Here is a 57,671-nt window from a genome sequence, read left to right on the forward strand (position 1 = left end):
ACTAATTCAGGAGAATACAGCGAATATAAGGGCGTGCCTTTTTCTACCGGGTCACCCGCTGCCTTAACGAAAAGTTTCTCGACCCAGCCAGAAACGCGAGGATGAATATGAATCAGTTTGTTTTCGTCATATTGGACATAGCCGACCGTAACAATTTCGGTATGAAGTGGCTTGCGAACAGCCAGCCCTGTTCTAACGCCAAGATTATTAATAACGTCGGGAGAAATATAGATTGTCCCCGGACCAGCATCGTTTGCATTGGAGCCTTCATCGTAGACGGGTATTAAATCCATCCCCATCGGCGAAAGGCCAGGTTTATCTCTACGATAGTTCGGGTCCATTGGCGCCACCCAATACAATGGTTTTTTGTCAACACTGGCGCGCTCACCACCTCGCTGACCTCCGTTAGATAATAATAACGTTAGCGCTGCTCCGACAATCAATCCGCCAACGGCTGCGAAAAGTGTTACCGGCTTAATAGAATGTGACTTATTCATTTTCATCTCCAACAGAAACGCTCGCAACCTTAGGCAACGCTGCTGCTTCAAATGTAGTTTTCTCGTATTTGGCAACCAAAAAGTAATTGAGTTGAGCTATGGCTTTTTGAATATCAACCTCTATATTTAGCGCATCAATTTTCGCATTGAGCTCACTTATACGCGCACGCACGACTTCGGAAAAATCACCATTATCATTGGTGTAGGCAGTTAGGGACGCTTCAGCCTGTTCGGACATCTCTTTAAGTAATCGAGTATCAAAGAGTGTTTTGCGATCATTCAGGCGAATATAATTAACTTCTGCCGCAGCGAAGCCTGACCTTAATTGGCGTAAAGCCAATGCACGCTCTGTTTTAACAGCCTCCTTTTCTGCCGTCGCCGCCTGCACCTGCTTGTCTTGACGTTTGCCAGTGAAGAGGGGGACGTCAAAACTGACGCCTACAGACAGAAAATTAGATCGATCATTACCCATTGGATCGGTATCGCGCATACCGTAGCTCGCATTCACCCCCCACTGAGGCTTATAGCTTTGCTTCGCCAGCGTCACCCCGGATTCACCCGCACTTACTTTTTGGTCAATGCTCTTGATTTTGGGGTGTTCGCTTAACACTTCGGCCAGACGCTCGCGTTTTGACGAGCTGTCTGGCGCCCCCACAAGATCAGACATGGGTGTGCCCAGCTCCACTTTTTCTGGCATTTTAATAGCCAAATCGTAACGGTCATTCATAGACCCATCACTAACGAGCCATTCGCCTAGCATCGCCAACTGCATTTCTCTCTGCTGTTGCAGCGTCGTCAGCCGATCCTCCAAACGGGTAAGTTCCAATTGCGCCCGCACAAAATCCTGCTGACGAGTGCGACCCGATGCCGTGGTATAACTCGATTGCGCCACATCTACAAGATGCTCAAAAAGTCCCCTCTCCTGTTTAATTAGCGCGATGGTCTTTTGCCGACGAAACACCTCTAGCCAGTGGCCTGCTACAACCACAGCGGTACTGGCCTTTCTATTTTCGCGCACAAAAGGTTGTGCCCGGCTGAGCATTTCGAGTTTTTCCTGTCGCAACGATAGGGTTTTTCCGCGAGGAAACATTTGGCTCACACCCACTTTGAACTGAGTCATACCTTCCTGGGTAAAATCAAAACTGTCGATAGGAACATTGGCCATTCCCACACTCACGGTTGGATCCGGTAGCGTGCCAGCACTGGCACTTAGCGCCTCGAGATTTGCCTGGCGAAAGCGGCTGCCGCTGAGCCACGGGTCGTTCGCCTGGGCATTCTGAATAGCCTCTGTCAAAGAATACTCTTTAGCAACAGCGTCGGTCCCAACGATGCAGGCAAGTAAAATGATCACTGCGCCCAGGGGCCGGAGCATTATAGTGTTTAGACTTTTGGTTAAATCGTTCACAAGAACGCCCTCGAAAAATTTTCTCGGCTAAAGACGCCAGAGAGAGTGGAAACTTAGAGGGATTTTTATGCCCTCAGCTAACAAAACGCCGTCTTACAGACGGACCAATCCTGTATTAGCCGAGTATAGGTGGGCGATATTGAGACTCAACAATCGCAGAAGGAGGGGCGTTGGTGTAGCGGAACGATTCATTTCTAGCACGCGCGAAAGCGAGGTCTGAGATCTGCTCGGGGATTGCCCCACCGGCATGACAAGCCGCCATATCGCAATCCTCGTCGCAGCAATCCATAAAATCGGTTTTAAACAATTTGCCTATTACATGGGGGCTTACATTCTGGCCAGGCAGCTCTTCCATATGAACACCAGAGCCGCGACTCATATCGTCGGAGTGGCAGCCAGAGCGGGAAACTGCCTGCGACTCATCATGCATCATTGCCACACCAGCAACCGATGCGAACGACTGGATCGAGTAGACCAGTAGCACGACAAACACCCAAACTTGGCGTTTACAGCTGAAAAATGATGGCGGCATGGACAGGTTCCATTAAGGTTGTGCGATCTAAGATAGCATTAGTAGGCCATAGTTCAAGCAAGTAAGAACAATTTTTGATTTAACCCCACTATTCTGCTCCTGCCCCACCACGCCCCCTCGAGGGAAAAGCATCGCCCTAGTATTTCTCAGTCATGTACAAAAAATAACATTTGCCAAAGCCGAGGCCACTGGGAGTCACCATACAGAAACCCGTAAAACGGGTAGAGCTTTCCGATCACCCGTTATTCAGGCCCTTTGATAAGCCTCTGGTTTGGAGTGTATGATTCCAGCCCTGGCACAGTTTAAGGAATTGAAGGTGCGACGCATCTTAAAATGGGCTTTACCCCTAATACTGCTCTTTCTGGTGATGGCGTGGCTACTTTTGCCACAGATTCTACCATGGCTCGCAAACCGGCTGGTCGCCGGCAGTGGCATTACGTTTCAAGAGCTGCAGATTCAAACGGTGGGATGGAAACATATCGCGCTCCACCGCGCGGTATTACAGGTGGATAATATTGGGCGCCTGTCTATCGAGGATATAACCCTGAGCCAACACACGGACGTTAAGGCCTTTGATGTTCAAATAGCCTCTTCCACCTTAAGCCTCGCCAACACTAGCGCCAGTGCCAACACCGTAAACGAAGGCCCGCCGCAACAATTATCCGCTTACCTTCCGTCTTCGCGTCTAAGCCAATTACCCTCTATTCAACTTAAGCTCGTGCACTTTGTTCTTGAGGGCCGCGAACCAGACAGCCGACACTTTCTGGATGCCCGAGACTTGTTGTTATCCGCCGATCCGGACAAGGTAACGCTGAATGGCAGCCTCAATTTAAACATCGATAATCAACTAGAGAGTTTTGAGCTAGCTGCAAACCTATTCAATACCAATAGCGCCCAACTTAGCCTCACAAAAACCGGAGAGACGGCCCCACTGCTGAATTTTGCGCTGGAGCTTGCGCACGCAGAGGGTGTAATTGGCGGCAGCGTTGATATTCTGCTGGCACAGGACAAGCCCGTGCCGCTTCATCTGGAATTGAGCCAGCCGTTTACCAAAATCGCAGGCAGCACCGACACACACATTGAATTCGAACTGAAGGACCAAGCGCTCGAAACCTTTATTCACGCCCCAGAATTGACACTTCGGGGAGAGATTGCGGCAGAGGGCCGTGCAGGGGATAAAACACAAGGCATGAGTAGCGCTCACTTTGCTACAAATTTCGCGTTAACCCTGCAAAATCGTGCATGGCAAATTGATCTTGACGCTGTCGAAGCCTCCCCGGGTCCGCTATTACAGTTCGCCACACCCGTGCAGGGTAAATTGCACCAACTGTTTATTACAACACCACGCAAATTCACACTCAACGGACAGCTCGATCAGCTCAAATCAGCACCGCAAGCCATCCATCTCAAATCAAGCAATACATTGTTTGCCGAATACCGTATTGGCAAAAATCCGATCGCCACAAACGCATTCAGGCAGATTGAATGGAACGGTGTATGGCCCTCGCACCCCGAGTTTAAGGTCGCATTTGATGCTTTATTGGAAGCTGATATTGACCAGCTGCTTAAACACAGTAACCTTCAGCTTACAGATAAACCGAAAAATAAGAAGGAAGCGGCGGCTACAGCACCTTTTCAAGCTGAGCATTCAACACTCAAACTACCCGCTCGATTAGTGCTGAACAGAAACACCGCACAATTGGAGGTTGAAGACGGTGCAAGGCTAATAGCCGCAAAATTAACCGGCAGTTTTGGCGAGTTATTCAAACCGACGATTGAGCTGCCCGCTCAGGAATTTGCGCTGAATTACTCGTCGGCGATGGTTGATGAACTTCGATTTAATCTCAAGGCCGAAAAGTTCCTAACAGGCGCTCAAGTGATAACGCCCGTAAACATTCGAGGGCAAATCCTGCCCAATGGCAATCGTCTGGACGTTCGCATTGAAAGCCAAAAGGCGGCCCTGCGTCAACGAGATAAGAGCAAACCCTTCGCGCTGCCTCCGTATATTCTTCACGCACAAGTGTTAACGCCGCCGCAAACACCTTATTCTATCAACGCGTTTACAAAAGCTGCCGCCACCGAGTTTGAATTTGAGCTACGCAATGAATGCCAAACACCGTTGCTTTCCGGTTCGGTTGAGCATTACAGCGACCTAAAGTTTGAGGCCACTCATACGTTTTCAGAAACAAACAGCTTAAGCCGCTGGTTAGATATCCCCCAACTTAATACCGATATTACGGCAGGAAATCTACATCTAAACATAGCGTGGGACCTTGACCAAAATACATTGCCGCATATTGAATTTCAGCTCAGCAATGCACAGATATCCGGAGCACTCGGCAATATGGAGGCGGTTCAGCTTCAGTTAAGCACCAGCGGCCCAAAATCTAATTATCACTACGATATGACCGCTAAAGCGGCATCAATAGATATTGGTGCACTCATTACCGGCTTGACCTTTTCCGGAACGCTTATCCCCTCCAAGGAAGAACCGGCGCTAGCAATTAAGAGGATGGACGCGTCAGTTTTTGGTGGCAACATTTCAATAGCGGAAGAATTTTGGCAGGCTGGGAAGGATGAAGTAGTTATACTCAACCTCAACGATATTAAGCTTAAGGAGATCGTGGAAACACAAGTGGGAACAGGGCTGGAAACGACCGGCCGCTTAACAGGTCAGCAGCCGCTGAGAATATCGGCAGCCGGCGAGCTGACACTGATAAAAGGTACATTGAAGAACACTGAAAGCGGCGTTATCAGGTACCACAGTGCGCTAAGTGATAGCGCTGATTTAAACCCGCAAATGAAATTAACAATGAACGTGTTAAAAAACTTTCAGTACGAAATGCTGGAAACCGAAACCGAGTACCAGGATGGGAATTTGGTATTTCACAGCCAGATCTCCGGTAGAAACCCTGATGTCGCAGGCGGACAAAAAGTTAACTTAAATCTAAATACCGAAGTCGCTTTAGGCTCCGCCATTCAAGCCATGCGCTTAAAAGCTGGCCTGGAAGCACGGGTCGAGAGTTTGTTTAAACCTCACACGAACGTTAATGCAACGGCGTATTGCCGTGCATCACAATAGGAGAAAAGCATGCGTTTATTCGCGCTATTAGTAACTGCTACCAGCTTGCTAACCCTGGCCGGTTGTGCGCCAACGGTGAAAGTGGAGGCTTCCGATAAGCCCATCACAATTAATCTTAATGTAAAAATTGAACATGAGATTCGCGTGCGGGTAGATAAGGAACTAGACTCCATTCTTTCTGACGATTCTGGACTATTTTAGGAGGCTACAAATGAAAACCACAAAAGCATTAATACTGGCTCTGTTAACTACATTTTGTTTTGCCCTTCCCGCTTATGCTTTGGATTTGCAACAAGCTAAAACTGACGGTTTGGTTGGTGAAATGAATAACGGTTATCTCGGGTCACCTCAGGAAACACCGTCTACAGAGGTACAGGCACTTATTAAAGACATTAACAGCAAGCGCAAGGATATGTATAACGCCTTGGCGAATAGCCAGAACCTCAGCCTGGAGGCGATAGAAAAACTCGCTGGCGAGAAAGCCTTCGCGAAAACGGCTAGCGGCCACTACATAAAAACGCCGGGTAGCGGCTGGCAGAAAAAGTAGCCTATAAAACGCCCGGGGAAGCTCTGATTAAGTCCATATATGTTCTGGTCTCCCCCGCGCCAACACACCTGAACCCATCCTCCAACATTACCTGCCGTAGCGCTTCTTATCGAAGCGCTCAATCGCCCACACCATTACGTTGACGTTTCAAACGCCTGCAACCTATCGATTGCCGTAAAAACGTGCCCAGCAGACAGCTGAACAACTACCTGCATTACCCGGGCAGCGTTAAAAATCGACTCAAAATGCTCATTTTTTCCTTGCGCTGACAACCTCTCTTACGTTTTTTATCAAGCGGCTAGCCCTCCTCAGGGATTGCCATGAATGATAATAACATTATAATGCTATTATCATTCAGCTACTAAAAGGTGCAAAAAAACATGATTGCGATTAAGGAAGCTTTTTCCGCGGGCATGCTTGGCAGGCACCATTGGTTCAACAACATTATTGCAGGCGTTATTGTGGGCGTCGTGGCGCTGCCACTGGCGATGGCCTTTGCCATTGCATCGGGAGCGAAACCCGAACAAGGTATCTACAGCGCCATTATCGCTGGATTTTTTGTCGCCACCTTTGGGGGAAGCCGGCTGCAAATTGCCGGTCCAACGGGAGCCTTTATCGTCGTCTTGTCCGGTATCACCGCGCAATACGGTATTGAAGGCTTACAGATTGCGACGCTCATGGCGGGAATGATGCTCTTGGCTCTGGGGCTCGCCAAAATGGGCTCCATTATCAAATTTATACCCGACCCGGTGATTGTCGGATTTACTGCGGGCATTGGCGTTATTATCTGGATTGGTCAATGGCAGGATTTCTTTGGTTTACCCGATATCACGGGCCAGCACTTTCATACCAAGCTGCTGCATTTATGTCAAAGCCTGCCACAACTCCACACGGGAACCACCTTACTCGCGATACTGTCCCTGCTCCTCGTTATTTACAGCCCGAAGCTACCGGGCTTTAAACGCGTTCCCGGCCCGCTAACGGCTTTGGTTGTTGCGACACTGCTCCACTATTACTTTCAATTCGACGGGATAAAAACCATCGGAACCGCATTCGGTGGCATCCCTCAGGCGCTACCGGAATTTTCATTACCGGCTGTTAGCTGGGAAAAAATTATTGCGCTTATCGGCCCCGCCTTCACTATCGCGATGCTGGGCGCAATTGAATCTCTGCTATCGGCGGTAGTTGCCGACGGTATGACAGGTACCCGTCACGACTCCAATCAGGAGCTCATTGGCCAGGGGCTGGCCAATATCGTCGTTCCCTTATTTGGCGGCATTGCAACAACCGGCGCAATTGCCCGAACCGCAACCAATATTCGAAATGGGGGTAGCAGCCCCCTATCCGGTATTATTCACTCGCTCACTTTACTAGCCATTTTATTGTTGCTAGCACCTCTGGCCATACATATTCCTTTGCCTGCGCTAGCGGCAATTCTATTTATAGTTGCGTGGAATATGAGCGAAGCTAAACACTTTCTAAAAATGACTCGCAGGGCACCGAAGGCCGATGTAGTGATTTTACTCATAACTTTTGGATTAACCGTATTTGCAGACCTAGTTGTAGCCGTCAATATTGGCGTAATACTGGCGACCCTACATTTTCTAAGCCGTATGGCGACAAGTGTCGAAGTCAAGCAAGCAACAGAACAAGAGCTAACACAGGAATTCGCCCACACGGGGCTTATTAGTCTCCCGTCGGACGTACTGGTGTTTGCCGTCGAAGGGCCGTTCTTTTTTGGTGCTGTCGAAAATTTTGAGCGTGCGCTGGCCGGTACACATACCGACCCCAAGTACTTAATCGTGCGCTTAAAATGGGTACCGTTTATCGATATAACCGGGCTTCAAACACTTGAGGAAGTTATTTGCGATTTACATAAACGCAATGTAATTGTATTTTTATCAGGTGCAAACGAGCGAGTCACCGCTAAGTTACAAAAAGCGGGCATACTGGATTTGGTTGGGAAAAGCGGCCATTTTAAAAATTTCGAAGAAGCACTATTAGCAACACAAGAGTTCTATACGGCAGCCAGCCCTCTCTCAACCACACAACAACAGTTTCAAAATAAATCGGTTAACGCCATGCTAGAAATTAGCCGAAAATATTTCCTCAGCTCCGCGTATCAACGCACAAAGAGGGACTCGTAATTCAGCGTTTTACCTGGGGGTTGTTGACGGCATTCTCATCGCTAAAACTAACATTATGCGCATCGAGATACTCGCGAATTAATTGCCTTACGACTTGTGAAGGTGTGAGATCTTGGGATGCGCACAGCGTCTCAAAGGCCTGTTTTTTTCGTGGGTCCATCAGGACAGTGAAGCGAGCTGTTTTAGTTTCCATGAATGACTTCTTTATAAGTAATGTTATTGCGGGATTATATTACCTAAACACATAGGAATAAATGCTTCGTCCAAATTAAGAAAAACGCCATCACAAGCAGCAATAGAGAACAATCAAAAAATGAATAAAGCGGCTAAAGCCGCTTTATTCTGAACAACGAGAAAATATGGATAAGAGCAAAAAAATGCTCGGCCAGATTTTATAGCCTACAGATCAAAAACGCAGGCAGAAACACGATAGGGCCTCAATCATTACTTATATTCGCGAATTCGACGTAGCGTTTAGCAATACCCGTAATATTGTCTCCCGCTAAACCCTGTTCGATTGCCTGAAGATAAACCTGCCGGGTTGACGCACTAACAGGAACGTCAACATGAACAGTGTGGGCTGCCGATTCCACATAGCCAAAGTCTTTTGCGACAAGCTCAATCGGAAAAGCTGCGGCAAAGTTACCCGCAACCATTGCCTCGCCCGCCAGCTTGGTCGCTGGGCTGCACACTGGTGTTGAGCTTATAGCGTCCATAGCGCGCGTTAGGTCTAGCCCGGATTTTTGGATAAAACCCAATAGCTCGGCGGTTGCCGCAAGCTGAACACCTAACAGTGCATTTACGGCAAGTTTTATCGTTGCACCTGAGGCACTCTCACCCACATGGTTCACGGTTCCGCCCATGGTCTGCAGCAATGGCAGTACCTTCTCAAATGTTGAGCGGTCACTTCCCACCAAAAACACAAGTTTGGCCGCCTCTGCCTGCGGGCGCGAGCCGGACACGGGAGCATCGGCTAAGCTGATATCCCGGTCGCCCAATGTACTTGCGAGGGTTTTAACCCACTCGGGCGTGAGAGTCGAACATTCGACAGCGATAGTGCCGGGCTTCATGGCATTAATCGCACCCTGTTGCGGGTCGAGCCAAACAAAACGGGACGCTTCGTCATCACGAACCATACTAAAAACAATATCAGCGCCCTGCGCTGCTGCGGCCGGCGTTGCCGCAACCAGCGCGCCTAGTTCAAGTAAGGGCTCAGTCGCCGCGGGGCTGCGATTCCACACCGTTACCGGGTATCCGGCCTTAATAAGGTGAGTTGCCATGCGCGAGCCCATAGCCCCCAAACCCAAAAATGTCATCGCTGTCATATCTACAATTCCTCATGAACAAGGTTAAAACGCCGAAGCCACACCCGCGGTCACACCAAATATTGCGAGTGAAAACGAATATGGTCTTCAATAAAACTGGCGATAAAGTAGTAGCTATGGTCGTAGCCCGCCTGTATTCGAATATCCATAGGGTAAGCAACTTCTGTGCAGGCCTCGAGTAACAAACCGGTTTTTAGCTGCTCGTTTAAAAAATTATCGGCTCCACCTTGATCCACTAAAACCGGCAAATGCTGTTTCGCATTTCGCACCAGTTCGCAGCTATCATACTCGCGCCATGCGTCTCTATTTTGCCCCAGGTAGTTACCCAAAGCTTTTTCACCCCACGGGCAATTCATTGGTGAAACGATGGGTGAAAAGGCTGAAACGGAGCGGTATTTCTCTGGATTCTTCAGCGCGATGGTTAACGCTCCGTGCCCGCCCATGGAGTGGCCGGTAATACTCACGCGGTTTGGATCAACCGGGCACTGGTCGTTGACCACAGCAGGCAATTCACTAACGATGTAATCGTACATGCGATAGTGTTGCGCCCAGGGAGCTTCTGTCGCGTTCACATAAAAGCCCGCACCGAGACCAAAATCGTAAGCTGCTTGCGAATCATCCGGTACCTCATCTCCTCGCGGGCTGGTGTCCGGTGAGACCAGTGCAATACCGCATTGCGCAGCGAATTGCTGCGCGCCCGCTTTAATCACAAAGTTTTCGTCGGTACAGGTTAGTCCAGAGAGATAGTACAAAACCGGAACAGGGCCCAGTTTTGCTTGCGGCGGCAGGTAAACTGAGAAAAACATTTCGCAACCCAAAACCTGTGAGTTATGTTTAAAACGTAACTGCTGGCCGCCAAAACACCGGTTTGATGCAAGCTGTTCAACTGCCATTAGTACACCACCACGGAACGAATACTTTCGCCAGCATGCATCAGATCAAAGGCAGTGTTTATATCTTCCAAAGGCATGGTGTGCGTAATCATATCGTCGATATTGATTTTGTTTTCCATATACCAGTCAACAATCTTAGGCACATCCGTGCGACCGCGAGCACCGCCAAAGGCCGAACCGTGCCAGGAGCGACCAGTAACCAACTGGAACGGACGGGTAGAAATTTCCTGGCCAGCGCCAGCAACACCGATAACGCAGCTGCGTCCCCAGCCCTTGTGACAACACTCCAGTGCTTGACGCATCACGTTTACGTTGCCAATACACTCGAAGCTATAATCCACTCCACCACCGGTCATCTCGATCAGGTGTTGAACCACATCGTCAACGTCGTTGGGATTAACGAAGTCGGTCATACCAAACTGTTTCGCCAACGCTACCTTACTGGGGTTCAGATCAACACCGATAATGCGGGTTGCTCCCACCATTTTCGCGCCCTGAACTACGTTAAGGCCAATCCCCCCCAAACCGAATACCGCGACCGTAGAGCCGGGCTCGACCTTCATGGTAAACGCAACCGCGCCAATACCGGTGGTAACACCACAGCCGATATAACAGATCTTATCGAAAGGTGCGTCTTCGCGAACTTTTGCCAGTGCGATTTCAGGCAGAACGGTGTAGTTGGCAAAGGTGGAGCACCCCATGTAATGCAACAACGGCTTGCCTTCCAGCGAAAAACGGCTGGTCCCGTCTGGCATTAACCCTTGTCCCTGGGTAGAGCGTATCGCCTGACACAGATTGGTTTTGGGGTTGAGGCAATAATCGCACTCCCGACACTCAGGGGTGTACAGCGGAATAACGTGGTCACCGGGCTTCAAGCCCTTAACACCAGGCCCGACCTCAACAACCACACCGGCACCTTCGTGCCCCAATATCGTAGGAAAAGCCCCCTCGGGATCGTCACCAGAGAGGGTAAAAGCATCGGTATGACAAACGCCGGTGGCTTTCACTTCAACCAAGACTTCACCCGCTTTTGGGCCCTCTAGGTCGACATCACAAATTTGAAGAGGCTTGCCAGCCCCAAATGCTACAGCGGCTCGAGTTTTCATAAAAACTCCCTATTACGATTTTAGGATGAAAGAGCGCAGATCATACAGCGCTATACGAAAATGATTAACCCCTTTCCCGGCAACTTGATGTCGCCTAAAACGGAATAGTCCAACAACAACTTGGCACGATTCCAGGAAGCAGGTTTGACACTAAAAAATTCAGAAGGGAAGACCAGTTACTTTTTGGCGGCGATAGCTGACCATAGCTTTACGCACTTTTTAAAGTACGCATTACATCGTTGGCGTCAGTGTAAACAGGCAAAAGCATCATCGATAAGTTCATTCACACGCACCTTGCCGTCATTCGCGCGAACGTAGGCCCGGAGCCCCATCAGTTGCGCTTGTAAAAAGCGCGCCAATCGCCTTGAATCCCGTTCTTTATCAAGCTCGCCGCTCGCTTGAGCCTGAACCAGCAAAGCCGCAAAAGCGGCTTCAACGGTACTCAGTAATCGCTTCGATTCGGCCAACAGTTCCGCGTTATCTTCTGTAAACTCAGAGACTGATTTTACAAGCATACACATATGGCTTGGTGCTGACCCTGAGTCGTCAATCACCGAGCGCTGAATAAAGGTTTTTAGCGCATCCAGTGGTGATGATACCTCGGCACAGGCCGCCAAGCGTGCCAGGTTGGAAGCCGTATAGTACTGCAGAACCTCTTTAAACAAGCCCTCCTTACTTCCAAAACTCGCGTAAATACTACCCGGACGCAAATCAATAAACTCCTGCAGATTGCGCATAGAAGTCGCGTGATAGCCCTTTTCCCAGAAAAGTTGGGTAGCCATCTCTATTGCTTTCTGGCGGTCATGCCTTTCCGCTTTAACCATGAAGCATCTCGATAGCCTTCTTGAACGTGTGTTCAACCTTAACTTGAACATACGTTCAAGTCCAGCGAGGGTATCGTAATTGAACAAGTGTTCAAGCCAAGATGTGCTGCCGGCTTATGAAGAGCGCCACCCAAAAGCGAGTTTAACGAATATATTGGGAGGCATCAGGAGTACTTTCACGATACATAATTTGGATTCAGCCCCACTTGAAAGCCAGCCGTTACTCGAAGCAACCCTGAAAAGCTTCGGTGCAACTCCCAACTTGCTTGGTGTTTTGGCCGAGGCTCCTGGCTTGTTAGAAGGCTACCAACGGCTACATGAGCTATTTCAACGTTCATCATTTAACAATGAAGAACTCACCGTGGTATGGCAGACCATAAATGTAGAGCATGAGTGTGGCTACTGCGTGCCTGCCCATACCGGTATTGCTCATATGATGAAGGTGGATGAAAATCTGAGCGAGGAGCTACGAAATAGAACCGCTATGCCTACGGAAAAGCTACAGGTGTTGCACGATACAACCCTATCCATGGTTCGCAATCGAGGACACCTGAGTGATGCTGAAACAACGGCGTTTTATGCTGTGGGCTACGAGCAGCGTCAATTGCTGGAGATAGTGTTAGGGGTATCTCAAAAAGTGATAAGCAATTATCTCAATCACTTGGCCAAAACGCCCGTTGACGAAACCTTTAAGCAATACTCCTGGCAGAAATAAAGCTTAGATAGTATGCGTCAACGTGGAGGTATCCCTTTTCGCTCAGTGGCACGGTGACGCTACGCTAAAAGGTTATCGAGAACATACGAAAGCAGCTGGGTTTTATCCCTCAATGCTGCCCCAAAATAGAGGGTATTTTTGTGGTTCAAAGTATTAGAATTGATTAGATTTTAACTGCTACCAAACAAGCAAACAGCGTTAAAAGAAAATATTTTATAGCGTTCATGCGAGGGAGGAGCAACTTGCATATCCCTCGTCTCGCCTTTCATTCTCCCCCTTGCCCTTACTTAACTTTCCGCCCCAGAGAAAGTTCAAGTTTACATTGTTTACACATTACATCGCTTACTTTTATACGCTCTGCGGTACCTTGGCAAAATTGACAATCTTTTTCTTCTTCTGTTTTTCTATCTTCTACTCGCTTTTCTATTCTATCTATTTGAGCTGTCGGCAAACTAAAAACATCGTATACCGCTCTTGCAAGAGGATTGGAGACTACCTCTTCTTTAATATGATGACACAACTCCATAGTTTGGCGAGCAAGTACTGTAAAGGCTGAATCGGCCATATCTATCTACCTCTGATAAATCTTGAATGAACATGTAAAGCCCGATATTTAGGCGAACAAAGCCCTAACCCAAATAACGTTCTATTGCGCACCTCCCTATGCAGAAATCATTTCTCAGCATTTAATTCCCCATTAGTGCGGGAATACCTGGCAACATACCCACCACCGCCATTGAAATTACGCAAATAAGAAAGGCAGAACCCGGAATAACAACTCTGTCTTTAAAACTTAAAGATTCCGCTCGTTTTTTGTCACCGATCAGGCCGTTGTTATCTAGGAACATGGTTAATGACCAACCAAATACTGGGTTGACAATGGCCGAGGCCAAAATACAAATCCCAGCAGTTTCAGCACCTCTTGTATCCTTAATCATTTGTATACCCGCTTCGAGTAACGGCATAAATACACCAACCAATAGCGCAATACACATAACGGGTTTCCATACGGTAATATCCATTGGGTACCCGGAAACTGCTAATGCGATACACAACCCACCGGTTAAAATAGCTCCGGCTGGAATTGGGCGTTTGGCAATGGCCATAGGGATCATATAAGTACCCCAAGAAGAGGAGACATTACCGCCGCCCAGGAATGAAGCGATGCCCTGTCGGAAGGAACAGGCGGTCATAGTATCGTCGACATCCATCAAGACATTTTTCGCATCTTTTGGATAATTCAGCGCCTGGAAAACACGGTGCCCCAGAAAATCGGGAGACCACATAGCGACAGCCAATATCGCAAACGGCGTTACCGCAATAAAATGCTGAAGGTTCGGCAGGCCAAGTTTCCATCCAGTATCCGCGCCCCACCAGTAGGCGGGATTAAGACTGGGCAAGCCGGGCGTTGTTGTTAGCTCCAGCGAGGCGCCCATCAACAGTGAAATAATCAGCGCTATCGCCGAGCACAACGGAATTGCAAGCCAACGCTTTCCAATTTTTGCCAACCAGGCGTAAACAACGGTGGTAACAATTAGGACTACAAAGAATACCGGCCCCACATCATTCGCCAGCGCCCACTCTTTGAACTGACCTAGCTGTGAGACGACGCCCATAGATCCTAAATAAATTAGCAGCCCGCCAGAAACACCGTGGGAGCTGAGAGTCACGAGCTTTGAGCCTCCGCGACTTAAACTTAGGATTAAACCAAACACAGAAATCATAATGCCCAATGCTAACGGGTGCCCGCCAGACGCCGCGATAACGCCAATCAGCGGAATCATTGGGCCGTGGTTTCCGGCAAGGTTTGCGCGTGGATTAAAAAACCCTGAGGTAAGAATGACAAACAGAACTGCCGACACCAATAATTCCAAGCGCACATTTTCGATAACGAAGGACTGGTCGAGTCCGAACGCGTTGGCGTACGCAGACATCACCGCTGAAAACATAACGGTGATACCAATGGTTCCGGCCAGCGCAGGAACAATATCTTCCCATTCAAAATTAAAATCACGTGTCGGAAGGTTTAACCTCCAGCGACGAGGATTCATAACCCGCAATTCGTTATCGAGATAATCTGATCGATTTTTAAATTCGGATGCCGGTCGACGGTCGCGTTGATAATCCGATTCAGTCGGGGCGGAGGCGTGCTCTTGTGGAGCTACGATCTCTGTCATAAAACAATTTCCTAAGTAGTAATTCAGTGAGTCTCTACTTGAATGTAAAACAGTCAGCATCAACATCGTTTCGACGGCGGCATTGTCGTGCTACCGAATAAAATTCTCTTTCAACAACGCTAAGATACTGCTATAAAAGAATAAGACAAGTCGATATTACACATCCCATGTATAAGGATTATTGATATGAAGTTCAGCCTCCGACAGCTGCAAATATTCCAACTTATTGCCGAACACCAAAGAGTTTCGGACGCTGCAAAAGAGCTACATATGAGCCAATCTGCCGCCAGTATGGGCTTGGCTCAACTGGAAGCGTCACTGGGCCATCCGCTGTTTATACGCCAGGGCAGACGCATGGATTTAACCAATTACGGACTCTGGTTGCGGCCCCACGTTCACGAGGTATTGGCCAATTGCCGCACCATTGAAATGGGCATGAGTGAGCTGGATTTAGTCAGCGGTCAAATACAGCTGGGCGTAAGCCAAACGCCCGCCGAACACCTGGTTCCGGCGCTGTTTTGTCAGATGGACCGAAGCTTCCCGCGGCTCAATTTAAAGCTGGAAGTAGAGAATACTGAGCATGTAATCGCAGGCCTTTTAGACTACCGATATGACCTAGGTATCATCGAGGGACGCTGCGATGACGAACGTATTGCCAGGGAGGTGTGGTGCAAGGATGAGCTGGTAATTTTGGCGAGCACACAACATCCCTACAGTCGACAGGAAAGTACCACACTTACCCAGCTAGAGCTGGCACAGTGGATACTGCGCGAACCTGGAGCGGGCACCCGTGAAATTTTTGACTCGAGCATTCACAAATATTTAAAACAACTCAATGTCCACCGTGAATATGAACAGGTAGGAGTTATTTTAGCGCTGCTGGTTAAAGGTAACTATTTGGGATGTTTAAGCCGACGCTCAGTAGAACCCTGGGTTGAGAGCGGTCAGTTAAAAATATTGAATGTGCCCGAGCTGAGCATTACACGTGAGTTTCTGTTTATTTGGCGCAAGCAGGAATCCGATAACCCCAGTCGAAATGCCATATTGAAAACAGCAAAAAGTATTGTTGAATGAGGATATCAAAAATATTGATATCTCTGCATGTAAAGACAAACTCCCACTGCAGGCTGCCTGCATATTGTTTAGGCGTTATTCCTCACAGTAATAGGGACAATTCAATTTCTTATAACTCAAACTCACATCCGAGCGAGGGAAAACAAGGAAAGGGCTTAGATGACTCAATATAACCTCATATAACAAAAGGTTTTTATTAAAAAAAACGAGGCGTCGCATAACAGTGGTTATTAAACACTCACACTACCCCTCCTTATCAATAGAATTCTAATGATTGTTCACAACCGATTTCCGAAGGTAGGCATCAATAAAATCGTACACTTTTTCAGGCATTTTTATTTGCTGCCAGGCACCAATGCCTGCGGTAACGGCCAAAGGCCAGAGAACAAAAAGGCTTACCGTACCAGCAACAGCTTTGTCGATCCATTTCCCTGCACCAATTTCAATCACAAGAGAATCACCTTTCTGGTAGAAAACCACATTTAGCGAGGTGGCCATTCCAATCAACTTTTTCCACGCCCCCACTTTCGTCACCTGTAGTAAAAGCGCGCCTTCTTCGGTATGGATTTTTTGACACTCGTAGCCTTGAGCCTCCAACCATTTTTCCGTTTCCATAATTAATGACTGGGCGCGTTCCGCACTACAGATAAAGGTCCGTCTTTGCGTATCAGGGCTCTCAGCGGGCTCAGGGGTTTGATAGCCAGAAGTTTCTTTTGGCTCAATCTCCGGTTCTCGTATAAGGCCTTCAACGGCGGCAGATAAGCCTGAACCGCAATTCCCGCAAAATTTTGACCCTCCGCCATTCTTGTTACCGCAATTTTTACAAAACAGTACCTCGCGGGAGGACTCCATTCTCTCAACACCATCAGTCAAAAGTTTCTCAGCGGGTTCTGGTACCGCCCCGTGTTCTATATCTTTAACCAACGCCTCTATTTCTGCATTAACCTTGGCCAGCAAATCATCCCTCCCTTTTAAACGTAACAACAACTCCCGAATTTCCTGTTTACTGCGAATTTCTTTTAACTGGTTTTTTAAGTCAATCACAATTGAAAGCTGTTCTTTGTATCCTAGTGTCTCGCTGGAATCGATTCGCTCTTTTACGGTAACAAGATAGGAGATGGGGACTTCTGGACGAACAGGCGGCGTTTCAGGTAAAGCTCCAGCAGGAGGAATATTGTGTATCGCTTTGATCAGCGCGGCCAGGGAGTGCTTATCGTCCCGCAGGTATTTTACAACTTGAAACTCAGACAAGGCCTTTGGCAGCAAGCCTAGATTAACATCGTCTGCCAACAAAACGGGGAGTATGCGTTTATTGAGTTCAAACGCATACTTAAGCTCACTTCGACATGCGGTAGACTCAAGCGAGTCTTTGGTGAGAGCAAAAACGAATATGTCGGCTTTTTCAATATTAGCTAATATACTGTTCCACCAACGCTGGCCTCCCGTTAAAGCGCTATCGTACCAAGCATCGTGAGCGACGGCTTCCAGATCCGCAGCAAGAATCTGAACAGCTTCAACGTTATAGCGGCTATAACTAATAAACAATTTCGACATAACAGAATTCCTTTTGTCTCTTACTGTGGTTACGTCCAAACTCCATTCTTTTTTAGGCAAACGTCAATCGGCGAAAATACATTTCTCGACAATATTTAATGATATGGAGTTAATTATGTCTTTATTACCGGCAGGCTCCAATTGCAAAAGCAGATAACCCCATTAAATACCAAGAACCAAAAATATTCTACGTTTCGTTCTCAGTATAATTACGGTTTTTAGCCGCGCAGATTAAAATGATTGGAATAAATTATCTGCGTATTGCCATCCTAAATGACGGGCCAAAACTGCGCTAACGCCTAATACCACAAACAAATATCCACCCACTTTTTTATAAAAAACCGCAAAAATACTTGCGTATATGCGCTAAATCAACACACACCGATCACATACTTATCGACAATTGGACTGAACCTACTTAGCACCGCACTCGTTTAAGTGAATACCTAATCACGCTATAATCAAGCCCTGGAGTAAGTGCATGCACGGCACTTCGCATTAACCATACAATCTAACCGGCCAAAACGGCCCGACCAAAGGATTATCTGTGAACCACAAACTCACTAGCCTTCTCACCCTTACCGCCCTTCTCACCCTCACAGCCTGTGGCCCACAAAGGCAAGTTGAATCCGCGCCAACTCCCGCTCCACTCAACGCTATTACCTATAATGGGGAGCAACTTTACCTGAGTGGTTTCAACCTTGCTTGGATCGATTTCGCGTGGGATTTTGGCCAGGGCGTACACGAGAAAGAGCTGCGAAAGGCACTTGAAAAGTTAGTGGCGGACGGCGGCAATACTCTGCGTTGGTGGGTACATACCGATGGCAGTATGACGCCCGAGTGGGGCGATGTAGACGGAAAGCGGCTGGTTACAGGCCCGGGTGGCAGCTTTATCGAAGACTTGAGAAAGGGTTTGGATATTGCGGATGAGTACGGTGTTTACCTTGTTCCCTCGCTATGGTCATTCGATATGCTCAAATGCAACGACCACCGCACCCCTCCGAACGCAGCCAATGCCACACTACTGAATAACGATGAGGTTTTACAATCTTATATCGATAAGGTTCTAACGCCGCTGGTTAGCGAACTGAACAAGCACCCTCGTTTAATCGCCTGGGAACTCTTTAATGAGCCAGAAAATATGACCGAGCAATGGCTTCCAGAGCAGTCTACTGGGTTTTGGCATTGGGATGAGAACACAAAAAAATCGAGCTATGTCGAATGCAAAGTGCCGTTTAGAGGCCCCTTTCCCACAATGGAACAACTACAGCGCACCCAGGCGAAAATGGCGGCAGCCATTCACCGTATTGCACTACAAAACAACGAGAATGCACTGGTTACAACCGGCTCGAAATCCATGGGCAAGTACAACAGTGATGTTGCCGGCGGCTATAACTGGTACCAGGATGACCGTATGATCGCCGCCGCTGATGGCGACGCTCTGGCAGTATTGGATTTCTACGAGCCACACTATTACAACAACGAAAGCAAAGACGGCGCATGGTCACCTTTTCACCATCATGCATCCTACTGGCAAGTTGATAAACCTATCGTTATTGGCGAATTTCACCCCCACCCACTGGACGTATTGGACGACCCTCTGGAAGTGAGCCAGCTCTGCAGCCGCTTGCAAGACCTGGGGTATGCAGGAGGCTGGGCCTGGCATTGGGCCGATGGCGAAAAGGCTCAACATGAAATGGAAATCTGCCTGAAAAGCGTTAAAACAAAGTAATCATAAATAGAGCTAAGCAAGTCGTTCTACGAAACAAAAAAATCTCCCAGCACGCAATGTGCTGAGAGATTTTTTTTAGACTTTTCGTTATCGTTCACCCGCAAGCCAGACGAGAGCAGCTAAGCCATAAACGAATCTACTGCAAGGAATGCTGCTTAAGCTCGTCAAGATCTATCCACAGCCTCTTATCTTCGACGGGCGTTTTACTCGGCAAACCAGGATTTACCAACTCAAATACTTTAAGCGAGCGTAAATCCACTTTCTCGATAACCATTTTCACCACCGGGCTGGTATAAAAATAATGATCTAAACTGCCATCCTCCACGGCCCGCATCATGCCGCGCTCAATATCGTCGGCAAGCTCTGGTTTTGTGGGCGTCACAAACAAATAGAAAGGCATGCGGTAAACAAGCATTAGAGATTTATCAACGGTTAAACTTAGCTCGGGGCGAGCGGCTATCTCTCCCCAAGGCTCATGAATGCCTCGAGGGAAGGCATCAAAGCGTTTACCATCGGCCATATGGAAGAGGCCTTCATATTTATTGGATTTCACCACCGTCATACCGTTTGCTTCCATAATTTCGGTATCGCTCCAATCTCGCCCCTGGCCATATTTAAATTCGAGCAAACGGTTCCTATCCTTTACGCGGCTAAACAGATTAGCGTTATCCTTGTGTACGATTAAAACACGAAAGCCCAGCAAGCCCTTATAAAGCGGTATCCGAATGGGAATGACTGCAGACTCTATATCCCTGTTGGTTGCCGTCCACATAACATCGACCGCACCATCAATAAGGCTTTGCTTTTGCCTTTCGCCGGTATACAGGCCTTCCGAAATATTGAATGTATATTTTTTGTCGCTGTTAGCAAGCGCCAGCTTGAGCGCACCAATAGCGTATCCGGCATTGGCGTCCCCGCGGGAAACAATGTTTACTTGAATTTGAGCTAGAGCGCCAGGCACACATACGATACAACAGAACAACAAACGCGCCAGCCGCAGCAAAGAGATAGGCTTAGCCATTGCACAACTCTATTAAAATTGGTGCCTTTAAGCGTAGTACAAAAAAACGTCAACCACCCACTGCTAGAAGTCTAAACAACCATTAGTAGTGGGCTAGAAGCACAGGAAATCCCTAGAAGACTATCTAGTGATAATGCACCTTTTCTACTTTTTCCAGCTTAACCGAAGACGTTAAGCCCTTGTAAAAAGTACGCGTCATTTTCTCTGTGCTGATAAAAGACCAATTCCATTTTTCGTGATATTTTTCCAGCGGGTTTTTCGCGACAATCTCGTCTTCGCTAAGCCCCTTATCAATTAAGACTTGAACGCGTTTTCTCGCGTCTTCAAGCATCTCAATTGACGCTTTCAGATCGGACTTGTTCGCCAACGGGCCATGACCGGCAATAATTTTGGTCTTATCATCGGCCATATCATAAACCATTTTTTGCGCGGCTATATAGCCCTCTGTTGACCCACCATTGCCGAGATCGATATACGGAAACATCCCATTAAACAACACATCACCCGCGTGGATAATATTGGCACCAGTAAAATGAACAACAGTATCCCCGTTTGTATGCGCCCTACCCAAGTACACCAAATGTGCATCAACATCATTAAAGTGCAAGGCTAAATGCTGGGAAAAAGTGATTACAGGAAGAGCCCCCTTGGGAGCCTTTTCCAGGCCGTTCTTGCCAGGCACACCCTTTTCCAATAAATTCGCTCGCAGGTTTTCATGCGCAATAATATGCGCCCCCTGTTCGGCAAAAGCGACATTATTTCCAGTATGGTCAGCATGCACATGCGTATTGATTAAAAAATCAATTGGTTTACCGGCAACTTCTTCAATTTTTTTATTCAGGGTGTCTAACAGCGGTGGCATGCTGTCATCAATCATAAAGACACCATCTTTTCCAATCGAGAGTAGAATATTACCACCGGCAAAACCACCTACACCTTCTAATAGAACCATTCCAGGCGAAAGTGGTGTTGATTTAAATTGAATATTTTCTTCTGCATAAGTGCACGAAATCGAAACCACCGACAACGCACACAAAAGACGATATAGATATTTCATAGCTGCTTCCCTTATCACTTTTTAACACGACAATTTTTAAATAATCATTCAACGATAACACACCTAGTGAACGCTACTCACTAGAGGTTACAAAACACCACTCTAAATGTTTTCACACAAGATAGAAGTCACAAAGCTCCCACTCCCCAACACACCCCTCTCGGCAATCGCCTAATTAGAGGCTACGGCAGCGCTTTAACGCGTGAACGTACAAATAGTTGAGCGGTAGTAGCAAGAAGGCATAATACTGGGTAAGCAAACAAAAAGGGAGCCTTGCCACCTAGTGTAAACATTGGCAAGGCTCCCTCTTTTGTTCTTAATAACACGGTTTAGTGAGAATTAACCGCTAAGTGTCATTCAAACGTCAACCTTACCAGTTCTTAACAATGCCCTTCACCAGAAGGCCCGACTCGGTTAAATCGCTATCGGACCAACCGCCAGAAACACTGCTACCTGGCTTGAGTACCGAGGCACTTTCGTTCTTATCATTTAACGCCCAGTTGGCGTGACTGATATTGTTATCCTTTAAAAAGGTCATCCAAGCTTCTGTTTCCGCTGTCGCAACGGCGCCATCACCATTGGCGCTTACACTGCCCCACTCGGTTACAAATAATGCAATACCGTTGTTCATCGCCGTTGTCGCTTTATCGCGCAGCCAACCGGTATGTGTTCCCGCATAAAAATGCAGGGTATACGCAATATTGATTTGGCTCGTAATAGGGTCGTTAGATGCTGTATCCACCTGCTGGGACCAGACGGGCGTGCCCACAATAATCAGATTATCGGGGTCGACTGCGCGGATCGCAGCGATCACGTCTTCAGCGTACACTTTAATGTCACTCCACGACGTATTACCCGAATCGCTACCGTTAGCGAATTTGTTGTCTGGCTCATTATAAATTTCGTAAATAACATTGTTATGGTTTCCGTAGATCTGAGCCATCTCAGTAAAGAAATCAATCGCTTCTGTCTGGTACTCTTCCGCGTGATGGCTGTGCCAATCGATAATCACATACATATCGTTGGCGATTGCCGCATCAACAACGGTCTTTACTTTGTTCTTGTTCTTCGTTGGGTCGGAGATGTAACCCCCACTTTCATTCACACCCATGGCCGCACGGATCAGTTTTGCATTCCAGTCCTGTTTAACCCAGGTAACAACGTCTGCGGTGTAGTAGTCTTCGCCACCCCAACCATTATTCGCCCAAAATAAGCTTGGCCCCGCAATGCTGGTTTCAACCCCACCAAATAACACCTGACTACCACTTACGGTAATAGCAGGAACACCACTGGCAGCCATAGACGAGCTAGAAGACGTTGAGCTGGATGAACTGCTGACAACAGAGCTTTGTGATGAAGAAGAGCTGCTCGAAGACGAGCTTGAGGACGATATTGCGCTGCTACTGGAACTACTTTCAGATAACGAAGAGGAAGAAGATGAAGAAGAGCTACCAGAAGAACTTCCGCCACCACAGGCAGTAAGAAGAGTAATTGCGGCCGCGACTAGGGCCACCCTCATATTTGAAGAAAAATCGGGACGTTGCATAATGAGCTAAACCTATGATTCTAGAGTAATTTCGTGTCAATTATGGCATTTAAAACAATGCGATTATATGCTGATATCACCATGCACCCCTTATAGATTGGACCAAAGCACCAACAGCCGGTTGGCGCATATTACCCCTTTTGGTGATTCAAAATTCCGGTTTTTGATTAAACCAAAAAAATCTCAACCTATCTTAGTGCAGCTCATATCGCTATGTGATTCTATTCAATCACGGGTGACCATTAAGATAAGACTCTTTTATCGAGTACCGCTTAACCTCACTCAAATTCTAAAACCCAGGCCCAAGGGCACATACTCCGTCAAAAGGGTCCACATTCGTTGCACACGGACACTCTGCGCCCCCATCAGGGCAAGCAGCACACGCTCTGCGCTTGAAGGCCCACAGAGAAAGCCCTTGCGTGTTCTACAACCTGAATTTACGTAATATACAATTGATACGGGATAGATGCGTGGCGGTGGGAGTTGAGGCTATCGCGGCGCGTGGTAAGCTATTAAACAAGTGGGGTGCTAGCGGTATACTTAGTCCGTGACCTCGTTTTTTATACGGCGAATTTCAGGAAGTAAACCCAAAAAAACCTTATAAATATCTGGATCTATATGGTGGCCAGCCATTTCACTCATAATGGTAAGTGTTGTCGACTCATCATACGCAGCTTTGTATACACGCTCGTGACTTAGCGCATCATATACATCGGCAATAGTTGTAATACGTGCGCCCTCGGGAATGTCGCTTGCTTTCAGACCCTCCGGGTAGCCTGCTCCATCCCATCGTTCATGATGGCAGCGTGCAATCTCCGCGGCCATATTCATCATCGGAATATTGGTACCGGAAAGCATTTGTGCACCGATAGCCGCATGGGTTTTCATCACCTCAAATTCTTCCGCTGTCAGACGACCAGGTTTCTGTAATACTGCATCGGGAATACCAATTTTTCCAATATCATGCATGGGTGCGGCCATACGAATCTGATCGACCATCTCACGACTCCAGCCCAACGCCTCGGCAATGACCGCAGAGTACAATCCTATGCGACGAATATGCGCACCGGTCTCTTCATCGCGATAACCTGCTGCCGCTAATAACCGAAAAGCAATCTGTTCTTCACGATGCTTTAATTGAGCGGTACGTTTTTGAACCTCCAACTCCAAACATTCTTCGACCAACAAATGCTCGCGAGCTTCCTGCAGCATACGTACATCATTTTGATATTTCTCGCCTAAATCTTCTATTAATAGAAGGCGCTCGCCATCAAGAAAAATGGCCGAGGCTTCCAACGCCAGCTGCCGACCCGCACCGCCGTCTTCAATCCAGGGGCCCGAGCGCAAGGGCTCTGCGACACGCTTAGCCCAATGCTTACCGGCATCGATAGAGAAGTTTTCCAAAAAATGCATTTCTCGAAGATAACTCAGGGGCTCGCCTATATTGCCGGAGAACAACGCGCGCATACTGGGGGGAATTTCGGTAAGTAACTCTGTTTCACCCGGTAGGCCTTGCTTTAGAACCACAAGGTTAAGAGCATTAAGAAGGGGCCCGAATAAACAATTCATATCAGCTAACTAATCATTTGCTCTGCAAGAGATAAAAATAACGCTTCGACTTCTTCACCAGTTTTAGCACTGGTATGTAAAACCGGGCTATGCAACGCACCCAGGTTTTGAAAATCTTCGTCGCTTAGCAACCAATCCTGTTTTAGATCCGCTTTATTTAAGGCTATCACGTACGGCACATTATCGAGAACTTCGGCAGAACACTTCTGTAGACGGAGGGCTCGCTCCAATGTTTTAGGCCGGGTGGGGTCAACCACCAAAATATAACCTGACGCACCGCGCAGGTAGGACGTTTTCAGCTTACAAAACTCATCTTCCCCTGCCAGATCCCAAATCATCAATGTAACATCCTCGCCCTTACAGACAAGTTGTTTTTTATCGACCTTCACTCCTACCGTTGTGAGATAACGCTCATCAAAAATACTTTCAACAAACTGTTTAACTAGGCTGGTTTTACCAACGGCGAAAGCTCCAATTAAACAAATTTTTTTTTGAATCATTTTACGTAGCAATCTAGTTTATTCAGCATTAAGGGAAGCCCCTACGGTTCTTTTAGAGAAGCGTTTATACCAATACGACGGAGAGACTGATCTTGCTCTCGCGACCCTTCGCCAGCCTCCGTATTTACATTACCTTCGGCTGCGATAATGTTAGGTGAAACGCCTCGCTGAAGAAGTAAATCTCTAATAATTTGTGCCCGATTTCTGGCAATTTCCTGATTCAATCCCGGCTCACCACTGGCGTCAGTATAGCCCGTAATCCGCACCGTTAGCCCTTTATTTTTCGATGAACTCAAACGTAGAGTCTCATGTAGCTGACCCGCCAAAGTATCAATATTGGCTAGGTCCTCATCTGTGGGGTGAACCTGTCCAATGGCGTAATATATCACCAGGCCATTAACCGCTTCCAACAAACCCTGCAGTTTAACCGCATCGGGATCAATAACCACAAGCCCACCAGTCTCCAGCTGCTCAACACCTAACAATAAAGGTGCACGGCGTTCGAGCTTTTGCTGCCAAGCTGTATCAGCGCGACCAGAGATAGCCAAAGTGCCATTATGGAACAACAGCGTTACACTGGCTGGAGGCTGCAGTGCTTTTTCTGCGCGCTTTAAGATCAATTCCGGCGCAGCGGAAATAAAATTCTGCCACTGAAACTCAAACCCTTTTCCGTGTATATGAGATGGATCCAGTATTAGCGATAGAGGCCTGGCCAACGGATCTTTTAATCCTCGAACTTTGCCGTAGGAATGTTCGAGGATTTCAATTCCGGGTTCGTGGGATAGCAAATCAACCATAGCGTTCCACTGGCGAGCACTGCGGTAGCTGCCGTACGCCCAAAAAACCAAACCAATAGCGACTAACATCAGAAAAATAGACGCAAACCAGTTGGAATTTTTTTTCTTCTCAAACCCTGGAGAAAGCACCGACTTCAAGCAGGGCTGCAACAACTCCTCCAGCCTTATTAAAGCAGTGCTCACGCCAGAATAATGCTGAAATTCATAGCCATAGACATGGTGACACTCTTCCAAAGAGGCGGTCATCACACCGCGGTATTCAGATGTCACATGACCGCGAACAACGCTAGCAATTACAGCTTCGGGCCCCTGTTCCACTAAAACGGTAAGATCGCCCAACTGCATAGTGCTCAGCCGAGCATCCTCCGAAACACTAAAGGAGTCGGAGATAAAATCTTGGATCGCCGTTAACATACCCGACACCATATCAGGGTCTTTACTGATGGCGTCGTGTGACATCAGGTGGTGCAGCAGTAAACCCGTATCGCGGTGGATTAAAAACACCTGCTCTACGTGGTAAAGCCTGGTTTTTAAAAGTACCACCTCGGAATAACTGCGACCACTGCGCCAGGCGTCAATACGCCAACCTAGGGATTTCAGCGAGAAACTCTGCTCCAAGGCCTGGTTAAAACTTTCAAATAGCTGCGCAAAGGATTCCCGAATAGATTTACGAATTGCAGGCCCCATAACCGGGTACAGCACATGGGCAATAGCTCTTCGATTATTACCGATAGAACGTTGTAAAGCGTTTTCGATAGTCGTGCCCAAGGCCGCGGCTACAGAGCTGTCCTGGCGAGCCCGAATTTGCAAAGCTTCAGAGATAACCTTCGCCACTGAAACACTAAACTGATGAGGGTTTTCCAGCTGCTGCTTAAGTGCCAATAACTCACCTAGCTCCGCACCCAGAAGCAGACTTCGCAAGCGCTGAAGATCATCGCCAGATGTTGGTTCGTGACCTGAAGCGGCGAACACGTTTTCCGTTCGTTTCGGAGCAACCGTTTCCATTAGACGCTCTATGCCTGGTCAGGCGCAGCCGGATTAGAATCGCTTAACTGGCTGGCAATGCCACTCAGCAGGCTTGCCAAACTGGTGCGATCTGCTTTGTCCGCGGTAAGTTTTTCTACATTGGCCTGGATGCTTCGATTTAGTTCCGATTCAACCTTTTCGAGCTTCTGCGACATCTGTATTGAAAGGCTATCCATCTGATCCAGAATATCCACATGAGCTGCCTTATTCGCGGTATTCTGCCGTTCCAGCGTAGCGTCTATATCGTCGAGGCGGTTGTTTAGTGCAGAGTTTTCCTGCTGTCTTGCTTCGGACTCTTCCTGTAACGCGCCCATCAGAGTATCCAATCGCGTTCCAACTTCAGCAAAGCGCCTGTCGCAATCTCCGCGCAATGTAGTGATAGTGTCCACCAACTGTTGCTCAAGATCCGCCCGCTTCTGGTCGTGCTGACGAACCTGCTCGCCAAACAGAATTTCCCGAACCTGCACTAGCGCCTGCAAACTGGCATCGGCTTCTAACGTATCGTCTTTCTCAGTTTTCTTGGGCGTTTTTGTGCGTGTTGTCATTATTACCTCCCTGGGGATAATGTGGGAATAACCCGTATTAACACCTACAGAGCCCCGGCAGGGGTCTCTTGGCCATTTATTAACTATAGCTGCCACACCAATTTCCGTCAGTTTTATACCCAGCTTGAAGGAAATAGCTCAGTCTTAGAACAAAACAATGGGCAGCCTACTGTGTCTTTTCAACTATATCAATTCAGACGACAAGATCACGACCTAAATTTGTGTGAGCGCGAAGACTTCAAACGTAGAGACAGGGAAAGAATGTACAACTCGCTGGAGCTTACCACCGCGCAGCTACCGGGTATCAAAACAGCGGAGCTTCTGAACCGGGGCAAGTAAACACTGGCAATACAGAGTACATCTTTGTGGTTATTGTTGGTGAAGTGAGAGGTTTAGTCGGGCAAGGCCCAGAGTGCTAGCGGCGAAACGGTCGAAGTGTTATAGCAATAGAAACACTAGCCAGGCCAAGTAGCAGGCGAACAATTCCGGTGAGTAATACCTACACACCGCACAATATCTTAACTATTCTCACAATACTTTCGCGCGCACGCTATTGAATCTTTTCAGGGGGATAGTTGTTGCTAGGAACCGTGTGTGGAGAGGATTCTTTGGCGCGAGGAGGGGGATATTAGCTCTGGAAGTGAGATCAGCTACAACAAACTTACCCAATTAAAGTAATGAGCAAGTGGGTGGGTGCTCTAATCTCGTATGACACTTAAAAAATCCGATTACAAACGATTAAATTCGCAAACAGATAGAACAAGGGCCTGCATAAACAGGCCCCCTACTAACGGTATTTACTTTTTACGCGCTTTGTATGCACGAATAATTTTATTAAAGTTTTCCGCATAATCTTCCAGCTCAGAGATCTTTGCCTTTTCATCCCTACGCGATATAGAAGCACAGGCAAGATACGCTTCCATACCCTTTACGTAAGCGGTAACTTCATTTTTTGCCTTGATCATCTGCGCTGAAACCGCCGTTTCTGCGTCTGGCAATGCTCCCGGCTTTGCGGGCTCATCACAGGCAGCAATGGCCTGATTCGCAACTCCAAACACAAGGCTAGCCAGCATTGCGACAAAAATTTTATTGACAATGGTATCAAAAACTAAAACTCTGCTTTTCATCATAAACCTATTACTTTCAAACGACGATTAATTAAATTTTAAAACGGCCTACCAGCTCCATCATTTCTGCAGCGCGCTGTTCCAACTCACGGCTATTAGCCGTGATACGGCCGGAACTCTCCGCCGTTTTATTAGCGACACTGGAAACACTGTTGACACTCTGCTCAATTTGCAGAGCCGCCGCGCTTTGCTGCTCGGAGGTCGCGGCAATCTGATTCGTTCGGTCACGAATCATACTGACTATAGACGTTATATTTTCAAGTGCCACTGAAGCTTCTCCGGCGGTAGCCACTGTGGACTCTGCCGCGGTTGTGCCAGCCCCCATCATATCCACAGCTTTTTGGGCCCCGTCCTGCAAACGCTCTATCATCTCTTGAATTTCAGTGGTCGAACTCTGGGTTTTAGAGGCCAACGTACGAACTTCATCAGCCACTACCGCAAATCCGCGACCCTGCTCGCCCGCACGCGCTGCCTCAATAGCCGCATTCAGTGCCAGTAAGTTTGTTTGCTCTGCAATACCCCGAATCACATCCAGTACAGAACCAATACCTACGGTTTCCTGACGCAGGCTCTCAATCACTTCGGAAGAGTTTTTAATCTCCTGTGATAGTCGCTCTATCTGTGTAACCGTGCCATTTACGGTATTCTTACCAACTATGGCGGCGCCATCGGCTTGGGCCGCACTGTCTGCCGCCTCCGAAACGCTCAACGTAACTTCCTGAATGGCGCTCGCCATTTCGTTTACTGCGCTCACAACGTGCTGGATATCAGTTTGCTGGGCAATACTGGCATGCTCATTCTCCTCCGACATTCCCGACAGGCCGCTCGCACCTTCGTCCACAGATTTCGCGAGGCCAATCACGTTGCTGATAATATCGTTCAGTCGCTCGATAAAGGCGTTAAAGCAACGAGCCAACTCGGAAATTTCATCGCTTCCCGAAACAGGTAAGCGCTGAGTTAGGTCACCTTCGCCCTCGGAGATATCGCGCAAAGCTTTCACAACAACATTTACAGGCTTGATAACGCTCGCCTGAATCAGGTACGCCAAGCCCGCCGACAGCAAACTAATCAGCACCACAATCCAAAAGGCGTTCAACGTCATATCCCGAATGGTTTCGTCCACTTCGGCATAATCAACATAGAGAGAAATACTACCGACAGGCTTACCCTCTGCAACAATTTCTTCGGTAACAATAACGCCATCAGCCACCGACTCTACACCCAAGGTATTTGGAGAGCTTGGCAGCAAATTGCTGGCATCGCCCAAGGAATAAGTGGCGAAGGCTGTGCGATTAACATAAACCGTTGCCGCTCGAATCTTAGGGCTTACGCTCAAAGCATTCAAAGAGGCTTCGACTGTCATATCGTCTTCGAAGGTAATCGCTCCTTCGCTTGCCTTTCCTAATACCTGGGCAAGTGTTCGAGCATCTTCAAGAATAGCGGCTTCCAGGGTGGATATGCCGGAGCGTACATTCACCACGGTGCTAACAACTACGGCTGCAACACAGGTAAGACTGACGCTTAATAAAATTTTCCACTTCAACGAGAAGTTCATTAATAGACCTATATGTTTTTTTTTAACTCCCCATATGTATAGTTGATTTTGATCGTACTTGCAGAGAGATTGATTGAAACAATCGTGGAAAGGACCCTCCCAGAGAGGGAGATCAAAAAGGCGTGATATTTAGTGATTTTTGTGCTATTAAAAGCATCCGCTAAGAACCAATTCATATATCAACCTCGAGGCAGGTAAAAAAGCCTGCCCTTTCGGTTTGCTTGTATAGCCAGCGTAAATGGCACAAACGTTAGGAACGTTAGTGTCCGTGATTAGCTCCATGAGCGGAACCTAAACTGTTTCCTTCGGCATCGTAAAAGCCTTCCGCACCGTGACTAATAAACCCTAGGTTAATCATTTTCAGTAAAAACGGATCGGACTCATTATCACCAATATCAGCGTAGTCAGTACTCTGATAACCCTCCCATTTTGAGAAGTTTTGTTGGATTCTTTTGTTATCTATCACCACATCATCCAACTGCCAGGTTAATTGGTCTTCTTTGTTTTTCGCGCTGTAGTAGCTTGCTAGATTTTTATTCGGGAGCCATACCAACGTGCGCTCAGTATCGTCGGATTTAAGGCTGTAGGTCTGCTGTAGCTCGCACCCCTCGCCCTCGGTTTTCACCAACTGCATTTTGTCTCGTAACTGTTGATCAAACAGCTGCGTTTTTTCCAGCCAGTTATTGTCATTAGACATAGATTGGGGCTCATACTCAATTGCTCGTTCCTGCCTATTGAAAGCCTGTACAACACGCAAACGACCATTAGAGGTTTTATTCCAGATTAAGGTAATACCCTTATCTATATGATCGTGAGCGACCACATTACCACTACGCCACAACTCAATCGTTTTCTCTTTTTTCTTGTCTGTTCCCAAGGCCTGCTGGCTTACATGATAAGTTGCACCCACGGCAATATTCTCTTCACAGGCAGGCTTATCTGAAGCCGATGCTGCACCGCTAAAAAACAAAAATAAGAAGGCACATTTTGAAAATTTGTTCATTTTTTTCTCCTAGACTGGTAGTAATTCTCACTATCAGTTATGACAGAAAAGGGGCCCTACGGCCCCAATCCCTTTTACTTTGACTCAACTATTAAGACAAGATTTAATCAAGCTCAGCTTCGGCGAGACCAACCAGATCGGCAGCGTAATTCATCACATGAAAGATGACGTTTTGCTCGTTGGTTCCCGTTACTAGAGAGGCGCCAGGACCCTGAGCATAAATACCAACATCTTCACCAGCATGCGTTTCAGAACCGAGAGGCACCATCGCTTCCTGGTGGTAACCAGGCGCTTCGGTATCGACCCACAGCAGATCTTTACGACCTGTATCGGCCGGCTCGTTGTAGCTGGCGTCAGAATCAGTCTCATCGCCGTAGTCGCGGAAGCCCAAACCGTTGGTATAACCAACCGTGGTGTAAGACATGCCATCGGAAGCGGTCGCATACTGCTCGCTACCAACATTAACGACTTTTCCTAGAATCGGATTACCACGCTTGGGATAACCGGCAATGGTAAATACGTGGCTGTGGTCGGCAGTTACGATAATCAGCGTCTCTTCCATATTGCTCATCTCGACGGCTTTAGCGATCGCTTTGGAAAAAGCGATCGTATCGGCCAAAGCACCGTATGCATTACCCGCGTGGTGGGCATGGTCAATACGGCCAGACTCTACCATCAGGAAGTAGCCCTTGCTGTTGTTATCGAGAATGTCGATGGCTTTTTCGGTCATCTCGGCAATGGAAGGTTCACCGGCGATATCATTCTCGCGATCAGCTTCATATTGCATATGAGATTCATTGAACAAGCCGAACAACTGTGGCGTGATTGCAGCGTCGACGGCATTGAAACCCGCTTGATCATATACATAAACACCATCCGCATAGGCGTCTTGCCATTCAGCAGTCAGGTCACGACCATCGGTACGATCGCCTTCAACACTGCTTACCGCATCGGAGCTGTTGAAAGCCACATCTTTTGGTAAGAAGTGACGACGACCACCGCCTAAGACAACTTCCAGACCATCGACATCCAGACCAGTGTAGTGCGCTTCCAGGTTCGCTTCGAAACCCACCAATTGAGAAGCAATATCTTCACAACCCGCGGTAACCGCGGCTGCAGGCATATCAGAAACGTCTTCCCAGTTACGATCGGCAGACTTGGCGTAGGTCGCAGCAGGAGTGGCGTGAGTAATACGCGCCGTTGAGATAATGCCGGTAGACTTGCCGGCAATTTCTGCCAGCTCTAACGCTGAAACCAACTCGTTACCCGCAACCGTAGTACAGTCACCGCGAACAATATCTTCGTCCACACCAATAACACCTACATCGGTTTTAACACCACTCATCATGGCGGTCATAGTACCGGCAGAATCAGGCGTTTGAGCGTCGACATTGTAGGTTTTGGCTAGACCGGCAAAAGGAAACTTGCCGAAGCTAAGGGTATTTTCTTCACCCAACATACCTTTCAGCTGACCTTCCAGAATACGTGCAGCAGTAACCGTGGAAACCCCCATGCCGTCACCGACAAACAGGATTACATTCTTAGCACTGCCAGCCGTTGCTGCGTAGCCCTCAACTGCCGCTGCTTTCGCAGAACCCTCTTTGTACCAGCTGTTGCTTTCAGTATTACCCATCATATCGAAAGTGATTTCTGCATATGGCAGACAGGCATATTCAGTATTGGTAATTTCATCGGTTCCAAGAGCTGAATCGACGTTGCTGTCCAAACCTGAATCCAACTGGATACCGCCACCAGGACAGTTACTATCACCCGCATCCAAGTTCGTCTGCACGATCAAAGAGTTCAGACCCGCAGAACCAGTAACACCTGCGTCACCGGTAACACCCTCTTCGCCGACAGCACCAGCGGCACCGTCTTTACCATCGTCACCACCACAGGCAGTCAAGCTTATAACCGCGGCACACAATAATGTTTTTTTAAGGTTATTCATCACAGATCTCCCCTTATTCCTGGCCAAGCCCAAGGGCTTCCCGAATGATGTGGAATACCACGTTTTGTTCCACGACACCCTGTGCTTTATGCGCACCGGGGCCACTTGCGTGCAGCGTAATATCTTCACCCGCATGAGTTTCGGAACCCAAAGGAATCAACGCTTCCTGGTGATAGCCGGAGCTCATGGTCTCAACGTCTGACAGATCTTTGCGCTCGTTATCGTTGGCTGAATCGTAGCGGGCGTCCGCATCCGTCTCATCACCTAAATTAGCAAAGCCCTTACCATTGGTGTAACCCAACGTGGTGTACGGCATACCATCGGAGGCCAAGGCTGGCTCCGTTGAACCAACAGAAATTACTTTACCCAGAATGGGATTACCGCGCTTTGGATAACCGGCAATGGTAAATACGTGACTGTGATCGGCGGTGACCAGAATCAGAGTTTCAGCAGGGTCAGTTGCATCAACCGCCGCCTGAACTGCATCAGCAAAAGCGATGGTGTCGGTCAGTGCGTTGTAGGCACTCCCCGCATGATGGCCGTGATCGATACGGCCAGATTCAACCATCAGGAAAAAGCCCTTGTCGTTATTGTCCAGAATGTCGATCGCCTTAGCCGTCATCTCAGCAATGGAAGGCTCACCGGCTGTATCGTTTGCGCGGTCGGCTTCGTACTGCATGTGAGATTCGTTAAACAAGCCGAACACGCGCTCTGTAGTAGCCGCATCAATCGCGTTAAAACCTGTTTGGTCAAATACGTAGGTGCCATTTGCGTACTGGGATTGCCATTCCGTTACTAGGTTGCGGCCATCCGTACGATCCCCTTCAACGGTGCTTACAGCATCGGCACTGTTAGCGCTTGCATCTTTTGGCAGGAAGTGGCGGCGACCACCGCCCATCACCACTTCAATACCGTCAACATCGGAACCTTCAAAACGTGCTTCCAGATTCGCTTCGAAGTTAACCAGCTGCGAGGCGATATCTTCGCAACCAGCATCGACTGCGGCTGAGGGCATATCGGATACATCTTCCCAGTTACGATCGGCAGACTTGGCGTAGGTTGCGGCAGGAGTGGCGTGAGTAATACGTGCGGTAGATAAAACACCGGTAGACAAGCCTTTCAGCTCCGCCATTTCTAATGCGGTCGCGACTTCGTTACCGATAGCGGTTTCACAGTTTCCACGCTCAACATCTTCGTCAACACCGATAACTCCAACATCGGTTTTCAGACCCGACATCATCGCCGTCATAGTGCCCGCAGAGTCTGGGGTCTGAGCATCAACGTTGTAAGTCTTAACCAGCGCCGTATAAGGAAAGGTTTCAAAGCTCAAATAGCCCTCTTCACCTGGTTTACCCGCGAGCTGACCTTCCAGAATACGAGCAGCGGTGAGGGTAGAAATGCCCATACCATCGCCCACAAATAAAATGACATTCTTCGCGCTATTGCTTTGTGTCCGCGCAAGCTTGGCAGTGATATTAGCTTGAGCATCTGTGTACCAGTCGCTACTGGACTGAGATGCTGGCAATACCTGACCATATGAGCTCACGGAAACGGCAACCAGTGCTGCAGTTAAAGCTGCTAGACCTGTTACTTTCATCGTTTCATCCCCAATTAAAAAAGTGTTGTATGCAGAAAACTTGACGACTCAAAGGAAAAAGGCGCGTCATCAGAGAAGCTTATGCAGGGGCGTAAATTAAGGTTAGCTCGTTACAAACACATTGCAGAAATGAGACAGATGGCACTATTTATATGAATTTTTTCTTACGTTCCAGGCTCGGTGGCCTGTGGCGGCGTTAGAATGGAGGAAGAATAACCAGACGCCAAAGAAATAACTTAGAACGCTAACACTGATCGAATTTGAAGCAGTTGAACTATCTCGGAGGGATTGATGACGATATTTTTTCTAGCTTGACTATCGTCCGATAAAGCCATTCTTTCGATGTTGGATTGGTATCACCAAAATCTGGACATGATACAAACGATTTCTCGACTCAAAAAAGAAGGCTCTAGAAAGACTTTTTCTAACACGCCCACACTTAAACTGTACCTCCCACTTAAGCTAGTCAGTAACTCCGCTCAATCGTGAACCAAAAGAAATAACGATTTCAGAATAAAGACTATTACGACCTAATCATTTGTGAATTCGAAAGTAATGTCTATAGTCCAACTAAAGCTTGTCAATCGGCACCAGTTCCAGAAACCAACAGCCCAATTATTAACTTGGTAAAAAAACATTTCCTTTAGAATTCTATTTTTCTCAGTAGCACCCCAATCAACTTGGAGAGGTTTATCCCCCTATGAAAGCACGACATCAACTCGCATTATTTTTACTTTCAATCGTTTTCTCTACGTCTTCATACGCAGAACTAACGCTGACTAACGCCGATAAAACTGAAGAAGCACAAACATGTATTAATGCAGTTATGGATGAATCATTCAAGGTTACGGCAGAAACAAAGATGATAAAGTGCAATGGTTTACCCATTAAGAAATTTGTTAAAAAATATCGAAAACTTCAGCTGGAAGCTGACAATATCAACGTTAACGTCTACAAGCTTTACCCCTCAGACAAAAACATTGAGACACAGCTTTGCATAGCCGCTGCTAACGGCAAACAAGAGTTAAAAGCCCTGGCTAAAAAAGCCAAGTACGGCGATTATTCAAAAATTGAATGCAATGGCGAAAAAATAATGGCTTTCGCCCAAAAATACAGCCAATAACCCTTGTTTTCTCAGGGCTTCCCAAGCATGAAAACTTGGGAAGCTCCACATGCACAAACAAACGCCATCACTTCACACGCACTCAGCGGAAACCCGGCTCACCGTTAATTGACGGCTCCCTTAATTCTCTTGAATCAACAGCCATTCCGCTCAATCATCTACAGACAACAAGGTTTTACACGCTTATCAATAGTCTGCGCCCAACGCACACACGGAGTCGCGCGTGGAAAGAGTAGCCATTTTTTATATTTGATGACGGACCTTAATCAAAAAGGATCAATGCCCTATTTGTCAGGAAGCAGGAAGACGTTAAAGATAACGCTGTTCTCGACCAGTAAAAGCAGGCCATAGGAGGAAGTAAAGTGAAAGGCTAATTGTCGATCGTATAGAATTTTAAGGTGTGGCCTGCACGGGGAATATAGACGGAGGTTACACCCATAGCCATTTGCCGGGCAATCGCAGCAGGCTGATTAAGTTTCCCACCTTCATACGTTTTTAAAGCATCGTAAAACATAGCCGTAAAATAATCGGCATCAAGCCCTTTCGGGGTGTAAACAATAACCTGGCATTGCGTTGAACGGCATTCCAGTTGCTTTAAGCTGACTTTGGCGAGGCCCAGGTGCTGCTGAAACATACTCATAAATTCATTCGTATATTCAGGTCCCCACTCAGGATCAATGTCTTCTGCTTGAAATAGTCTATCGGCGCGTTTAAAAACCGTCGTTTCCATACCCTGTACAGCCTTTAGGGTTTCGTCTTCGGTCATTTTGAAAATATCGTCTTCGCTCGTAATAGCCTCCTCCAGATTCGGCGCTTCTGATTGAAGAGTATTCTGCTCAGGCAATGCAATTACTTGAACCTTCGCCACGAGACCATCGTTGCTATCACTATGCTCCGAATGAACCAAACCCGATTCCGACCTAGAAGACAATACTTTCCCCTCTCCGGGTTTAGACATTTGCATGTTCACCAAAATACCTGCAGCAATTAACAATATAAAAACCAGCGCAAGAGAGCCCAGAAACAACCGGGAAAAACCTACCATATCCAGAACCTTATCTAGATCCTTATTTAGGGAATTAATGGAAAAGAGCCAACCCGTATAAAGTCGGGCTGGCTCTCGACGAAATCAACAAATTTAGTTGATTACACGGTCACCACAAACATTGCGACCGATACACGTCTGGTTGTTTTCATTCCCCCAACCATCCGCAGTATTTTCACAAATTTTAACTTCCCAGCCATACCAGTTACAGCTTGAACCAGTACCGGGTGCCGTTGTTGGTACGGGCGTAGGTACTGGAGTCGGTTGAGCCGTTGGTACGGGCGTAGGAACCTGAGTTGGCTGAGCGGTTGGTAACGGTGTAGGAACCTGAGTTGGCTGAGCCGTTGGTACCGGTGTAGGAACCTGAGTTGGCTGAGCCGTTGGTACCGGTGTAGGAACCTGAGTTGGCTGAGCCGTTGGTACCGGTGTCGGTACTGGAGTTGGGTTAGTCCCACCGCCAAAGCTCACATCAATACAACCGTGGAAACGCTCATAGGTATACTCGTTGCGGCCCCATTCTGCATATATCACATGCCGACCTGTACGGTTCGGAACGTTACAGGTTACATGAAAGTGAGATGTACCCGGGTCGGCGACAACACTTGGAGAAGCACCCTGGTTGGAGTGATCATAATCCAGATCACAGAAAGGAGCATCGGCGAAATCATCCCAGCTCAAATCCACACCCTGCTGGTAATTAAAACCATTGTTGGTAATCCAGAACCGGAAATCGGCAGTATCGTCAAAGTGTGGGCCATTACTGATATCCCACGAAAAAGTATTTGAACCAGAGTTCATTGCATTAACGGGCCAATCAATGGAGTTATCCCAAGGAGTGCGGCCACCGTTCCAAGTTTCACTATCGTAACCACAAACGTTATTGCTACGACCTTCAACTTTACGACCTTCAGCATGAGTAAGAACACTCATATACTGATAACCACCGTTGAAATCGTTAGCAAAAGCATCGGCACACACCGCGTATTCACCAGTACCGTTTTGCGCCTGATCTGGCTTCGTTACGGCACCACAGTAATAGTTACGGGCACCGGGATTATCAACATATCCGTGACCAATAGAAAAGGCAGAGTAGACCATAAGCGCGACACCAGTGCCCGCCAATTTAATGGTATTTTTCATCATCGTTTTTATCCTAGCTTAACAGGTAATATGAACTGCTCCCCTGGTATTATTTTTTATTGGGTTGCAGATTACATCTCAAAATAAAAACGCTATACGACATACAACCTGCAATAGAAAAAATCTGCCGTTGTAAATTAGCTTTACTGATTTGAGGAAACCAGAAGATTTGGCTGCGTACAATCCGCGTTGTGCTTCTGAGCTAACGTCGGTTCGTGAAATTATCGCATTCGTTATTGTTATTACACACAGGAGGCGAACGCAGATCTTCTGACCTGCTGATTCTGGGCAGCGACTTGATCAAAGTCAACGCACCCACATTTGATCGAAGCTATTAATGCGCACAGTCGCTGCGCTTTATATCGGCCCAAAAAAGCCGCAACACCGCTATTTCCGGGGGAAGCAGAAGAATCGCCAAACAATTAAGATAGCTTAACTTAATTCCACCTGTAGTTATTATCAATCGAAAACTTAACAAGTTTCGGCAGTACAGCAAAGTACCACTGCAGAAAAAACGTATAAGAAAGCGCTCCTATTTTTGAAACACTCAAAAAAAGGAGCGCTCGATAAAAGCAGCCCCAAAAAAACCTCATACTTTATAATCAAATTAATTTTGTATTCCGATTGGAAGCTTCTCTATATCAATGCCCATTTTTAGTTAAAGCTTTCCAGCGCCGCCGCGTAAACCACATTGCAACCAACAACAGCGCGGCCAAAATCACCGCAAACCATTCACCTTGAAACAATGAATATAAAAGGTAACGGACTTGATGCCCGCCATCGGTAAACGCCGTTATCAGCCCCATTCCGTCGGTATTAAAAGCCGATGTCTGCGCCGCAAGCGCGGTGTATTTCGGAGCCAGTTCCGTCGCCACCAATAAAAATGTAACGATAACCGGAATACCAGCCAAAACAGCTCTAAAAACATTACCTCTAAACATTAAGACTGAAATCGACATAACGGAAATAAGGTTGGGTAAATCTCCCAAAGGCAAGACCTTGTTACCCGGCAGTATCAATGCGATCACAATGGCGCAGGCCATTAATATTAGCCCCGTGACAATCACGGATTTATGGCTCATTAAAAATCCGGTATCTAGCGCTACCACCAAATTGGTACGGTGTGGAAAATATTTCTCAACTCGCGATCTAAGCGCTGCGGTAATCGGTACCATCGCCTCACCAATTAGCCCCGCGCATTTTGGCAAAATAAACATCACCGCAGCAATATGAACACTTAACTCCAGGCTCTGTTTTAGATCGTAACCGGCGGCAACTGCCAGCGCTAACCCCATAAGGATTCCTATCACCATGGGTTCGCTTAACAAGGCCAAAATTGGGTTATCACTATCCGTATCAGTATTTTTCTCAGGATTATATTCAATTTTATTCAACACCGGCAGGCGGTCGATCAGAGCATTCACCAGCGCGGTATAGGGCACAATCCCATTCACCGATACAGGCGAAGCCGACACGCCTTTCAAGCCCATCTCTCTTTCTACGTCGGGCGCGGTCCACTCGGTAAGCTTAAAACAGTATATTGCCAGAATAGCTGTGGCCAGTAGCCCCATCGCCATACTGCCAGATATATTCATTACCAATGCACCTAAAAACGCAAAATGCCAATAGTTCCAAATATCAATATAGATAGTTCGCGTTACACCAATAGCGATTAGCGCGAGGTTTAATACGAGAACAAAGGGTATAGCAATAGCTGCAATGGGGGATGCCCAAGTGATGGCGGCCAGCGGAGGCCAACCTACGTCCAAAACAGGAAAATCCAAACCACGCATAACCGAAAGCTGCTCTACAGCAGGTTTAATATTGGCCACAAAAAAATCAAAAGCGATAAAAACCCCCGCAAAACCTACGGCCAGCTCTACCGCGGCGATAAACGATTTTCTTAACGACAGGCCAACAAGCAAGGCAATCATAAAGATGATAATAGGAAGCATCACATAAGCTTTAAAGCTGAAAAAGGTATCCAGAAGGGACTGCAACATCAGAAACTCTCGTTTTTACAGGCGGATTTTGAATCGGGCAGCTAGCATATACGCAAGTATTTCACTCGGGCAATACTTGCACGTAACTATTATTTCAGAGATGGGCGTATTGCACTTCTCAAAAACCGTTTCTATCTTGGGAAAGTAGGACCTGCAGGTAGCCCCCAGCTATCGAAAAACCACTTAGCACCAGCAATTATCACTCGCATTTAAAACAATGCGATATCGCTGCAGGCAATATCTGACGGGCGATACGATCAACATTCAATTCGCCATGATGGGCAGGGGATTGGAGATTTCCAGTAAAAAGGCACGCTCAAGAACCTGGTGATAAAACATCTCGGCACAATCACCTCTAAGATTTATACCAGCGAGCATCTGGAATCAGGCTCAAAGCTTTTGCTAAAACGTTGCGATGGATTGAGACAACTAGAATGCATCAAGCAATCGCACCGTTTTTACGAGCCAAATCAAACAACTTCAAGTTCCTTGCTAACAGGCAAGTCGCGAATACGCTTCCCACTAGCATGGTAAATCGCATTAACGATGCTCGGCATAATAGGCGGCAAACCAGGCTCACCAACCCCTCCAGGGGCATCACTCGATTGAACCAAATGCACAAATAAGGGCGGCACCTCCTGAATACGCGAAACGGGATAATCGTGAAAATTATTCTGCACCGCAACACCGTCCTTAAACGTTATTTCACTGGAAAGCGCCATGGATAAGCCCATAATCATGGCGCCTTCCATCTGCGCTTTCACTCGATCTGGAGTGACCACGATGCCGCAATCAATAGCGCTGTGCATTTCTAGCACCTTCACTTTATTATCGACCACACGTACTTTTGTGGCTGCGGCAGCATAGGAATTGAAACTAGTCGCATAGGAAATTCCCCAGCCCTCGTTTTCAGCCAGCGTCTTGTCTATGCCTGCGTTTTTGCAGACAGTGTCAATGGTATTTTTCATCCGCTTTGTACTCAGCGCATAGGCTTCGGATTTTTGTCCATAATTTTCCCAGCCGTCTAAGCCTTCCTTAGTGAGATCGATAATACGATCTTCGCCCAGTAGGTTGAACCACATTTCACGTGTACCGATTCCCGCTTTTGCGGCCAACTCATCAACAAAGCAACCCATGGCAAAGGCATTGTTAATATTCTGCACCGAGCGCAGCCAACCTACACGAACGTGGGTACTGACCTTTTGTGTTTCGCAACTGAGGTGCTCGACATCAAATGGCTGATCCGAAAAACTCTGGGCTAACGAGCCCTTACCCGGTACATCATTATTGTTATTGAACAACCAACCAATTGGAGGATGGGCAACTCGCTGAATCCAGTATTCCGCGCGATTGTCCTCTGTTAGCTCGGCCTTATAATAATTCGCCGCAATGGAGTGGTAGAAACCATGCTTAACATCGTCCTCGCGACTCCAAACCACTTTTACTGGTCGGCCACTGGCTTTCGCAAGCTCTGCGGCCTCCACGACAAAATCATTTTTCCCTTTGCGACCAAAAGAACCACCCATCAGGGTAAGATTAAAATCGACTTTATCGCCATCGGTATCCGGGTTAAAGCCCAACTCTTCCAACACCAGTCGCTTTCCCCACTGAGGTGTTTGCGAACCGGCCCAGACTACCCATTGCTCCCCCTCCTGCATTGCTAAAGCGGCAGGCGTTTCCATAGACATATGATGGTGATAGGGCACCGTATAGGTTGCTTCAAGGGTTTGCTCCTGCTGATAGGTATGCTGGTAAACATCCCCCTCCTTGCGTACTACAATACCGGGTGTATTCACCTTTTTGACGAGTTCCTGCTTATAGGCTTCAGACTGGTGACTAGCATTGGCCCCCAGATCCCATTCTATCTTTAGCCTATTGCGCCCTTCTAGGGCAGCCCAGGTATTGGTCGCCAAAACAGCAACGCCCGAAACAGGCCAGGCATTTACGGGAAAGAAACGGTCTTTCAGACGAATAACATCGACAACACCGGCAACTTTTTTTGCCTCAGTTGCATCAAAGGATTTTACCTTTCCACCAACGACCGGCGGCCGTTCAATACTGGCGATCAACATATTCGGCAGTTGAATATCCTGTGCGTACTGTGCTTTACCCTGCACAATATTTTCCTGCCCAACTAATTTCACATCCTGCCCAATCAGTGAAAAATCAGCCTGTTTTTTTAATGGGATACTATCAGCACTCGGCACCGGTAATGTTCCCGCCAATTCGGCCAACTCACCAAAACTGAGTGTTTTCCCAGAGGAAACGTGGACAACCGTATGCTTCACGGCTTTTACTTCACTTTTGGCAACATCCCAGAATTTCGCAGCAGCTTGCTCCAGCATATCGCGTGCGATAGCCCCCATTTGCCGCGTATATTCAAAAAAATGACGGATAGAAGCCGAGCCACCCGTGCTTTGATTGCCATATTTAGGATCGGCTTTGGCAAGCGTCACCGACACACGGCTCCAATCCGCCTCCAGTTCATCGGCTATCATTTGTGGAGCGCTGGTCAGAATACCCTGCCCCATCTCCATTCGGTGGCACACAATATCCACCTTGCCATTACCATCAATACTGACAAAGAAGCCCAGTTGCTGCTCACCCACCGGCTCCGATGAAAGCGGCTCCACGCCCTTCGAGCAGCCCACGCCGGGTAGCGTTGCAGCCAGAATAAAGGCACCACCACTCAAACCGGTCGCGCTAAAAAAACGTCTTCGACTGATCGTGCTGATATCTGACATTACTCCACCTCCTGCATCATAACCGCCGCCTGCTTGATCGCTTTGCGGATGCGTGGATAGGTGCCACAGCGGCAGATATTACCTTGCATGGCCGTATCAATATCCTCATCGCTAGGCGATGTATTGTCCGCCAGCAATGCCGAAGCACTCATTAATTGCCCGCTCTGGCAATAACCGCATTGGGGAACATTGTTGTCCAGCCAGGCCTGCTGCACGGGATGAAGCCCCTGCTCGTTGGCAAGCCCCTCTATCGTAGTGATACTGGCTCCCGTCACTGCGGATACGGGCGTGAGGCAAGAGCGCGTGGGTTGCCCATTAATATGCACCGTACAGGCACCGCACTGGCCCACTCCACAGCCAAATTTTGTTCCAGTTAACTGAGCAAGATCTCGCAGAGCGTAGAGTAAGGGCATATTGGGATCGGCATCCAAAGACACCTTTTTATTATTTATTGTCAATTCGATCATGGAGTACTCCAGAAAGATTGTGCGCGCGGGCTGCGCACAGCAACCAACCGCCTTAACGTGTGAAGGATTCTGCCATTATGGGGTTATAACGTGTCAAGAAAAAGTGAAAGATACTATACCCTTGGATCGAACAAGGAAAAATTGGCGCCGCGATTCACATTAATAATTCCAGTGTACGCCGACGTCAAAAACTACCTGCTCATAATCTGAAGAATCGACGTTAGAATCGTTGGATTTGTAGCGAACCTTCGCCAGCAGTTTCAGCGTTTTTTTCAATTTTTTTTCGGCAGAAACAGAAAAGCCAAACCAGCGATCATTACGCCCTTCGCGTAGCGTACCGTCGAGATCGCCTTGCCGATAAGAAGAGTAACCCGCCCCCCCCAGCTCCGCATCCATAAACAATCGAAGACCATCGGCCAGTTGATTTGTCCAGCTTACCAACAACCGATTACGGGCTACCGATAAATCCTGATCATAATCCCGATAAACTATCTCGTACTCACTCTGTGGGCCCGTTGGCGTATACACAATCACTTCATTTATCACCGGAAACGCACTTAACGTCACAGGCCTGTCGATAACCTCCATCATTGCGCGAAAGCCAACGCGGTGTGTTCCCATCGGCTTCAAATCGTAACGCAACGTCAGCCGACTGCTATCGCCCTCATAGGCACTGTAGCGGCTACCCTGGCTGGAGGCCTGCTTAAAACGGTATTTAAACTGCAAGTTGTGGTCGCTAATGTTTTTCTTTAATCCTCCGTAAAGGGACACACCGCGTAGGTACCCCTCCCCCCCTAGCCAGGAGCTGTCAAAATCTACACCGCCAAACCATTGGCCCCATTGACGGTCATACTCCTTAGCGATACCCGCAGATATCATTCGGTAATTTTGCGCGTCGACTTGATCGTATTTATTCCCTAAAATAAAGCCATTGAGGCTCCAGCCACTATTTTTTCCCCCGGTAAAATCCCGCCAAAATACCGCCCCCATGGTCTCCCAAAACCCATCGCCGTTACCAGTCACCTCATTGCTGCCTCGCACAACAACAGCATCGTTGTATCCACGCGCTAAACTCATATTGGCATAAATATTTTTCACTGCCTCTGATCTGGCCGCAAGATCATTCTCTCGGCTCATTTTCTCACCCAGTAAGTGCAATTGTTTATTTGCACTTACTGCAAGATTAGTATCCGATTGGGCTGCGGCCTGGAATAACTGAATAGCTTTTTCGGTATTGCCCATATACTTTTCTGTTACCGCGAGAGAATAGATGACTTTGCCTGAATAATGTCCACTCGCCATCATTTCTCGAAGAAGCTTGTTTGCACGTTTCACGTCCCCCGTTTTGAAGAAACTAATCGCAAGATTATATTTAACACCTGAACTCCGGTTTCCCGCCGAGATAGATTGCTTAAAATACGCAGCAGCCTCTTTATAGTTCTGCTGTTGAAAGGCGGCCTTTCCTTTTTTATAGGCCTCATCCTCAGCCCAGGCTGAACAGGCAAAAAGAAACAAAATCCCTATTACGTAACATTTCACTTCAGACTCCAGGCCTTTACTTTTAATCTTACCCGAACACAAAAAAACGCAAGATCAACGACCTTGCGTTTTACAAATTTTCTCTAGCCGGGAAATCAAGCGTCTTCATCCTCCTCTTCTGCCTCTTTTTTCTTTTCCTCCATCTCTCTTATAAATTCTTCCATACGCCGTCGGTGCTCTTCCATTTTTTCTTTATGCTCTTCCATCTGCCGCTGAAATGTCTCCATCATCTCAGAGTGGGATTCCGATCCAAAACCCGGCATGGCTGCAGACGGTGCCGTTGGAGGTTCCAAGGCAGTATCAACCGGTGGAGTAGAACCCCGTCCATACACAGGAGGTTCAAACGTTGGCATAATCTCTGATGGCTCAAAACTTGATCCTGTGTGCTCGCCTTGCGCGCCGCCGGGCAGGGCGGGGGATCCTTGAGGGATTTCTTGCGGCTCTCGGCCACTAAAATGCGAGCCCCTTCCGGCGAAAAACATCCCAGGCATTGAATGCCCGCCGAACATTTCCCGGTGACGGGCCATATACTCCTCGCGCATATTTTCCAGAAGAGTTTGCAGCTCTTCATTTTCTTCGATATATGCCTTAAACGCCTGCTTGCGCTCCCGTCGCATAGCGGCCATTTCTTCGTGAATGGCTTTGATTGCCTCAAAATCCTTGGATTCATAAGCTACCCGCAAGCGCTCCATATCTGCTTTAAATTCGCCCTTTAAGCCCTGCAGATCTTCTGCTGTAATATCACCGTTCTCCAACATATAGTCGATGATAATATTGCGCCCAGGAGGAAAAAACCGATGATCAGGAAACTCTATATCATCGACCACATCCATCGTCACATCGTCGAGCATAAGCTCATCCTGTGCTAATAAATTCGTGCTTATCACACACAGAAAAATCAAATAAAGTTTATTCATATGTTACTCCTGCTATTGATCGGCAGGCCTTTAAGTCGCTTGAAAACCGCTCGATCCACGTAAAACGTCCGCACGATTGAGATCTTCGGTTTTATCTAAATCCACCTTAAGGTGAAATTTTTTCTGCTTGTTTTTATAAATAAGTGTGGCATCGATCTCGTGTTTACGCCCAAGATCGACTCCCGACGAAACACTCAACGGCAGAACCAATTCATTCACACCTTTAACTAAATCTTCACTCCAGCTAACACTCGCCTGGTTACTGCCCTGAATACGAATTCCGTCAGGTAATTGCAGTACAATACGTGTACCGTCAAGATTCTCTGGTACCGATATAACAACGCTAACGTCTTTGAGCCGCGGCGCATCGTCAGTCACGCTCGCAATAACTCGTGGCTCCACCGGAGCTTTAGAGTAAAACCACTCGAAGCCCAGTAGCCCAATGCCCAGGAGCAATACAATAGCGATAAACCCTCGTGCAAATAAGTTGCGTTGATTTCTCCCAGACCTGTGATCGTTTAATTGTATTTTCGCTCTGTTTAGAACCGCTGCCAATTCGTCAGGGTTAGATTTAACGGTGCGAAGCGAGCGCATTTTATCTAAGTAAAATAAGTGCGCCTCATACACCGACCAACATCGCGAACAGTTCTGCAAATGCCGTTCAAATGCCGCGTGATCATAACCGGGCAAGCCCGTATCAAAGTAATCATCAACAAACTGCTGAACCTGGTTACATCGCATTTATATAGCCCTCTGGCCCTGTAAACGAACAATCTCCGCTGTCGGTTGCAGTGAAAGTAGAAGTTTTAATTTTTTACGCGCACGATGAATATGGGATTTAACAGTCCCTACAGGCATCTCTAAAATTTCAGCAATATCCTGTAAACTGTAACCTTCAATATCAAATAACGTTACAGTCGCTCGCTGCTCAGCAGTAAGCGCCTGCAGCGCCAGCATCACCTGACGGTGATAATAGCTGGCTTCTGGGTTCGGGGCTGAGCTTACACACTCGTCACTATCAACCTGCATCAGGCGATGGGATTCTCTTTTTTTCAGGCGGGTTGTATCGATAAAACGATGATAAAGACAGCGCATTAACCAGGGGCGCACAGGGTCTAAACTCAGTACCTTCTTCTCGTGCTCTAATGCGTAAACAACTACTTCCTGCAGCAGATCTTCCGCTGCGGGCCTGTCCCCACAAAAACGCATCGCCTGTGCATAGAGCGCCGCAAGATGGGGCGCAAGCACGGCTTCCGCAGAAGCCGCCTCACCCCCCCCCGGCCCGCTTTCCCAATAACGCTCGTTATTTTTCTCATGTCGCCTATAACGCTTTATCGCCTCCAAAAGTTGCAAATACACGTCCACCACCGATGATTTATAGCCTCGCCCAGCCCCGGTCACCTAAGTAGGGCAGAACTGTGGTATTTTCCCCAATCACACAAGGACAGCGCATGATAAGCACACTAAAATTGCTCCCCAAAAATATATGGGTTATAGCCCTGGCGCTTGCGCTGCTACAGGGCGCTATGCCGCTATTGGTTTTGATCAGCGGAATTGTTGGCGCCACCTTGGCTCCAGCAGAAGACCTGGCAACCCTGCCAATGGCCATCGCAGTTGTCGGCGTCGCCTGCGCGACCGTGCCTGCCGCTCTGCTGGCACAAAAATGGGGCCGCAAGCAGGCCTCGTTTCTAGGGATGATGCTTGCCTTTACGGGCGTTAATCTATGTGCGCTTTCTGCCTGGTTGGGAGAGTTCTATTTATTGCTCTCCGGTACATTTTTGGTCGGCACCAGCGGCGGGTTTTATCAGCAGCTACGTTTCGCCGCGATAGAAAGCCTGGAGGATGCCAACAATATCGGGCCGGCGTTATCGGTACTGATGATCTCCGGTATCGTTGCAGGTCTTCTTGGGCCCGAGTTGGCCGGCATTGCCAAACACCTATCATCAAGCGCTTCAGCAAACACCGTCGCCTTTCTATTAATGGGTATTCTGATCGCTTTGGGTGCCCTGGTCTTTAGCCAGTTTCACAATCCCAAACCAAAGCTAGCCGAAAAAGATATAAATCCACGCCCTCTAATTCAGATTGTTCTCCAGCCGCTCTTTTTAGTGGCGGTGCTCGCATCCCTTGTGGGCTATGTGGTTATGGTGTTTTTGATGACCTCCACCCCAATCAGCATGCACTTGATACAAGGGCACAGTATTGAAGAATCCAAATGGGTGATTCAAAGCCATATTGTGGCAATGTTTTTACCCTCACTATTTACCGGGTTTTTAATTAAACGTTTTGGTGCTGCCCCATTGTTAATTTGTGGCAGCATTTTATATTTAGCCGTTATTGCCGTTGCATCAAGGGGCCATGAAGTTATTCATTACTGGTGGGCACTGGTGCTCCTGGGGATTGGCTGGAATTTTTTATTTGTATCTGGCACCACTATCCTGCCTAAAGCTTATCGCGAGAATGAGCGTTTTAAAGCCCAGGCCGTCAATGATTTTACAATTTTCTCCTCCCAGGCAATTGCGTCACTTACGGCAGGCTGGGTCCTGTTTAATTACGGTTGGTCGGTGCAATTACTCCTCTGCTTGCCCATTACTTTTGTGTGTCTTATCGCGTGTATTTTTTATTGGAAATATGAACGCTAAAGGGAGTGCAGAGGGGTGATGGCGCCCGAGCTTCACCGCGTGAAATTCGGGCCAACTAGGAGCCACGACTAAAACGACCAGGATTGAACTTCGGAATAGCTCGCTCGCCCATGATTTAACAGCGAACGACCAAATCGTTCAAAAAACGAAGACAGTATTAGCAGAACAACACCGACAATTGCTATACCTAGCCATGCATGAATATTAATCGCGTCGATCGATAGCAATACAATTTCCCCCACGCTTAGCGCGACACTCACACCTCCAACAACCAGTATCGATTTCGAGTGTTGTATTAGCGCATAACCCATCAGCAGCATAGATGCCAACGCTAGAATAACCACGACAGAAAGGTTCCCACTAACTAAAACACAAATATTTACCACAACGTTCGGTAGTAGTGCCAGACAACGATAAAAAAATTGATGCTCGCTAACCTCAGCAAACAGCAACGCTACTGCAATCAACGGAACGCAAAAAACATAGACGCTATAATCACTTTCAATAGCGAGAGCAGAGTGGAATCCGGTGGTTAACTCTACAGCCATTCCCAGCCAGCCCAGACAAATTGCAGTGAAACACGTTGCCAAGCTAAGAACTTTGATCGAAGCGTTAGTTACATATTTTACGCTCACAAATGCGGCCCCGGCGGCCAATACACTCGCTAGCAAGCAAACACCGAAAAAATCGCCAACGCTAAAACCATAACGGGACATTACGACCACTCCCGGCAATAACAACATAGACTTCACAGTAACGCCGTCCAAAAGAAAAAAGCGTCTATCCCGCATAAAAATAGTTCTATCAACAAACACATAAGCAACAAGAATGAATACGCATAAAAGACTAACGGGGATAAATCCTCGCAAGGGGATAAGCAACAGAGCGTTCAGCATTAAAAAGACAACAGTTAAGTAGCCAGCATATGGGCGAGCAAGAATACACAAACCAAAATACGCGGAAAAGCCACCTACAACTGCACTTACGCCCCCAACAACTGCCAACGGCGATGTACCTATATCACCAGCGTGAGAAACCAACATGTCGTGCAGCATTGCCGATAGCTGTGAAAACTGCACAGGCACCAATAGACAGGATAAGGCAAAAAAGAGGCGCGCACCTTTGGCGTCCTTCATAAACGATTGGCTAAATACACCACCAACCGCCAGCACAACCATCAACACCAGGTAGGCCCAGTAGCGTAGCGCGTCATCTACGCCATTCAACCCTTGTAGCATGTATACCAACCCGGATATCCCCACAGCCAAGGCGCCCGCACCACGAAGAAACTGTGGCAAATTAAAGTCCGCGACCACCCCTACCGAATGTTCATCCATACCCGGTTCTGCTGTCGCGGCACTGCTCTTGTCTACGCGGGAAAACACGTTATATTCGGAATTCATTGTTCAACTCCCTGTTGATCACTCTGATATTTCAGCAGTTCGTCTAACGTTCGTTCCAACTGTTCCCGATTTTCCTCCGCACTAAACTGAGCCTCGAGGCCAACAAGCTCATGGCTACCACCTGAAGGTACGTATTCGTCAGCGAGTATTTTTTCCTCCCAACGATGAAAAACCGAGTCAGTTGTTTCACTATTCGCAGCGTAGATTGATGCTGTTTTAGTAATGCGGTTTTGGGCAGACCGGACAGAGAGGTTCGCTTTTCTATTTTCTAACTCCATTAGCGCTTGCTCTGCGTGTCGAAGCTGCTCTTGCAGTTCAAACAAGAGGGTTTCGGCACTATGCTTTTGCCTGGCAACCTGCTGTATTTCTATTTCGGTATTTTTTCGCGCCTGTAAACACTGCAGCGCTTTTGCTCTATTCTCCAGGCCACAGGCGGTTGCACGCACCCCCCATTTTTCGCACTGCATTTCCAGCTCAATTTCCCGCTGGATAAAGCGCTCTACGCGGCCGAGAACCTGATTCAACTGGCTATGGATTTTTGCTGTGTGCTGACGGACATCGGCAATAGCACATTCTGCAACAGCTTCATGGTTTTCAACTTGATTAACAAAATCATCAATTTGACGGCTGAAGCTGGCAATCACACGCTTAATTTTCATAACACTTTCTCCTAAACTGAAAATGGGGAAAGTTGAATTTAAAGCGGCAAGACCGGCACCTCAACGAGTTCTGTAAAAGTTGAATATAGTAATACGCTGCGGTTAGTGGCCCGCTACTTTTGGTTTTTGGGGGCGCGGGTTCGAGCGTCGAAGGGTCCATAGCGCCAACGGCGAAGTGCTATAACCAGAGTATTGCCCTTTTTTGCTTTTATGGGGAGATCCGCTTCGCTTTGCATTGCCTGGCTCATTTCTACCGCCAGCTTATCCATCTTCTGTTGCATCGACTGATGCGCGGTATCACTTAGCAACGCGTTCATCACCACAAGTTTCTCTTCTTCCCCCGCAAAGCGGGTATTAAAAAACTGTTGCACAACCACATCGAGAAAATATTGTTGAATAGGGCCGCGGGGATTCCAGCGAAAGTTGGTGGAAATTTTTCGTTTAATACGATTCCCCGGTAACAGCTCAATTAAATTCAGGCGATCCAGTTTGGCCAGTTTTTGAATGCATTGGGTCTCGGTAAGTTGGTAGTGGTTGATTAAATCCTGGAACGAAAAGCCGTTAATCACACTAACGGCAACCATCAACAATTCCAGATCTTTGGCGATTTCTATCTCCTGATCCTCCGTGAGGTGGTCTAACTTTTTCTCACTAGATTTGGTTGCCTCGACGAGATCGATCCAATCCCAGTCGATCAGTCCGCAAATCGTGTCTATTCGCTCAAGAGTAAATTGACCGGAAGCAAACATACGTTTAACAGAAGCCTCGCTGAGTTCAAGCTTCTGGGCAACTTTCTGGTACGTGATATGCTTTCGCCTTAACTCCCGTTTTAAGGTAGCGATCAACTGCTCCGACTGGGCCATACGCGCTCCAACATCCAATGATAGGGAGTAAAAGTATTACATAACGATACCTTTCGGCCAATATATGGAGACAAATAAAAGATAAGTTGCAGGCACGACCTCACTGCCAAATACTGCGACACATCGTTTAAATGGAGTGAAGCCTATGAAAGCATTAACCAAGACCCTCGGCGCCTGGCCCTTTTTTGCGGCCGTTTTCCTGAACGCATTTGTGGATCTGGGCCATAAGATCACGGTCCAAAACACCATTTTCAAGCTCTATAGCGAGCAAACACAAATTATCAGTACTGCCGTACTTAATGCCCTGATTTTACTGCCTTTTATTTTGCTATTGAGCCCTGCGGGGTTTATATCTGATCGCTTTGCGCGCGCCAAGATCATGCGCATCACCGCGTGGATAGCCGTCGGCCTATGTGGGCTTATCTGGCTCAGCTATCTCAACGGTTGGTTCTGGCTGGCGTTTGGCGCAACATTCCTGCTCGCAGCACAATCGGCGATCTATTCGCCCGCCAAGTTTTCTTATATAAAAGAGCTCTTTGGTCAGCACCGATTGGCGGAGGCCAACGGTGTTGTTGCATCGCTTTCCATTATCGCCATCCTCGCCGGAACCTTCGCCTTCTCTATTTCCTTCGAATCCCTTTTCGTCGATGCCCCCGCCTCCGAAGCAGAGGTTTTACAGGCGGTCGCACCTATTGGAATTCTGCTCATCATCACCAGTATCGTCGAGCTGGTGTTGATGTACCGCCTGCCTATGAAGCCGGAATATCAACAACCCGTCGCGAGCAATCAGAGCTTCCAGTGGTCATCCTTTTTCGCCGGTAAATTATTTGTCCGCGACCTCGCTCCCCTGCGTGAGCAAAAGGCGGTGCGCCTGTCCATTATTGGGTTGGCGACCTTCTGGGGAATTGGCCAGGTGATGCTGGCCGCCTTTCCCGCATATTTCAAAGGTGTTGCACACATTGACAACACCATCATTATTCAAGGAATACTGGCCTGCTCGGGAATAGGGATTGCTCTAGGTGCCTTCCTGGCGGGCAGAATATCGCGCGATCGAATCGAGCTGGGAATTTTGCCCTTCGCCGCACTTGGAATTGCCGTTGGCCTCCTGTTTTTGCCTTCGCTCGACTCTCCTCAGATGGCTGCGTTGGACTTTTTTGCCATAGGCGTTTGCGGCGGCCTCTTTATTGTTCCCCTTAACTCATTAATTCAATTTCAAGCCAAAGAAGGCGCACTGGGAAAAACGCTCGCCGCAAATAACTGGGTGCAAAACGTTACCATGTTTTCGTTTCTCGCACTCACCGTTGGCTTCGCCTTACTGGACATATCCGGCCGCAGCCTGCTGTACGTGATTGCCTGCGTTGCGGTAATCGGCTTTGCTTACACCCTCTATCAATTACCGCAGAGTTTTTTGCGAATACTGGTAATGACACTGATGCGCAATCGCTACCGCGTACAGGTGCAGGGCTTGAACAATTTGCCCTCTCAGGGCGGTGCCCTGCTGCTTGGCAACCATATCAGCTGGATCGACTGGGCCATTATTCAAATGGCCTGCCCACGCCCTGTCCGCTTTGTTATGCATCGCCAAATTTATCAGCTCTGGTATCTAAAATGGTTTTTCGATCTGGCGGGCTGCATCCCCATTGAGGCGGGCACTAAAAGCCGTAGAGCACTGGAGACCGTACGCGAATATTTGGAAGCGGGTGAACTTGTGTGCCTGTTCCCAGAAGGGACTCTCAGCCGCACCGGCCACTTGGTTGAATTTCGCAAAGGTTTCGAGCGCGCCTGTGAAGGTTTAAGCGAATCCGTGCCTATCGTACCCTTTTATCTGCACGGCCTTTGGGGTAGCCAGTTTTCCCGCTCAACTACGCTGTTAAAAAAACAAAAGGCCGGCGGCGTACGCCGAAAAATTGTTGTTGCCCTGGGCAAGCCCATTGCCAACAACTCCCCCTCCGAAACGGTGAAGCAATGTATTTTTGATCTGTCTATTCAGTCCTGGCAGGAAGATGTTAACGACAGCGAAAGTCTCGGACGAAAATGGGTTGTCGCGGCCAAGCAGCAGGGAGGCAGCTTCTGCATGGCCGACAGCTTAGGAACACATCTCAGTGCGCAGAAGGCGCTGATCGCAACAACGGCTCTCAGCTTTTCTCTGAAGAGAAAAATAACCGGGCAACATATTGGTGTACTACTCCCCTCCACCGCAGCGGGCGCACTCACGAATATGGCGCTTTTTCAGCTGGGTCGCACAGTCGTTAACCTTAATTACACCATTGGCGAGAATGCGTTATCAGCCGCTATTCGCAAAGCAGACATTTCTACCATTGTAACTTCACGCAAGTTTATCCAGAAACTTAAAAACAAAGGTTTTAACCTGGAAAATGTGCTGAACAAAGTGGATATTGTTGAGCTGGAATCCGTTAAGGACGCCATGCCACTGACAACAAAGATCCGCTCCTACCTGTTATGCAAACTGCTGCCAACGCCGCTGTTAAAAACGCTGATCACCAAGAGCGTCGATATCGATCAAACCGCCTGCATCCTTTTTTCCAGTGGCAGTGAAGGTGAGCCCAAGGGAATCTGTTTAAGTCACAAAAATATACAGGCAAATATTCAGCAAACCCTGCATGTACTCAACCCAGAGCAGGACGATATTATGCTCGGCAATTTACCCCTGTTCCACGCATTTGGCCTAACCGCTACCCTGTTTCTACCGCTACTCAACGGTATTCCCGCAGTCTTCCACGGCGACCCCACCGATGTTGTAGGTACAGCCAAACTGGTTGCGCGCTATAAGGCAACCCTGATGTTTGGTACCTCTACCTTCTTCCGCCTGTATGTTAAAAACCGCAATGTGCACCCGCTTATGCTCGACAGCCTACGACTGGTTGTCAGTGGTGCAGAAAAATTAAACGCGCAGGTACAGAAAAACTTCTTCGAAAAATTCAGCAAGCCCATTTACGAAGGCTACGGTGCAACAGAAGCAACGCCCGTGGTAAGCGTTAACCTGCCGGACCAACTGGATGTTCAATCATTCAAAGTTCACCAGGGAAGTCGTCCGGGCTCGGTGGGCATGCCCTTGCCCGGCACCAGCATGAGAATTGTCGACCCGGAAACGTTCGAACCTCTACCCACAGGAGAAGCAGGTATGATTTTAATCGGTGGAGTGCAAATAATGCAGGGCTACCTCAAAGACACCGAACGAACCCATAGCGTTCTGCTCCAGATGGACGGTCAACGCTGGTACATTACCGGTGACAAGGGCAAGGTCGACGAAGATGGATTTCTATTTATCCTGGATCGCTATTCACGTTTCGCCAAAATTGGTGGCGAAATGATTAGCATGGGCAAGACCGAACAGATCATTTACGAACTATACGCGGAATCCCGGCCTGCGGAACAATCGGACGATGAATTGGAAATTGCACTGGTGAGCATTGAAGATGAAAAGCGTGGCGAAAAGTTAATTTTACTTACCAATAAAACCATCGATAAACTTGTAATTACGCAAAATTTTATCGCCAAGGGCTTAAGCAATTTAGCACTGCCAACGGATATTCTTCTCGTCGAGGATGTACCTAAGTTATCTACCGGAAAAATTGACTTTATAAGCGCCCGAAAAATAGCAAAAGAAACACTTCAACGCTAAGCCAGCGCCAGGGTAGCACTTAGTATTGTGTTGCCCTGGAGACATAAACCGCTAGCAATGCCTCCGGAGCATACTCTGAGCGAGGGCATAAATACTGTTCATGCTGGCTTTTAACGTCAAGATTGGTACACCTGCCCCATACCCAATGCCACAATGAATTATTATTAATGCTAGGGAAACCCCCGAGTGCAAGCCAAAATTTACAATTGAAACAGCAAAGCTCAGAGCGGGCATTAAAATAAAAAAATGCAACCGAAGAACGCAAGAGAACCACTGAAGATCAAACAAACGGTTTCTACCACCAAAACAATTTCCAAAAACGGCATATTGGCACCTATAATCAAGCGATGACAGATCCCACCCTGGCAACCACACTCAATATAAGCGCTATCGTCACCGGCCTTGGCGGCGGCCTTGCTCTCTTCCTGTTTGGCATGCGACAAATGACCGAATCGCTGAAAACCGTTGCCGGCGACGGCATGAAAAACTTGCTGGCTCGCCTGACCAGCAACCGGTTCAGCGCTGCCCTGGCAGGCACCATGATCACCGGAGTGATCCAGTCCTCCTCCGTCACCACCGTTTTAATTGTGGGTTTTATCTCCGCCGGGCTGCTCAACCTTAGCCAGTCCATTGGCGTTATTATCGGTGCCAATATCGGTACCACGATCACCGCGCAGATTATCGCCTTCAAAATCTACAAATATGGATTGCTGATGATCGCCTTCGGCTTTCTAATGGATATCGCCGCCCGCAACGAACGAGTAAAGCAGTGGGGCATGGCTATTATGGGGCTCGGCCTGATCTTTTTTGGCATGGAGCTTATGAGCAGCGCAACGGGCCCCCTGCGAGAATGGCCACCGTTTATCACTGCGCTACAGAATATGCAGTCGCCTTTCACCGGTATTCTCGCTGGCATGGTGTTTACCGCGGTGGTACAAAGCTCATCCGCCACCACCGGTATTGTCATTGTGTTGGCGAGCCAGGGGCTAATCACGCTCGAATCTGGCATAGCGCTTATCTTCGGTGCCAATATTGGAACCTGTGTAACCGCCGCCATATCCGCCGTTGGCCGACCGCGCGAAGCCGTACAGGCTGCTTGGGTACACATCATCTTTAACGCTGGCGGGGTATTGCTATGGGTGTTATTTATTCCGCAGCTATCCGACCTCATCCGCTACCTTTCTCCCGCCGCAGCGGACATCAACGCGATCGCCACTGATACACCACGACAAATAGCCAACGCCCATACGCTGTTCAACATCGGCAATGCCCTCCTATTTATCGGCTTCACCGTGCCAATAGCGCGGCTTGTAGAGCGGCTGGTACCCAGAAAGACCGTGGCGGTAGAAACCATCGAAGCGTTGTATCTGGATCGCTACTACCTAGAACAACCGTCCGTAGCGCTGGATCAAACCCGCCGAGAGTTGGTGCGACTGGCTGAGTTTGGCAGGGGCACGCTTTCGCGAGCGTTCAGGGTGGTGACAGAAGGCTCGCTCTCACAGGTCAACAACCTGTTAAAGGAAGACGACCGCGTAGACCAGCTTCATGGAGCCATCATTAGCTACCTCGGCAAATTGTCCCAGAAAAACCTGGTGGAGCCACAGCCGACGCAACTTTCCAACTATATTGCCATTGCAAATTACATAGAGAATCTCGCCGACGTTATGGAAGAAAATCTCCTCAACTGTGCGCGCGAACGTATCGAACTAAACCTGAAAATAAGTCCGGTGACCATTAAATCTCTACGACCATTATACGAAGAGGTTTGCCATGCCTATGACGCCATGTTGAGCGCACTCAAAACCGGTGATGCTGCCAGTGCCAAAAAAGCCGTATTAAGTAAAGAGCGAGTTAATCAAGCCGCGGTGGAAGTGAATAAGCACCTGACCGGGCGCCTGGTTGCCAGCGAACCCAACCGGCTGGCCGCATACAAAGTCGAGATCGATATTACCGAAAACCTCAAGCGCATTAACACGCTCACCCGCAGAATTGCCCGGTTGCTGCGGGATGATCCCGATTTAAACGCAGAAGCCGCGCCTAACGAAGAACCCCGCAGTCGAATAAGCCCTTAAAGGCTCCTCCCGATGCGGGCTCGGCGGTTCCACCCGCTAGGCTAATAGTCGGTTTTCCAGTTCAGCTTTACGCCTTCGACCCCGGTTTTACCCCCTGCTGAGCTTTCTAGAGTCACGCGCTCAAACAATTGAATCTCCAAATTGCCGCGCCAGGGCTTGGTCGGCTCGGGCGTGCGCTCCACCTCCAAATAGACACGCTCGTTCAGGTATTTGCCCATCGCGACATTGAGCCCACTTTCTCCACTTTCAGCCACATCTGATTTGATCAATAGCGTATCAACACCCAGCATTTCCCGTGTACTGCCAATAGGATCAATAAATCCCCCACCGGAACCACTGAGCTTCTGCAACGCTATGGCCAACTGCACCGCCTCCACAGCACTCACATCCTGTACCGATTTACCGAATATAATAAAGGCCAGAATTTCATCTTCTGGCATATGCGGGATGGAACTCAGCCTAAGTGCAAGATTATCCCCCTGCCCCGACAACTCGGCGGTAATCTGCTGC

General features: G+C 48.0%; 47 protein-coding genes (2 of these 47 running past the window's edge). 11 read left to right on the top strand and 36 right to left on the bottom strand.

Going from position 1 to position 57,671, the window contains the following annotated elements; genetic code table 11:
- The 3 genes from H5715_RS11760 to H5715_RS11770 form a co-directional block, all read right to left on the bottom strand.
- On the bottom strand, window positions 1-497 hold the start of the coding sequence (locus H5715_RS11760; protein WP_075187727.1) for an efflux RND transporter periplasmic adaptor subunit. Its footprint begins 1,090 nt before the window's first position; only the first 497 of its 1,587 coding nucleotides appear in the window; its start codon is at window positions 495-497; its stop codon lies off the left edge, out of view.
- Entirely contained in the window at window positions 490-1,902 is a 1,413-nt protein-coding gene (locus tag H5715_RS11765) for a TolC family protein (RefSeq protein WP_246434522.1), read from the bottom strand. Before H5715_RS11765 ends, H5715_RS11760 begins: the two co-directional genes overlap by 8 nt.
- Window positions 1,903-2,017: 115 nt before the next feature.
- Complete coding sequence (locus H5715_RS11770) at window positions 2,018-2,434, bottom strand: hypothetical protein (RefSeq protein WP_075187728.1); 417 nt, start codon at window positions 2,432-2,434, stop codon at window positions 2,018-2,020.
- Between the two features lie 280 nt (window positions 2,435-2,714).
- On the opposite strand from H5715_RS11770, the gene H5715_RS11775 reads away from it, so the two are divergent.
- The 4 genes from H5715_RS11775 to H5715_RS11790 all read left to right on the top strand — a co-directional run bounded on the left by H5715_RS11775 (window position 2,715) and on the right by H5715_RS11790 (window position 8,210).
- Complete coding sequence (locus H5715_RS11775; RefSeq protein WP_075187729.1) at window positions 2,715-5,516, top strand: intermembrane phospholipid transport protein YdbH family protein; 2,802 nt, start codon at window positions 2,715-2,717, stop codon at window positions 5,514-5,516.
- A 9-nt stretch (window positions 5,517-5,525) separates the two neighbouring features.
- Complete coding sequence (locus H5715_RS11780; RefSeq protein ID WP_075187730.1) at window positions 5,526-5,717, top strand: YnbE family lipoprotein; 192 nt, start codon at window positions 5,526-5,528, stop codon at window positions 5,715-5,717.
- 10 nt (window positions 5,718-5,727) lie between these two features.
- The gene (locus H5715_RS11785) at window positions 5,728-6,063 is read left to right on the top strand and encodes a YdbL family probable chaperone protein (RefSeq protein ID WP_075187731.1); all 336 of its coding nucleotides are present in this window, start codon (window positions 5,728-5,730) and stop codon (window positions 6,061-6,063) included.
- Window positions 6,064-6,443: 380 nt separating this feature from the next.
- Window positions 6,444-8,210, top strand: coding sequence for a SulP family inorganic anion transporter (locus H5715_RS11790; RefSeq protein ID WP_075187732.1), 1,767 nt, complete (start codon window positions 6,444-6,446; stop codon window positions 8,208-8,210).
- 1 nt (window position 8,211) lies between these two features.
- On the opposite strand, the gene H5715_RS11795 is transcribed toward H5715_RS11790, so the two are convergent.
- From H5715_RS11795 to H5715_RS11815, 5 genes are all read right to left on the bottom strand, one after another.
- Window positions 8,212-8,403, bottom strand: a complete 192-nt coding sequence (locus tag H5715_RS11795) for a CopG family transcriptional regulator (protein WP_075187733.1) — start codon at window positions 8,401-8,403, stop codon at window positions 8,212-8,214.
- A gap of 244 nt (window positions 8,404-8,647) precedes the next feature.
- Entirely contained in the window at window positions 8,648-9,535 is an 888-nt protein-coding gene (locus H5715_RS11800) for an NAD(P)-dependent oxidoreductase (protein WP_075187734.1), read from the bottom strand.
- A gap of 50 nt (window positions 9,536-9,585) precedes the next feature.
- Window positions 9,586-10,428 (bottom strand): S-formylglutathione hydrolase, encoded by an 843-nt coding sequence (gene fghA / locus H5715_RS11805; protein ID WP_075187735.1) that lies wholly within the window; start codon window positions 10,426-10,428, stop codon window positions 9,586-9,588.
- A complete protein-coding gene (locus tag H5715_RS11810) occupies window positions 10,428-11,534 on the bottom strand; it encodes an S-(hydroxymethyl)glutathione dehydrogenase/class III alcohol dehydrogenase (RefSeq protein ID WP_075187736.1) in 1,107 nt (368 codons plus the stop codon). Before H5715_RS11810 ends, fghA begins: the two co-directional genes overlap by 1 nt.
- A gap of 245 nt (window positions 11,535-11,779) precedes the next feature.
- Window positions 11,780-12,358 (bottom strand): TetR/AcrR family transcriptional regulator, encoded by a 579-nt coding sequence (locus H5715_RS11815; protein WP_075187737.1) that lies wholly within the window; start codon window positions 12,356-12,358, stop codon window positions 11,780-11,782.
- Window positions 12,359-12,548: 190 nt separating this feature from the next.
- Here H5715_RS11815 and H5715_RS11820 point away from each other — a divergent pair, with 190 nt between their 5' ends.
- Window positions 12,549-13,073 carry a carboxymuconolactone decarboxylase family protein gene (locus H5715_RS11820; protein WP_246434524.1) on the top strand — a complete coding sequence of 175 codons (525 nt, stop codon included), beginning with the start codon at window positions 12,549-12,551 and terminating at the stop codon, window positions 13,071-13,073.
- Window positions 13,074-13,356: 283 nt separating this feature from the next.
- Here H5715_RS11820 and H5715_RS11825 read toward each other — a convergent pair whose 3' ends face one another.
- A complete protein-coding gene (locus H5715_RS11825; RefSeq protein WP_075187738.1) occupies window positions 13,357-13,638 on the bottom strand; it encodes a hypothetical protein in 282 nt (93 codons plus the stop codon).
- Window positions 13,639-13,759: 121 nt separating this feature from the next.
- A complete protein-coding gene (locus tag H5715_RS11830; protein WP_075187739.1) occupies window positions 13,760-15,250 on the bottom strand; it encodes a DUF3360 family protein in 1,491 nt (496 codons plus the stop codon).
- A 186-nt stretch (window positions 15,251-15,436) separates the two neighbouring features.
- Here H5715_RS11830 and H5715_RS11835 point away from each other — a divergent pair, with 186 nt between their 5' ends.
- Entirely contained in the window at window positions 15,437-16,324 is an 888-nt protein-coding gene (locus H5715_RS11835) for a LysR family transcriptional regulator (protein WP_075187740.1), read from the top strand.
- A 267-nt stretch (window positions 16,325-16,591) separates the two neighbouring features.
- Here H5715_RS11835 and H5715_RS11840 read toward each other — a convergent pair whose 3' ends face one another.
- Entirely contained in the window at window positions 16,592-17,878 is a 1,287-nt protein-coding gene (locus tag H5715_RS11840; RefSeq protein ID WP_075187741.1) for a TIR domain-containing protein, read from the bottom strand.
- A 547-nt stretch (window positions 17,879-18,425) separates the two neighbouring features.
- Between H5715_RS11840 and H5715_RS11845 the strand changes: the two genes are divergently transcribed.
- Entirely contained in the window at window positions 18,426-19,610 is a 1,185-nt protein-coding gene (locus H5715_RS11845) for a cellulase family glycosylhydrolase (protein ID WP_075187742.1), read from the top strand.
- A gap of 136 nt (window positions 19,611-19,746) precedes the next feature.
- Here H5715_RS11845 and H5715_RS11850 read toward each other — a convergent pair whose 3' ends face one another.
- From H5715_RS11850 to H5715_RS11905, 12 genes are all read right to left on the bottom strand, one after another.
- Window positions 19,747-20,631: a hypothetical protein gene (locus H5715_RS11850; RefSeq protein ID WP_083608233.1), complete on the bottom strand. Its 885-nt coding sequence runs from the start codon at window positions 20,629-20,631 to the stop codon at window positions 19,747-19,749.
- Between the two features lie 124 nt (window positions 20,632-20,755).
- Window positions 20,756-21,688 (bottom strand): MBL fold metallo-hydrolase, encoded by a 933-nt coding sequence (locus H5715_RS11855; RefSeq protein WP_075187743.1) that lies wholly within the window; start codon window positions 21,686-21,688, stop codon window positions 20,756-20,758.
- A gap of 370 nt (window positions 21,689-22,058) precedes the next feature.
- Complete coding sequence (locus H5715_RS11860; RefSeq protein ID WP_246434526.1) at window positions 22,059-23,234, bottom strand: glycoside hydrolase family 5 protein; 1,176 nt, start codon at window positions 23,232-23,234, stop codon at window positions 22,059-22,061.
- A 540-nt stretch (window positions 23,235-23,774) separates the two neighbouring features.
- Window positions 23,775-24,803, bottom strand: a complete 1,029-nt coding sequence (locus H5715_RS11865; protein WP_075187745.1) for an HD-GYP domain-containing protein — start codon at window positions 24,801-24,803, stop codon at window positions 23,775-23,777.
- Between the two features lie 5 nt (window positions 24,804-24,808).
- Window positions 24,809-25,303 carry a Rab family GTPase gene (locus tag H5715_RS11870; protein ID WP_075187746.1) on the bottom strand — a complete coding sequence of 165 codons (495 nt, stop codon included), beginning with the start codon at window positions 25,301-25,303 and terminating at the stop codon, window positions 24,809-24,811.
- Between the two features lie 41 nt (window positions 25,304-25,344).
- Window positions 25,345-27,105: an OmpA family protein gene (locus H5715_RS11875; protein ID WP_075187747.1), complete on the bottom strand. Its 1,761-nt coding sequence runs from the start codon at window positions 27,103-27,105 to the stop codon at window positions 25,345-25,347.
- An 8-nt stretch (window positions 27,106-27,113) separates the two neighbouring features.
- Window positions 27,114-27,671 carry a hypothetical protein gene (locus H5715_RS11880; RefSeq protein ID WP_075187748.1) on the bottom strand — a complete coding sequence of 186 codons (558 nt, stop codon included), beginning with the start codon at window positions 27,669-27,671 and terminating at the stop codon, window positions 27,114-27,116.
- 797 nt (window positions 27,672-28,468) lie between these two features.
- The gene (locus H5715_RS11885) at window positions 28,469-28,801 is read right to left on the bottom strand and encodes a hypothetical protein (RefSeq protein WP_246434528.1); all 333 of its coding nucleotides are present in this window, start codon (window positions 28,799-28,801) and stop codon (window positions 28,469-28,471) included.
- A gap of 28 nt (window positions 28,802-28,829) precedes the next feature.
- Window positions 28,830-30,353: a methyl-accepting chemotaxis protein gene (locus tag H5715_RS11890; protein WP_075187750.1), complete on the bottom strand. Its 1,524-nt coding sequence runs from the start codon at window positions 30,351-30,353 to the stop codon at window positions 28,830-28,832.
- Window positions 30,354-30,612: 259 nt separating this feature from the next.
- A complete protein-coding gene (locus tag H5715_RS11895) occupies window positions 30,613-31,356 on the bottom strand; it encodes a hypothetical protein (RefSeq protein ID WP_075187751.1) in 744 nt (247 codons plus the stop codon).
- A 103-nt stretch (window positions 31,357-31,459) separates the two neighbouring features.
- Window positions 31,460-33,307 carry an alkaline phosphatase gene (locus H5715_RS11900; protein ID WP_075187752.1) on the bottom strand — a complete coding sequence of 616 codons (1,848 nt, stop codon included), beginning with the start codon at window positions 33,305-33,307 and terminating at the stop codon, window positions 31,460-31,462.
- Window positions 33,308-33,320: 13 nt separating this feature from the next.
- Window positions 33,321-34,904: an alkaline phosphatase gene (locus H5715_RS11905; RefSeq protein WP_075187753.1), complete on the bottom strand. Its 1,584-nt coding sequence runs from the start codon at window positions 34,902-34,904 to the stop codon at window positions 33,321-33,323.
- 700 nt (window positions 34,905-35,604) lie between these two features.
- Here H5715_RS11905 and H5715_RS11910 point away from each other — a divergent pair.
- Window positions 35,605-36,027, top strand: a complete 423-nt coding sequence (locus H5715_RS11910; protein WP_075187754.1) for a hypothetical protein — start codon at window positions 35,605-35,607, stop codon at window positions 36,025-36,027.
- Between the two features lie 370 nt (window positions 36,028-36,397).
- Here the strand turns inward: H5715_RS11910 and H5715_RS11915 are convergent, their stop codons facing one another.
- From H5715_RS11915 to H5715_RS11955, 9 genes are all read right to left on the bottom strand, one after another.
- Window positions 36,398-37,072, bottom strand: coding sequence for a hypothetical protein (locus H5715_RS11915; RefSeq protein WP_075187755.1), 675 nt, complete (start codon window positions 37,070-37,072; stop codon window positions 36,398-36,400).
- Between the two features lie 93 nt (window positions 37,073-37,165).
- Complete coding sequence (locus H5715_RS11920; RefSeq protein WP_185906523.1) at window positions 37,166-38,215, bottom strand: lytic polysaccharide monooxygenase; 1,050 nt, start codon at window positions 38,213-38,215, stop codon at window positions 37,166-37,168.
- Window positions 38,216-38,853: 638 nt separating this feature from the next.
- The gene (locus H5715_RS11925; RefSeq protein ID WP_075187756.1) at window positions 38,854-40,215 is read right to left on the bottom strand and encodes a PTS transporter subunit IIC; all 1,362 of its coding nucleotides are present in this window, start codon (window positions 40,213-40,215) and stop codon (window positions 38,854-38,856) included.
- 470 nt (window positions 40,216-40,685) lie between these two features.
- Window positions 40,686-42,959 (bottom strand): xanthine dehydrogenase family protein molybdopterin-binding subunit, encoded by a 2,274-nt coding sequence (locus H5715_RS11930; RefSeq protein WP_075187757.1) that lies wholly within the window; start codon window positions 42,957-42,959, stop codon window positions 40,686-40,688.
- Window positions 42,959-43,426 (bottom strand): (2Fe-2S)-binding protein, encoded by a 468-nt coding sequence (locus H5715_RS11935; protein ID WP_075187758.1) that lies wholly within the window; start codon window positions 43,424-43,426, stop codon window positions 42,959-42,961. The genes H5715_RS11930 and H5715_RS11935 overlap by 1 nt, the downstream gene beginning before the upstream one ends.
- A 159-nt stretch (window positions 43,427-43,585) precedes the next feature.
- A complete protein-coding gene (locus tag H5715_RS11940) occupies window positions 43,586-44,965 on the bottom strand; it encodes a tetratricopeptide repeat protein (protein WP_075187759.1) in 1,380 nt (459 codons plus the stop codon).
- A 95-nt stretch (window positions 44,966-45,060) separates the two neighbouring features.
- On the bottom strand, window positions 45,061-45,882 hold the full coding sequence (locus H5715_RS11945; RefSeq protein ID WP_075187760.1) for a polyadenylate binding domain-containing protein: 822 nt from the start codon (window positions 45,880-45,882) through the stop codon (window positions 45,061-45,063).
- Window positions 45,883-45,912: 30 nt separating this feature from the next.
- The gene (locus H5715_RS11950; protein ID WP_075187761.1) at window positions 45,913-46,623 is read right to left on the bottom strand and encodes a zf-HC2 domain-containing protein; all 711 of its coding nucleotides are present in this window, start codon (window positions 46,621-46,623) and stop codon (window positions 45,913-45,915) included.
- A complete protein-coding gene (locus tag H5715_RS11955; protein WP_185906524.1) occupies window positions 46,624-47,241 on the bottom strand; it encodes an RNA polymerase sigma factor in 618 nt (205 codons plus the stop codon). It lies immediately after the preceding gene.
- 92 nt (window positions 47,242-47,333) lie between these two features.
- On the opposite strand from H5715_RS11955, the gene H5715_RS11960 reads away from it, so the two are divergent.
- On the top strand, window positions 47,334-48,521 hold the full coding sequence (locus H5715_RS11960; protein ID WP_075187763.1) for an MFS transporter: 1,188 nt from the start codon (window positions 47,334-47,336) through the stop codon (window positions 48,519-48,521).
- 68 nt (window positions 48,522-48,589) lie between these two features.
- On the opposite strand, the gene H5715_RS11965 is transcribed toward H5715_RS11960, so the two are convergent.
- The 3 genes from H5715_RS11965 to H5715_RS11975 all read right to left on the bottom strand — a co-directional run bounded on the left by H5715_RS11965 (window position 48,590) and on the right by H5715_RS11975 (window position 51,446).
- Window positions 48,590-49,924 carry a hypothetical protein gene (locus H5715_RS11965; RefSeq protein ID WP_075187764.1) on the bottom strand — a complete coding sequence of 445 codons (1,335 nt, stop codon included), beginning with the start codon at window positions 49,922-49,924 and terminating at the stop codon, window positions 48,590-48,592.
- The gene (locus H5715_RS11970; protein ID WP_075187765.1) at window positions 49,921-50,583 is read right to left on the bottom strand and encodes a PspA/IM30 family protein; all 663 of its coding nucleotides are present in this window, start codon (window positions 50,581-50,583) and stop codon (window positions 49,921-49,923) included. Before H5715_RS11970 ends, H5715_RS11965 begins: the two co-directional genes overlap by 4 nt.
- Before the next feature lie 113 nt (window positions 50,584-50,696).
- On the bottom strand, window positions 50,697-51,446 hold the full coding sequence (locus H5715_RS11975) for a helix-turn-helix domain-containing protein (protein ID WP_075187766.1): 750 nt from the start codon (window positions 51,444-51,446) through the stop codon (window positions 50,697-50,699).
- 145 nt (window positions 51,447-51,591) lie between these two features.
- Between H5715_RS11975 and H5715_RS11980 the strand changes: the two genes are divergently transcribed.
- Window positions 51,592-55,089 carry an acyl-[ACP]--phospholipid O-acyltransferase gene (locus H5715_RS11980; RefSeq protein ID WP_075187767.1) on the top strand — a complete coding sequence of 1,166 codons (3,498 nt, stop codon included), beginning with the start codon at window positions 51,592-51,594 and terminating at the stop codon, window positions 55,087-55,089.
- Between the two features lie 347 nt (window positions 55,090-55,436).
- A complete protein-coding gene (locus H5715_RS11985) occupies window positions 55,437-57,161 on the top strand; it encodes a Na/Pi cotransporter family protein (protein WP_075187768.1) in 1,725 nt (574 codons plus the stop codon).
- 41 nt (window positions 57,162-57,202) lie between these two features.
- Here H5715_RS11985 and H5715_RS11990 read toward each other — a convergent pair whose 3' ends face one another.
- Window positions 57,203-57,671, bottom strand: partial view of a translocation/assembly module TamB domain-containing protein gene (locus H5715_RS11990; protein ID WP_075187769.1) — the end only. It continues 2,984 nt past the right edge of the window; only the last 469 of its 3,453 coding nucleotides appear in the window; its start codon lies off the right edge, out of view — the gene reads right to left on this strand; the stop codon is at window positions 57,203-57,205.

This window comes from Teredinibacter haidensis (genome assembly GCF_014211975.1).
Lineage (GTDB): Bacteria > Pseudomonadota > Gammaproteobacteria > Pseudomonadales > Cellvibrionaceae > Teredinibacter > Teredinibacter haidensis.

Bases quoted from the DNA above. Each gene is read 5' to 3' on its own strand.
- H5715_RS11860 (WP_246434526.1), bottom strand. From the start codon at position 23,234: ATGCAACGTCCCGATTTTTCTTCAAATATGAGGGTGGCCCTAGTCGCG.
- H5715_RS11770 (WP_075187728.1), bottom strand. From the start codon at position 2,434: ATGCCGCCATCATTTTTCAGCTGTAAACGCCAAGTTTGGGTGTTTGTC.
- H5715_RS11840 (WP_075187741.1), bottom strand. From the start codon at position 17,878: ATGTCGAAATTGTTTATTAGTTATAGCCGCTATAACGTTGAAGCTGTT.
- H5715_RS11875 (WP_075187747.1), bottom strand. From the start codon at position 27,105: ATGGAAACGGTTGCTCCGAAACGAACGGAAAACGTGTTCGCCGCTTCA.
- H5715_RS11900 (WP_075187752.1), bottom strand. From the start codon at position 33,307: ATGAATAACCTTAAAAAAACATTATTGTGTGCCGCGGTTATAAGCTTG.
- H5715_RS11925 (WP_075187756.1), bottom strand. From the start codon at position 40,215: ATGTTGCAGTCCCTTCTGGATACCTTTTTCAGCTTTAAAGCTTATGTG.
- H5715_RS11915 (WP_075187755.1), bottom strand. From the start codon at position 37,072: ATGGTAGGTTTTTCCCGGTTGTTTCTGGGCTCTCTTGCGCTGGTTTTT.
- H5715_RS11985 (WP_075187768.1), top strand. From the start codon at position 55,437: ATGACAGATCCCACCCTGGCAACCACACTCAATATAAGCGCTATCGTC.
- fghA (WP_075187735.1), bottom strand. From the start codon at position 10,428: ATGGCAGTTGAACAGCTTGCATCAAACCGGTGTTTTGGCGGCCAGCAG.
- H5715_RS11780 (WP_075187730.1), top strand. From the start codon at position 5,526: ATGCGTTTATTCGCGCTATTAGTAACTGCTACCAGCTTGCTAACCCTG.
- H5715_RS11880 (WP_075187748.1), bottom strand. From the start codon at position 27,671: ATGACAACACGCACAAAAACGCCCAAGAAAACTGAGAAAGACGATACG.
- H5715_RS11975 (WP_075187766.1), bottom strand. From the start codon at position 51,446: ATGGCCCAGTCGGAGCAGTTGATCGCTACCTTAAAACGGGAGTTAAGG.
- H5715_RS11815 (WP_075187737.1), bottom strand. From the start codon at position 12,358: ATGGTTAAAGCGGAAAGGCATGACCGCCAGAAAGCAATAGAGATGGCT.
- H5715_RS11795 (WP_075187733.1), bottom strand. From the start codon at position 8,403: ATGGAAACTAAAACAGCTCGCTTCACTGTCCTGATGGACCCACGAAAA.
- H5715_RS11965 (WP_075187764.1), bottom strand. From the start codon at position 49,924: ATGAATTCCGAATATAACGTGTTTTCCCGCGTAGACAAGAGCAGTGCC.
- H5715_RS11790 (WP_075187732.1), top strand. From the start codon at position 6,444: ATGATTGCGATTAAGGAAGCTTTTTCCGCGGGCATGCTTGGCAGGCAC.
- H5715_RS11895 (WP_075187751.1), bottom strand. From the start codon at position 31,356: ATGAACAAATTTTCAAAATGTGCCTTCTTATTTTTGTTTTTTAGCGGT.
- H5715_RS11855 (WP_075187743.1), bottom strand. From the start codon at position 21,688: ATGAAATATCTATATCGTCTTTTGTGTGCGTTGTCGGTGGTTTCGATT.
- H5715_RS11930 (WP_075187757.1), bottom strand. From the start codon at position 42,959: ATGTCAGATATCAGCACGATCAGTCGAAGACGTTTTTTTAGCGCGACC.
- H5715_RS11935 (WP_075187758.1), bottom strand. From the start codon at position 43,426: ATGATCGAATTGACAATAAATAATAAAAAGGTGTCTTTGGATGCCGAT.
- H5715_RS11850 (WP_083608233.1), bottom strand. From the start codon at position 20,631: ATGGCTAAGCCTATCTCTTTGCTGCGGCTGGCGCGTTTGTTGTTCTGT.
- H5715_RS11920 (WP_185906523.1), bottom strand. From the start codon at position 38,215: ATGATGAAAAATACCATTAAATTGGCGGGCACTGGTGTCGCGCTTATG.
- H5715_RS11825 (WP_075187738.1), bottom strand. From the start codon at position 13,638: ATGGCCGATTCAGCCTTTACAGTACTTGCTCGCCAAACTATGGAGTTG.
- H5715_RS11980 (WP_075187767.1), top strand. From the start codon at position 51,592: ATGAAAGCATTAACCAAGACCCTCGGCGCCTGGCCCTTTTTTGCGGCC.
- H5715_RS11800 (WP_075187734.1), bottom strand. From the start codon at position 9,535: ATGACAGCGATGACATTTTTGGGTTTGGGGGCTATGGGCTCGCGCATG.
- H5715_RS11785 (WP_075187731.1), top strand. From the start codon at position 5,728: ATGAAAACCACAAAAGCATTAATACTGGCTCTGTTAACTACATTTTGT.
- H5715_RS11910 (WP_075187754.1), top strand. From the start codon at position 35,605: ATGAAAGCACGACATCAACTCGCATTATTTTTACTTTCAATCGTTTTC.
- H5715_RS11890 (WP_075187750.1), bottom strand. From the start codon at position 30,353: ATGAACTTCTCGTTGAAGTGGAAAATTTTATTAAGCGTCAGTCTTACC.
- H5715_RS11775 (WP_075187729.1), top strand. From the start codon at position 2,715: ATGATTCCAGCCCTGGCACAGTTTAAGGAATTGAAGGTGCGACGCATC.
- H5715_RS11905 (WP_075187753.1), bottom strand. From the start codon at position 34,904: ATGAAAGTAACAGGTCTAGCAGCTTTAACTGCAGCACTGGTTGCCGTT.
- H5715_RS11830 (WP_075187739.1), bottom strand. From the start codon at position 15,250: ATGACAGAGATCGTAGCTCCACAAGAGCACGCCTCCGCCCCGACTGAA.
- H5715_RS11960 (WP_075187763.1), top strand. From the start codon at position 47,334: ATGATAAGCACACTAAAATTGCTCCCCAAAAATATATGGGTTATAGCC.
- H5715_RS11970 (WP_075187765.1), bottom strand. From the start codon at position 50,583: ATGAAAATTAAGCGTGTGATTGCCAGCTTCAGCCGTCAAATTGATGAT.
- H5715_RS11945 (WP_075187760.1), bottom strand. From the start codon at position 45,882: ATGAATAAACTTTATTTGATTTTTCTGTGTGTGATAAGCACGAATTTA.
- H5715_RS11865 (WP_075187745.1), bottom strand. From the start codon at position 24,803: ATGAATTGTTTATTCGGGCCCCTTCTTAATGCTCTTAACCTTGTGGTT.
- H5715_RS11810 (WP_075187736.1), bottom strand. From the start codon at position 11,534: ATGAAAACTCGAGCCGCTGTAGCATTTGGGGCTGGCAAGCCTCTTCAA.
- H5715_RS11885 (WP_246434528.1), bottom strand. From the start codon at position 28,801: ATGATGAAAAGCAGAGTTTTAGTTTTTGATACCATTGTCAATAAAATT.
- H5715_RS11950 (WP_075187761.1), bottom strand. From the start codon at position 46,623: ATGCGATGTAACCAGGTTCAGCAGTTTGTTGATGATTACTTTGATACG.
- H5715_RS11870 (WP_075187746.1), bottom strand. From the start codon at position 25,303: ATGATTCAAAAAAAAATTTGTTTAATTGGAGCTTTCGCCGTTGGTAAA.
- H5715_RS11835 (WP_075187740.1), top strand. From the start codon at position 15,437: ATGAAGTTCAGCCTCCGACAGCTGCAAATATTCCAACTTATTGCCGAA.